The organism is Streptomyces sp. PH10-H1, assembly GCF_030063355.1.
Classification (GTDB): domain Bacteria; phylum Actinomycetota; class Actinomycetes; order Streptomycetales; family Streptomycetaceae; genus Actinacidiphila.
This window is the reverse complement of sequence record NZ_JASISZ010000039.1, coordinates 1-56,486: the sequence shown is the minus strand read 5'-3', so window position 1 is coordinate 56,486 and position 56,486 is coordinate 1. Positions and strand designations below refer to the sequence as shown.

The 56,486-nt window shown below is 71.2% G+C and carries 49 protein-coding genes, 2 tRNA genes and 5 pseudogenes; 23 read left to right on the top strand and 33 right to left on the bottom strand.

The features are described from left to right. Positions 1-84: 84 nt before the first annotated feature. The 3 genes and pseudogenes from QMK24_RS23080 to QMK24_RS23070 form a co-directional block, all read right to left on the bottom strand. Positions 85-1,619, bottom strand: a pseudogene (locus tag QMK24_RS23080) (hydroxysqualene dehydroxylase). 156 nt (positions 1,620-1,775) lie between these two features. Beyond that, positions 1,776-2,507 carry a class I SAM-dependent methyltransferase gene (locus QMK24_RS23075; protein WP_283468519.1) on the bottom strand — a complete coding sequence of 244 codons (732 nt, stop codon included), beginning with the start codon at positions 2,505-2,507 and terminating at the stop codon, positions 1,776-1,778. Between the two features lie 208 nt (positions 2,508-2,715). Next, the gene (locus QMK24_RS23070; RefSeq protein ID WP_283468547.1) at positions 2,716-3,546 is read right to left on the bottom strand and encodes a hypothetical protein; all 831 of its coding nucleotides are present in this window, start codon (positions 3,544-3,546) and stop codon (positions 2,716-2,718) included. 123 nt (positions 3,547-3,669) lie between these two features. Here QMK24_RS23070 and QMK24_RS23065 point away from each other — a divergent pair, with 123 nt between their 5' ends. Beyond that, positions 3,670-4,023 carry an exonuclease/endonuclease/phosphatase family protein gene (locus QMK24_RS23065; protein WP_283468518.1) on the top strand — a complete coding sequence of 118 codons (354 nt, stop codon included), beginning with the start codon at positions 3,670-3,672 and terminating at the stop codon, positions 4,021-4,023. Positions 4,024-4,066: 43 nt separating this feature from the next. Here QMK24_RS23065 and QMK24_RS23060 read toward each other — a convergent pair whose 3' ends face one another. Further along, a complete protein-coding gene (locus QMK24_RS23060; RefSeq protein WP_283468517.1) occupies positions 4,067-4,492 on the bottom strand; it encodes an ATP-binding protein in 426 nt (141 codons plus the stop codon). Between the two features lie 140 nt (positions 4,493-4,632). Here QMK24_RS23060 and QMK24_RS23055 point away from each other — a divergent pair. Next, positions 4,633-5,383: pseudogene (locus QMK24_RS23055) on the top strand (helix-turn-helix domain-containing protein); the annotation flags it as partial. An 85-nt stretch (positions 5,384-5,468) separates the two neighbouring features. Further along, entirely contained in the window at positions 5,469-5,684 is a 216-nt protein-coding gene (locus QMK24_RS23045) for a DUF397 domain-containing protein (RefSeq protein ID WP_283468515.1), read from the top strand. A gap of 102 nt (positions 5,685-5,786) precedes the next feature. Here the strand turns inward: QMK24_RS23045 and QMK24_RS23040 are convergent, their stop codons facing one another. From QMK24_RS23040 to QMK24_RS23025, 4 genes are all read right to left on the bottom strand, one after another. Further along, on the bottom strand, positions 5,787-6,572 hold the full coding sequence (locus QMK24_RS23040) for an aldo/keto reductase (protein WP_283468546.1): 786 nt from the start codon (positions 6,570-6,572) through the stop codon (positions 5,787-5,789). A gap of 180 nt (positions 6,573-6,752) precedes the next feature. Beyond that, positions 6,753-7,514: an ABC transporter ATP-binding protein gene (locus tag QMK24_RS23035; RefSeq protein WP_283468545.1), complete on the bottom strand. Its 762-nt coding sequence runs from the start codon at positions 7,512-7,514 to the stop codon at positions 6,753-6,755. A 595-nt stretch (positions 7,515-8,109) separates the two neighbouring features. After that, positions 8,110-9,933, bottom strand: a complete 1,824-nt coding sequence (locus QMK24_RS23030; protein ID WP_283468514.1) for an AMP-dependent synthetase/ligase — start codon at positions 9,931-9,933, stop codon at positions 8,110-8,112. Between the two features lie 215 nt (positions 9,934-10,148). Continuing rightward, positions 10,149-11,726, bottom strand: coding sequence for an MFS transporter (locus QMK24_RS23025; protein ID WP_283468513.1), 1,578 nt, complete (start codon positions 11,724-11,726; stop codon positions 10,149-10,151). A 140-nt stretch (positions 11,727-11,866) separates the two neighbouring features. Between QMK24_RS23025 and QMK24_RS23020 the strand changes: the two genes are divergently transcribed. Continuing rightward, positions 11,867-12,844, top strand: coding sequence for an Lrp/AsnC family transcriptional regulator (locus QMK24_RS23020; protein WP_283468512.1), 978 nt, complete (start codon positions 11,867-11,869; stop codon positions 12,842-12,844). Positions 12,845-12,928: 84 nt separating this feature from the next. Here QMK24_RS23020 and QMK24_RS23015 read toward each other — a convergent pair whose 3' ends face one another. Continuing rightward, positions 12,929-13,810 (bottom strand): LysR family transcriptional regulator, encoded by an 882-nt coding sequence (locus tag QMK24_RS23015; RefSeq protein WP_283468511.1) that lies wholly within the window; start codon positions 13,808-13,810, stop codon positions 12,929-12,931. Positions 13,811-13,995: 185 nt separating this feature from the next. Between QMK24_RS23015 and QMK24_RS23010 the strand changes: the two genes are divergently transcribed. Further along, on the top strand, positions 13,996-15,069 hold the full coding sequence (locus QMK24_RS23010) for a bile acid:sodium symporter family protein (RefSeq protein WP_283468510.1): 1,074 nt from the start codon (positions 13,996-13,998) through the stop codon (positions 15,067-15,069). A gap of 466 nt (positions 15,070-15,535) precedes the next feature. Here QMK24_RS23010 and fdhD read toward each other — a convergent pair whose 3' ends face one another. After that, positions 15,536-16,384, bottom strand: a complete 849-nt coding sequence (gene fdhD / locus QMK24_RS23005) for a formate dehydrogenase accessory sulfurtransferase FdhD (RefSeq protein ID WP_283468509.1) — start codon at positions 16,382-16,384, stop codon at positions 15,536-15,538. 5 nt (positions 16,385-16,389) lie between these two features. Continuing rightward, positions 16,390-16,503 (bottom strand): annotated as a pseudogene (locus QMK24_RS23000) (2Fe-2S iron-sulfur cluster-binding protein); the annotation flags it as partial. A 103-nt stretch (positions 16,504-16,606) separates the two neighbouring features. Between QMK24_RS23000 and QMK24_RS22995 the strand changes: the two are divergent. The 3 genes from QMK24_RS22995 to QMK24_RS22985 are packed head-to-tail and all read left to right on the top strand — an operon-like array spanning position 16,607 to position 18,898. After that, on the top strand, positions 16,607-16,963 hold the full coding sequence (locus QMK24_RS22995) for a chorismate mutase (RefSeq protein WP_283468508.1): 357 nt from the start codon (positions 16,607-16,609) through the stop codon (positions 16,961-16,963). A 10-nt stretch (positions 16,964-16,973) separates the two neighbouring features. Continuing rightward, positions 16,974-17,363, top strand: coding sequence for a carbonic anhydrase (locus tag QMK24_RS22990; RefSeq protein ID WP_283468506.1), 390 nt, complete (start codon positions 16,974-16,976; stop codon positions 17,361-17,363). Then, positions 17,360-18,898, top strand: coding sequence for an aldehyde dehydrogenase family protein (locus QMK24_RS22985; protein ID WP_283468505.1), 1,539 nt, complete (start codon positions 17,360-17,362; stop codon positions 18,896-18,898). The genes QMK24_RS22990 and QMK24_RS22985 overlap by 4 nt, the downstream gene beginning before the upstream one ends. Before the next feature lie 61 nt (positions 18,899-18,959). Here the strand turns inward: QMK24_RS22985 and QMK24_RS22980 are convergent, their stop codons facing one another. After that, positions 18,960-20,291 (bottom strand): DUF2254 domain-containing protein, encoded by a 1,332-nt coding sequence (locus QMK24_RS22980; RefSeq protein WP_283468504.1) that lies wholly within the window; start codon positions 20,289-20,291, stop codon positions 18,960-18,962. 140 nt (positions 20,292-20,431) lie between these two features. Between QMK24_RS22980 and QMK24_RS22975 the strand changes: the two genes are divergently transcribed. After that, a tRNA-Leu gene (locus tag QMK24_RS22975) sits at positions 20,432-20,519 on the top strand. A 95-nt stretch (positions 20,520-20,614) separates the two neighbouring features. Here QMK24_RS22975 and QMK24_RS22970 read toward each other — a convergent pair. The 6 genes and pseudogenes from QMK24_RS22970 to QMK24_RS22945 all read right to left on the bottom strand — a co-directional run. Further along, positions 20,615-21,931, bottom strand: coding sequence for a discoidin domain-containing protein (locus QMK24_RS22970; protein ID WP_283468503.1), 1,317 nt, complete (start codon positions 21,929-21,931; stop codon positions 20,615-20,617). A gap of 331 nt (positions 21,932-22,262) precedes the next feature. Continuing rightward, positions 22,263-23,177 carry a TauD/TfdA dioxygenase family protein gene (locus tag QMK24_RS22965; protein WP_283468501.1) on the bottom strand — a complete coding sequence of 305 codons (915 nt, stop codon included), beginning with the start codon at positions 23,175-23,177 and terminating at the stop codon, positions 22,263-22,265. Between the two features lie 313 nt (positions 23,178-23,490). Beyond that, complete coding sequence (locus tag QMK24_RS22960; protein ID WP_502962637.1) at positions 23,491-24,069, bottom strand: aldo/keto reductase; 579 nt, start codon at positions 24,067-24,069, stop codon at positions 23,491-23,493. A gap of 134 nt (positions 24,070-24,203) precedes the next feature. Beyond that, positions 24,204-25,091, bottom strand: a complete 888-nt coding sequence (locus tag QMK24_RS22955) for a carbohydrate kinase family protein (protein ID WP_283468500.1) — start codon at positions 25,089-25,091, stop codon at positions 24,204-24,206. Continuing rightward, positions 25,088-26,029 carry a pseudouridine-5'-phosphate glycosidase gene (locus QMK24_RS22950; protein WP_283468499.1) on the bottom strand — a complete coding sequence of 314 codons (942 nt, stop codon included), beginning with the start codon at positions 26,027-26,029 and terminating at the stop codon, positions 25,088-25,090. The genes QMK24_RS22955 and QMK24_RS22950 overlap by 4 nt, the downstream gene beginning before the upstream one ends. A gap of 190 nt (positions 26,030-26,219) precedes the next feature. Then, positions 26,220-27,290 (bottom strand): annotated as a pseudogene (locus QMK24_RS22945) (ATP-binding cassette domain-containing protein); the annotation flags it as partial. A gap of 471 nt (positions 27,291-27,761) precedes the next feature. Between QMK24_RS22945 and QMK24_RS22940 the strand changes: the two are divergent. Next, positions 27,762-27,835, top strand: a tRNA-Met gene (locus tag QMK24_RS22940). Between the two features lie 117 nt (positions 27,836-27,952). Next, a complete protein-coding gene (locus QMK24_RS22935) occupies positions 27,953-28,756 on the top strand; it encodes an N-formylglutamate amidohydrolase (protein ID WP_283468498.1) in 804 nt (267 codons plus the stop codon). On the opposite strand, the gene QMK24_RS22930 is transcribed toward QMK24_RS22935, so the two are convergent. From QMK24_RS22930 to ddaH, 9 genes are all read right to left on the bottom strand, one after another. Beyond that, the gene (locus QMK24_RS22930) at positions 28,725-29,114 is read right to left on the bottom strand and encodes an MmcQ/YjbR family DNA-binding protein (protein ID WP_283468497.1); all 390 of its coding nucleotides are present in this window, start codon (positions 29,112-29,114) and stop codon (positions 28,725-28,727) included. The genes QMK24_RS22935 and QMK24_RS22930 overlap by 32 nt on opposite strands. Before the next feature lie 98 nt (positions 29,115-29,212). Next, the gene (locus tag QMK24_RS22925; protein ID WP_283468496.1) at positions 29,213-29,845 is read right to left on the bottom strand and encodes a TetR/AcrR family transcriptional regulator; all 633 of its coding nucleotides are present in this window, start codon (positions 29,843-29,845) and stop codon (positions 29,213-29,215) included. Continuing rightward, the gene (locus QMK24_RS22920) at positions 29,833-30,570 is read right to left on the bottom strand and encodes an enoyl-CoA hydratase family protein (RefSeq protein WP_283468495.1); all 738 of its coding nucleotides are present in this window, start codon (positions 30,568-30,570) and stop codon (positions 29,833-29,835) included. The genes QMK24_RS22925 and QMK24_RS22920 overlap by 13 nt, the downstream gene beginning before the upstream one ends. Before the next feature lie 83 nt (positions 30,571-30,653). Next, the gene (locus QMK24_RS22915) at positions 30,654-31,838 is read right to left on the bottom strand and encodes an acyl-CoA dehydrogenase family protein (protein WP_283468494.1); all 1,185 of its coding nucleotides are present in this window, start codon (positions 31,836-31,838) and stop codon (positions 30,654-30,656) included. Next, on the bottom strand, positions 31,835-33,754 hold the full coding sequence (locus QMK24_RS22910) for an acetyl/propionyl/methylcrotonyl-CoA carboxylase subunit alpha (protein ID WP_283468493.1): 1,920 nt from the start codon (positions 33,752-33,754) through the stop codon (positions 31,835-31,837). The genes QMK24_RS22915 and QMK24_RS22910 overlap by 4 nt, the downstream gene beginning before the upstream one ends. Positions 33,755-33,762: 8 nt before the next feature. Beyond that, on the bottom strand, positions 33,763-35,352 hold the full coding sequence (locus QMK24_RS22905) for an acyl-CoA carboxylase subunit beta (protein WP_283468492.1): 1,590 nt from the start codon (positions 35,350-35,352) through the stop codon (positions 33,763-33,765). Next, the gene (locus QMK24_RS22900; protein ID WP_283468490.1) at positions 35,349-36,245 is read right to left on the bottom strand and encodes a TIGR03084 family metal-binding protein; all 897 of its coding nucleotides are present in this window, start codon (positions 36,243-36,245) and stop codon (positions 35,349-35,351) included. The genes QMK24_RS22905 and QMK24_RS22900 overlap by 4 nt, the downstream gene beginning before the upstream one ends. A gap of 200 nt (positions 36,246-36,445) precedes the next feature. After that, positions 36,446-37,414, bottom strand: coding sequence for an acyl-ACP desaturase (locus tag QMK24_RS22895; protein ID WP_283468489.1), 969 nt, complete (start codon positions 37,412-37,414; stop codon positions 36,446-36,448). A 107-nt stretch (positions 37,415-37,521) separates the two neighbouring features. Next, complete coding sequence (gene ddaH, locus QMK24_RS22890) at positions 37,522-38,304, bottom strand: dimethylargininase (protein WP_283468488.1); 783 nt, start codon at positions 38,302-38,304, stop codon at positions 37,522-37,524. A gap of 17 nt (positions 38,305-38,321) precedes the next feature. Here ddaH and QMK24_RS22885 point away from each other — a divergent pair, with 17 nt between their 5' ends. Continuing rightward, positions 38,322-39,959 (top strand): ABC-F family ATP-binding cassette domain-containing protein, encoded by a 1,638-nt coding sequence (locus QMK24_RS22885; RefSeq protein WP_283468487.1) that lies wholly within the window; start codon positions 38,322-38,324, stop codon positions 39,957-39,959. Positions 39,960-40,337: 378 nt separating this feature from the next. Then, the gene (locus QMK24_RS22880; protein WP_283468486.1) at positions 40,338-40,607 is read left to right on the top strand and encodes a hypothetical protein; all 270 of its coding nucleotides are present in this window, start codon (positions 40,338-40,340) and stop codon (positions 40,605-40,607) included. 111 nt (positions 40,608-40,718) lie between these two features. On the opposite strand, the gene QMK24_RS22875 is transcribed toward QMK24_RS22880, so the two are convergent. Further along, entirely contained in the window at positions 40,719-42,752 is a 2,034-nt protein-coding gene (locus tag QMK24_RS22875) for a putative Ig domain-containing protein (protein WP_502962636.1), read from the bottom strand. Positions 42,753-43,021: 269 nt separating this feature from the next. Between QMK24_RS22875 and QMK24_RS22870 the strand changes: the two genes are divergently transcribed. Continuing rightward, positions 43,022-43,840, top strand: coding sequence for a TrmB family transcriptional regulator (locus QMK24_RS22870; RefSeq protein WP_283468485.1), 819 nt, complete (start codon positions 43,022-43,024; stop codon positions 43,838-43,840). A 132-nt stretch (positions 43,841-43,972) separates the two neighbouring features. Here the strand turns inward: QMK24_RS22870 and QMK24_RS22865 are convergent, their stop codons facing one another. Both QMK24_RS22865 and QMK24_RS22860 read right to left on the bottom strand, forming a co-directional pair. Beyond that, positions 43,973-45,097, bottom strand: coding sequence for a winged helix DNA-binding domain-containing protein (locus QMK24_RS22865; RefSeq protein WP_283468484.1), 1,125 nt, complete (start codon positions 45,095-45,097; stop codon positions 43,973-43,975). 105 nt (positions 45,098-45,202) lie between these two features. After that, on the bottom strand, positions 45,203-46,072 hold the full coding sequence (locus tag QMK24_RS22860) for an SCO6745 family protein (RefSeq protein ID WP_283468482.1): 870 nt from the start codon (positions 46,070-46,072) through the stop codon (positions 45,203-45,205). Positions 46,073-46,249: 177 nt separating this feature from the next. On the opposite strand from QMK24_RS22860, the gene QMK24_RS22855 reads away from it, so the two are divergent. Continuing rightward, entirely contained in the window at positions 46,250-46,960 is a 711-nt protein-coding gene (locus tag QMK24_RS22855; protein WP_283468481.1) for a pyridoxamine 5'-phosphate oxidase family protein, read from the top strand. Position 46,961: 1 nt separating this feature from the next. Here QMK24_RS22855 and QMK24_RS22850 read toward each other — a convergent pair whose 3' ends face one another. Continuing rightward, complete coding sequence (locus QMK24_RS22850; protein ID WP_283468480.1) at positions 46,962-47,732, bottom strand: enoyl-CoA hydratase/isomerase family protein; 771 nt, start codon at positions 47,730-47,732, stop codon at positions 46,962-46,964. A gap of 127 nt (positions 47,733-47,859) precedes the next feature. Between QMK24_RS22850 and QMK24_RS22845 the strand changes: the two genes are divergently transcribed. Together QMK24_RS22845 and QMK24_RS22840 are read left to right on the top strand one after the other, a co-directional pair. Next, a complete protein-coding gene (locus QMK24_RS22845) occupies positions 47,860-47,985 on the top strand; it encodes a hypothetical protein (protein WP_283468479.1) in 126 nt (41 codons plus the stop codon). Between the two features lie 180 nt (positions 47,986-48,165). Next, positions 48,166-48,669 (top strand): ATP-binding protein, encoded by a 504-nt coding sequence (locus tag QMK24_RS22840; RefSeq protein WP_283468540.1) that lies wholly within the window; start codon positions 48,166-48,168, stop codon positions 48,667-48,669. 143 nt (positions 48,670-48,812) lie between these two features. Here QMK24_RS22840 and idi read toward each other — a convergent pair whose 3' ends face one another. Both idi and QMK24_RS22830 read right to left on the bottom strand, forming a co-directional pair. Next, positions 48,813-49,421 carry an isopentenyl-diphosphate Delta-isomerase gene (idi, locus tag QMK24_RS22835; protein WP_283468478.1) on the bottom strand — a complete coding sequence of 203 codons (609 nt, stop codon included), beginning with the start codon at positions 49,419-49,421 and terminating at the stop codon, positions 48,813-48,815. Between the two features lie 140 nt (positions 49,422-49,561). Beyond that, positions 49,562-50,494, bottom strand: a complete 933-nt coding sequence (locus tag QMK24_RS22830) for a cation diffusion facilitator family transporter (RefSeq protein ID WP_283468476.1) — start codon at positions 50,492-50,494, stop codon at positions 49,562-49,564. A gap of 401 nt (positions 50,495-50,895) precedes the next feature. Between QMK24_RS22830 and QMK24_RS22825 the strand changes: the two genes are divergently transcribed. From QMK24_RS22825 to QMK24_RS22800, 6 genes and pseudogenes are all read left to right on the top strand, one after another. Continuing rightward, on the top strand, positions 50,896-52,773 hold the full coding sequence (locus QMK24_RS22825) for a DUF5941 domain-containing protein (RefSeq protein ID WP_283468539.1): 1,878 nt from the start codon (positions 50,896-50,898) through the stop codon (positions 52,771-52,773). Then, entirely contained in the window at positions 52,770-53,519 is a 750-nt protein-coding gene (locus QMK24_RS22820) for a phosphocholine cytidylyltransferase family protein (RefSeq protein WP_283468474.1), read from the top strand. The genes QMK24_RS22825 and QMK24_RS22820 overlap by 4 nt, the downstream gene beginning before the upstream one ends. Beyond that, the gene (locus tag QMK24_RS22815; protein WP_283468472.1) at positions 53,507-54,568 is read left to right on the top strand and encodes an iron-containing alcohol dehydrogenase family protein; all 1,062 of its coding nucleotides are present in this window, start codon (positions 53,507-53,509) and stop codon (positions 54,566-54,568) included. Before QMK24_RS22820 ends, QMK24_RS22815 begins: the two co-directional genes overlap by 13 nt. Beyond that, positions 54,546-55,331 (top strand): CDP-alcohol phosphatidyltransferase family protein, encoded by a 786-nt coding sequence (locus QMK24_RS22810; RefSeq protein WP_283468470.1) that lies wholly within the window; start codon positions 54,546-54,548, stop codon positions 55,329-55,331. Before QMK24_RS22815 ends, QMK24_RS22810 begins: the two co-directional genes overlap by 23 nt. Next, entirely contained in the window at positions 55,328-56,221 is an 894-nt protein-coding gene (locus QMK24_RS22805; protein WP_283468469.1) for a glycosyltransferase family 2 protein, read from the top strand. The genes QMK24_RS22810 and QMK24_RS22805 overlap by 4 nt, the downstream gene beginning before the upstream one ends. Before the next feature lie 80 nt (positions 56,222-56,301). Beyond that, positions 56,302-56,486, top strand: a pseudogene (locus QMK24_RS22800) (ABC transporter permease); the annotation flags it as partial.

Sequence of the window (56,486 nt, the reverse complement as noted above, 5' to 3'; positions counted from 1 at the left end):
ACGGGGGACCCGGGGTGCCCGCCAAGCGTCAACCCAGGACCCCCGACGGCCTGGAGCTGCCGCTCGACCGGTACGCGGAGCCCGCTAGCCGAGGTCGAAGAGGTTCGGCAGACCCCAGCGGTGGCGGATCTCGTCCTGGTGCTTCAGTTCCTTGAACTCCGGCGCGCGGTACAGGGGCTGGACCGAGCAGCGTCCCGCGGACGACCCCGAGGCGTCGAGCAGGGCGTTCACGGCCTGGCGGGCCGCCGCGTTGGCACCCTCCATCGTGGCCAGGTCGATGTCCACGGCGACGTAGTCCCCGGCGAGGAAGAGATTCGGCACAGCGGTCCGCGCCGTCGGCCGGTTGAACCAGGTGCCGGTCGGGTGGATGAGCAGCTGGTCGTCGTTGTGCGCCGCCGGCGTGCCGAGCCCGGACACGCCCGGGTCCAGGAACCACGAGTGGAGCTGGGTGTCGCGCAGGACGGTTCGGCAGGTGTCGTTGAGCGCGGCCTTGAGCTGCGCCCACACCTCGCGGGCCACCTCGTCGCGGGTGCACTCCTTCGCCGTCTTGCCGTAGAGGATGCCGGGCTTGTCCCACTCGGAGATGTCGACGGAGAAGCAGTCGGCGGCCTGCCCGTCGCCGTAGTCGGCGGCGAAGTTCCGGCCCTGCCAGTACTGGGCCTGTCCGACGGAGGTCAGGGCCCACGGCGAGTCCAGGTGGTTGACGTGCCCGTGGATCACCGGGGTCGGCTCGGTCAGATAGAACTGGATGCCGGTCATCCAGTCCGTCTGCAGCTTGTCCGCCCGGCCGAACTGCGGGTCGGCGGCCCGCAGTTTCCGTCCCCAGGCCTGGCGGGCGTGCTCGACCGGCATCGCGCAGATGTAGTGGTCGGCGGTGACGGTACGGCGGCTGCCGTCCGGGTCCTGGACGACGGCGCCGGTCACCCGACCGCCCGCAGATACGTCCACCAGGGTGTGCGTTCCCAGTCGTCGAGCCGGCGCTGGTCGCAGCTGGTGAAGAAGACGAGGATCCGGTTGGCGAAGTACGCGATCTCGTGGGCCGGGAGCTTGAGCGCGGTGGTGAGCAGGCCGGTGATCACGCGGATCAGGTCGTCGGGGGTCAGCGGTCCCTGCGGGGTGCCGAGGGTGGCCATCGGGAGCCGGATGTCCTCGCGCCCGGTTCTGGCGAACAGCACCTCGCTCGAGGCGACCAGGTTGTCGTGGCAGCCGTTCGGATTCCCGGCGAACGGGATACGGCGCAAGGTGTCGGGAAGGTTCAGATAGAAGCCCGGGATGAAGCGGAACCCGTGCTCGCCGGGGAGTGGCTTGCGACCGCCCCTGGCGCTGTCGGGTACGTCCATGCTGCGGGCCTTGCCGCCCAGCGCGCGGCGTTCGCACACCGTCACCTGGAAGCCGCGCTCGGCCAGTTCATGCGCCGCTGTCAGCCCGGCGACCCCGCCGCCGAGCACCGCCACGGTCTGCCGCGCGCCCCCCGCCGGCGTCCCCTTGGATGCCGTTTTCGGTTCCCCGCCGGCCGCGGTCGCGGCTGGCGCCGTGCCGCCGTTCCCGAGGGCCGCCGCCCCGCCGACCGCCGCCGCTCCCGTCAGGAATGTGCGCCGCGAGTTGCCCGTACGCTCCATGCACGTCTCCCCTTACCGCCGGTAACATCACGTCCGGCGCAGGAGCTTAGGTGTGTCGCACCGAACCCGGAAGCACACTCCGGCCTCCTGGTGAACATGGGCGCGAAACCGTTCGCGGGGCTCGGATGTGACGGAACGGGGGCCGCCGGAGAGGAGTCAGCCGTCCTTGCCCAGGGCGAGCAACCGGTAGACGGGATCGGGGCGCGGCGTGTGCTGGTCGGGCAGTGCGGACAGGCCGTCGATGACGCCCTGGGCCTGGCGCGGGCTGAATTCCAGGGCGGAGGCGAAGTATCCGGCGCGGACCTTCTCGACCGTCAGCGCGGGGGACCGGCCCTGGCCGTGGCCGGTGAAGGAGGTCTCCGCGCCGGGGCGCAGCCCGTGGCCGGCCGCCCAGCCGACGACGGCCCCGGCCTCGTCGTAGGCGTCCGGGATGACGTGCGGGGCGAGCAGGGCGTCGACATCGGTGTCCGCGGGATGGGCGGCGTCCTTGTCGACGGTGGTGATGAACACCCCGCCCGGCCGCAGCACCCGCGCGCACTCGGCGACCACCTCCGCCGCGTCCGGGAGCAGGTGCAGCAGCCAGACGGCGGACACCGCGTCCAATGACCCTGATGCGAAGGGAAGTTGCCGGCTGTCGCCGAGGACCACGGCCCGGCCGACCCGCCCGACGGCAGTCGCTGCCATGCCCGCCGACGCGTCCACTCCGATGACCCGCAGCCCCGGGCGGACGAGCCGCTCGGTCACCAGACCGGTCCCGCACCCCACATCGAGCAGGGTGCGGGCCCCGTCCGGCACGAGGCGGAGTACGGCGCGGGCCGCGGCCTCCGCCCGGGGGACGCCTCCGCGGGTCGCGTCGTACCGTTCGGCTTCTACGTCGTAGTTCAGCACACCGGCAGCCTACGGGGAGTCATCATCCGGCGAGGAAGTCACGTACTCCCTGCGATACCCCGTCGTCCCCCAGCAGGTCATTGTGGTGCAGACAGCCCGCGTCCGTGTTGACGGCGCCACTCAGCGCGACGCACCTCGTTGACGGACGCGGTCCATCCGTGACGCGTGAACCTCCTCCTACGAGGCGGGGCGTTGAGGCCGGGGCGCGCTACGAGGTGGGGGAGTACGAGTACACCGTGGTGGAGACCACGCAGATGCCCGGCTGGACGACTTCCGCGCGCAGCGTGCCGGAGTGCGGGTCGTAGTCGACGCCCTCGGCCTCGAAGGTGCCGGAGCAGATGCTGCGCTTCGGGAGCTGGAGCAGCGTCGTCACCTGGCCGGTGACCGCGCTGCCGTCCAGTGCGTGCGGAAGGTCGACCTGCAGCAGATCCTTGGCGACGTCGTCGGATACGCACACCAGGCGGGTGGCGGAGACGAAGTCGCAGCCCTGGATGTTGTCCACCGTGCGGTCCAGGGTGATCTGCCCGGCCTGCGGGAGGGCGCCGCCGGTGCGCGGGGTGGCCGGGTTGAGCAGCGGCGCGGGGAAGACCTGGAGGCGGTTCCGGCCGCCCCATTCGCCGGAGACCAGCCACTGCGCGTCGGGGGAGACGGCGGCGAACGAGTTGTTGAGCGCCTCGCCGGGGTCGAGCTGGTGGACGTACTCGTAGCGCTGTCCGCCGGGAGTGGTGACGGCGTACATCTTCGAGGTGGCGCCGTCCGCGCCCTGATAGGCGTCGAAGACATGGCCCTGGGCGATGTCCGGGTCGCCGATGTGATTCCACCCCTTGACGCGCAGCGCCAGCGGGATGGAACCGAGACCGCGGTACAGCAGCGAGCCGTCCGCACGGCTCGCCAACCCCTGTCCGCCGGTCAGGGAGCCGGTGTACGAGGTGCCGGACTCGGTCCAGCCGCCGGGGGAGGCGGCCGAGGCGGTGGAGCCGACGACGGTGAGTGCGAGGGAACCGGCCAGTACGGCAGCGGCGCGGAGCGGTTTGGCGATCACTGAGCCTCCGTCAGATTGACATCAGGAGGCAGATCGTAGAACGGATGTCCGCACGTATCTACCCTTCGGTAACCATGTCCGCCTAGGCTTCCGCTGCTTCTCCACCCACGTTCGCCGGGAGTGTTCCGTGAGACTTGCCCGAGCCGCCACCGCCTGTGCCTTCGTGCTCCTCCTCGGTTCCGCCGCGACGGCTCCCGCCGTGGCTTCGGACCCGGCGCGGGACCCGGCGCCAACCCCGGCCCCGCCGCAAGCTTCGACCCGGCCACCAACTCCGTTGCCGCCTACCGCTACCCGGGCGACCCCGCGCAGCGCCTCGACCACGCCCGGCTGCGCAACGGCCACGCCCGGCCCGCGCACTGGAACAACCGGGTCGTGCCCGAGCACTCGCCCAAGTGGTCGGTGACCAGCTGGTTCACGACGTACTCCTACACCGACTACTCCGACCACTACCCGCTGGTGGCCGGCGACGTGTAGGCGACGTGTAGGCGGCTTGTAGGCGACGACGTGTGACGGACGTTCAGGCAGCGGGGTCGCCCAGCAGCGCCCAGACGATCTTCCCGAACGGCAGCCGGGGAGAGGTGCCCCAGGTGTGCGTCAGCGCCTCGACGATGCACAGCCCGCGCCCCCGCTCCTGGTCGTCACCTGGCGTGCGCACGCGAGGACGTTCGTCTCCCGCGTCGTGCACTTCGACCCGGACACCGCCGCGTGCCTCCCTGGCCAGGACGACCAGGAAACCGCGTGCCATCGTCGCCCGCGAATGCGGAGCGTGCCGGACCGCGTTCGACGTCAACTCCGCGACAACCAGCTCCACATCACCGGCCAGACCGTCCGGAAGACCCCATCCGTCCGCCACCAGCTGCCGGGCCCAGTGGCGCGCCAGCGGCACGCTCTCCAACTGGGGACGGAACAGGTTCTGCACCTGATCCGCTGTCGGCTTCGTCATTGCGCTGCTCATTTCGGTCTGCCCGGGATCTCGCCCGCCGCGTGATCGGATGATGACTTTCTGTGAACAAGCGTCGCCCGGCGGGCCTACGATCGACAGGTCGTGGGCGTGCCATCAGCGTTCTGTCACAGGGAGTTGCCATGAACCGACGCAATGGCAGGCCGGGTTCCGCCGCTACTTCGGGCGCGGTCTTCGGCGAGTTGGTGCGGGATCTTCGCGAGGCGGCGGGGATGTCGCAGGAGAGGCTGGCGAGTCGGATCCCTTGCGACCGCTCGTTGATCGCGCGCGTGGAGGCGGGCACGCGAGTGCCGCAGCGGTCCTTCGCGGTCTCTTGTGACGAACTGCTGGACACCGGAGGCACCTTGGGGCGGCTCTGGCCGCGTATCGACTGGCACCCTGACGTCGCGCACCCGGACTGGTTCAAGCGCCGCGCGGACATGGATGCCGAGGCGGTGGGGCTCCGGGAGTACCAGACTCAGGTCATTCCCGGTCTGTTGCAGACCGAGGACTATGCGCGGGCGCTGTTCTCGCAAAGTCGCAGCCCGGGACCATGGCCTTGTCGAGGAGCGGGTCGAGGCCCGGCTGAGTCGCCAGCGGCGATTTCTCGGGCCGGACGGTCCGCTTCTGATGGTGGTACTCGACGAGAGTTCGATCCGTCGCGTGGTGGGGAGTCCAGCGGTCATGCGGGGGCAGTGTGAGCATCTACTTGCCGTTGGGGTGCAGCCGAACATCCGTGTTCAGGTGGCCCCGTTCAGCTTCGCCGCCGTGGTTTCGCCAGACACTTCCATGTCTCTCATCACGCTGCCCAACGGGCGTAAGTGGGTGTACTCGGAATCCCTGGACAGAGGGCATTTCAGCGAGGATCCGGCCGTCTTCGCCCGACACGCGCGGACCTATGATGTGCTCAGTGCGGACGTACTCTCGGCCCGCGACTCAGCCGCTTTGATCAGCGATGCACTGGAGGCGTACGGCGATCATGGACAACCACGATCTGAGCGCGGCGACTTGGCGCAAGAGCAGTTACAGCGGAAGCAACGGCGGCAACTGCATCGAGGTGGCCCCCGGATTCCCCGGCGTCGTCCCCGTCCGTGACAGCAAGGACCCGCACGGCCCGGCTCTCGTCTTCGACGCCGCCGCGTTCGCCTCGTTCGTGGCAGGCGTGCGCGCCGGAGACTTCCCGACCACCGGCTGAGCACGACGACGTCCGCTGGTCCGCGGTTACGCCGGTACGCACGAAGCCGCCGGCCGGCAGTGCCGGGCAGCGGCTTCGTGCGTGGGCCGGATCAGCTCAGCCTCAGTTGAAGACCTGCGGGTCCGGGCCGATGCGGTTGCCGTTGTCGAGGCCGGTGAGGGCCGCGATGTCGTCGGCGGACAGCTCGAAGTCGAAGACGTCGATGTTCTCCCGGATCCGGGACGGGGTCACGGACTTGGGGATCACGACGTTGCCGAGCTGGAGGTGCCAGCGCAGCACGACCTGGGCCGGGCTGCGGCCGTATCGCTCGGCGATCGCGGCGATCACCGGTTCGTCCAGCAGGCCCTTGCCCTGGCCGAGCGGGGACCACGCCTCGGTGGCGATGCCGTGCTCGGCGTGGAAGGCGCGCAGCGGGGCCTGGGCGAAGTCCGGGTGCAGCTCGACCTGGTTGACGGCCGGGACGACCGACCCCTCGTCCAGGACGCGGCGCAGCTGGGCCGGCCCGAAGTTGGAGACGCCGATGGCCTTGGCGCGGCCGTCCGCGTGGATCTTCTCCAGGGCACGCCAGGTGTCGCTGTACAGGTCGCGGGCCGGCGTCGGCCAGTGGATCAGGTACAGGTCGGCGTAGTCCAGGCCCAGCTTGGCCAACGAGTCGTCGAAGGCCGACAGGGCCTTGTCGAAGCCGTGCGCGGAGTTCCAGAGCTTCGTCGTGATGAAGAGTTCTTCGCGCGGCACGCCGGAGGCGGCGATCGCCTTGCCGGTGCCCTCCTCATTGCCGTAGATCGCGGCGGTGTCGATGCTGCGGTACCCGGCCTCCAGCGCGGTGGAGACAGCCGCCGTGGCCTCGTCGTCCGGCACCTGCCAGACACCGAAGCCGAGCTGCGGCATCCGGACGCCGTTGTTGAGAGTGATGAAGGGGACCTTGCTGCTCACGAGCGGCGATCCTAACGTTGACGTACAGGGCGTTTTTCGTTCAACCATCCCCTCCGGACCTCCATTCCCGCCCGCCGTGAAACCGCCCGGAGGCGCGCCCGGGGCCTCTTCGTGAAAGGCCTGCGAAACCGCTGGTCAGGCCGTCGTCCCCAGGTAGGCGTCACGCACCGCCGGATCGGCCCTGACCTGCGAAGGGGTGCCCTGTGCGAGCACCGTCCCGAGGTCCAGGACGACGACCCTGGCGCACAGCTCCATCACGAACGCCACATTGTGCTCGACGAGCAGCACCGCGCACCCCCCCTGCCCGGCGAGCAGCCGCACCACGGCGGCGAGCTGCTCGCGCTCCGCGCCCGACATCCCCGAGGCGGGCTCGTCCAGCAGCAGCACCCGCGGCGGGTCGGCCATCGCACGGGCCACCTCGACCATGCGGGCCTGGCCGACGGGGAGCGTGCCCGCGTACGCCGATCGCAGGTCGTACAGGCCGCACTGCCGCAGCACCGCCTCGGCCCGTGACCGGCGCAGCCGCTCGCGCGACCGCCGTGACGGCGCGGCGAGCAGGTCGGCGGCGAGGCCGCCCCCGCCGCCGTCCCACTCCTGGGCGACGACGAGATTGTCGGTGACCGTGAGCTGCCCGAACAGCTGCTGCCGCTGGAAGGTGCGGCGCATGCCGTGCCGGGCGCGCCAGACGGGGGAGCGGCCGGTGACGTCCTTGCCGTCGAGCAGCACCCGGCCGTCGTCGGGGCGCCGGATGCCGGAGACGGCGTCGAAGAACGTGGTCTTCCCGGCGCCGTTCGGTCCGATCAGCCAGCACACCTCGCCTGCGCGGACACCGAGGCCGACTCCGCTCAGGGCGCGGATACCGCCGAAACGGACGCCGATGCCCTCCGTGCGCAGCACGTAACCGCTGCTGTTGCCGCTGCTGTTGCCGGTGCCGCTGCTGCCGCTACCGCTGCTGCCGCTACCGCTGTCGATGTCGCTCATGGCTGGACCACACCTCCGTCCGCCGAGGCGGCGATGCCGAGGTAGGCCTCGGTGAGCCGGTCCGTCTCGACCTCGGCGCGCGGGCCGCACCACGACACCCGGCCGGACGACAGATACGCGACGGTGTCCGCGATGCCCAGCACCTCCGCCGCCTCTCGGCGCGGCGGCGGCCGGGACCGACGCCTTGGCGTACGTCACCGTGAAGCCGGCGGCCGTGAAGCCCTGGGTGTACGTCCTGATGCCGAACTTGCCCGCGTCGCTGTCGGCGGCGATCAGGGCAACGCTTCTGCCCTTGGCGCCGCCGAGGGCCTTGGCCAGGCCCTCGGGCCAGGACTGGGTGACGGTGCCGCCGGGGCTCGGTACCAGGCAGCCGTTGAAGCCGTAGGTGGTCTCGGGGCCGCAGAAGGCGGGCAGGGTGCCCCAGCCGAAGACCGGCACCTTCTGCTCCCACATCATGTGACGATCCATCAGATGTGTGCGGGCGGTGCCGATCGCCCGGTCCTGGCCGCTCTCAGTGCCGGTAGAGCGCCTCGATCTCCTCCGGGAACGCCTTCTCGATGGCCTTGCGCTTCAGCTTCATGGACGGCGTCAGCAGCCCCCGTTCCTCGGAGAACTGGGCGGCGAGGATCCGGAACGTACGGATCGACTCGGCCTGCGAGACCATCGTGTTGGCGGCGACCACCGCCCGCCGGATCTCGGTCTCCAGGTCCGGGTCGTGCACCAGCTCCGCGTCCGCCAGCTTCGGCTTGCCGCGCATCGTCAGCCAGTGCCCGACGGCGTCCGGGTCGAGCGTGACCAGTGCCGCGATGAACGGCCGGTTGTTGCCGACCGCCACGCACTGGGCGATCAGCGGATGGGCCCGCACCCGGTCCTCGAGACCGACCGGCGAAACGCTCTTGCCGCCGCTGGTGACCAGGATCTCCTTCTTGCGGCCGGTGATGGTCAGATACCCGTCGCTGTCGAGCGCGCCGATGTCGCCCGTCGCCAGCCAGCCGTCGCCGAGCACCTCGGCGGTCGCCTGCGCGTTGTTCAGATACCCCTGGAATATCTGACCGCCGCACAGCCAGATCTCGCCGTCCTCCGCGATGTGCACGGTGGTGCCCGGCACCGGCAGCCCCACTGTGCCGAACCGGGTCTGTTCGGGCGGGTTGGCGGTGGCGGCGGCGGTGGTCTCGGTCAGCCCGTAGCCCTCGTAGATCGTCACGCCCGCGCCGCTGAAGAACAGCCCGAGCCGCCGGTCCATCGCCGAGCCGCCGGAGATCCCGTGCCGCACCCGGCCGCCGAGCGCGTCGCGCACCTTGCTGTACACGAGCTTGTCGTAGATCTGGTGCTGCATCCGCAGAGAGGCGCCGGGACCGTGGCCGGTGCCGAACGCCTTGGCCTCCAGCGCCTCCGCGTACCGCACCGCGATCTCCACCGCCTTGTCGAACGGGCCGATCTTCCCGGCCGCCTCCGCCTTGCGGCGGGCCGACTGGAAGATCTTCTCGAAGACGTACGGAACGGCCAGGACGAACGTCGGCCGGAAGGTGGCCAGATCCGGCAGCAGGTCGGCGGCGGTCATGCTCGGCTGGTGACCGAGCCGGATCCGGTGGCGGATGCAGGCCACCTCCACCATCCGGCCGAAGACGTGCGCGAGCGGCAGGAAGAGCAGCGTGGACGGCTCCTCGCCGGGCTTGTTCGCGAAGACCGGCTCCCAGCGGGCCACCACGTTGTCGGTTTCGGCCATGAAGTTGCCATGGCTCAGGACGCAGCCCTTGGGCCGGCCCGTGGTGCCCGAGGTGTAGATGATGGTGGCCACCGCGTCCGGGGTGACCGCGAGCCGGTGCCGGTCGATCACCTCGTCGCCGATGTGCGCACCCGCCGCGATCAGCTCCTCGACACAGCCCGCGTCGAGCTGCCACAGCCGGTTCAGCTGCGGCAGCTCATCGACGGCGGCACCGATCGTCATCGCGTGGTCCTCGTGCTCCACGACGCAGGCGACCGCGCCCGAGTCGTAGAGCATCCAGCGCACCTGGTCCAGGGAGGACGTCGGGTACACGGGCACCGGCTGGGCGCCGATGGTCCACAGCGCGAAGTCGAAGACCGTCCACTCGTACCGGGTGCGCGACATGATCGCGACGCGGTCGCCGAAGCGCACCCCGTTCGCGAGCAGACCCTTGGCGACCGCCACCACCTCGTCGCGGAATTCGACCGCGGTCACGTCCTGCCAGTGCCCGTCCGCCTTGCGCCCCAGCACCGCGAGGTCCGGGTGGTCGGAGGCGTTGCTGAACACGGCGTCCGCCAGTCCTCCGACCTTGGGCGCCGTGGCCATCGGGGGGACGGTGAACTCGCGCAACTGGTGCTCCTCGAGCCGCTGGGCCTGTCCGGCGGGCGGGCCGTAAGCTACCTGATCCGCCGCGCGGCCGGGAAGGGTTGGTCCGCACCAGTAATTCGGACGTCTGTGCTGGTAGGGCACTGGTTCCCGGTCGTCGCAAGGGGAAGTATGGCCGAGGGCCGGACACCCGAAGGTTGTCCGGCCCCACCGATCTCCACCAAATCTGCGCCAACCGGTTACCGCCGCTCTACCGCGGGCTCCCTCATCGACCCCGAGTCGCGCTCCACGGCGAGCGGGCCGATGGGCGGACCAGCGGGAGCCGCGCCCGGCGCCACGGGCCGCGCCGCCGGGGTCTTCACGAGGAGCAGTACCGCGACCCCCGCCAGTATCCCGATGACGCCGGCCACCACGGTCGCCGTGCTCAGCCCGGAGGCGAAGGCCACGTGCAGCGCGTGGTCCACGGCCGCCCGCCCGCCGGCCGGTGTCCTGCCCAGCAGGCCCTGGGCGCCGCCGCCCGCCAGCGCCCGCGCGGCGCCGTGCGGATCGGGTACCTGACCCCGCAGCGAGCTCTCCATCCGGGACGTGACGATCGTGCCGAAGACGGCGACACCGAGCGCGTACCCGAGCTGGCGGAAGGTGTTGACCGCGCCGCTGGCCATGCCCGCGCGGTGCGGCGGCACGGAGGCGAGCGCCGCGCCCGCCACCGCCGGGTTGACGAGCCCGACCCCGATCCCGGCCAGCAGCAGCCCGGCGGTGAGCGACGGCCAGCCCGAGCCCGCGTCCAGCGCGCTCTGCGCGAACGCGCCCGCGCCGATCAGCAGCAGTCCGGTCCCGATGACCAGCCGGTACGGGGCACCGTGCAGGAACCTGCCGCCCAGCGCAGCCGTGAGGAACGATATCGCCGCCAGCGGGACCAGTACCAGGCCGGCGATGACCGGGCTCAGGCCCAGCAGCGTCTGCAGCCAGATGGACGTGTAGGGCAGGAATCCGAAAGCGGCGGCGTTGAGGGCCAGCGCGCCGGCCATCACACCGACGAACGAGGCGTTGCGGAACAGCGCCAGGTCGAGCAGCGGATGCGACGTCCGGCGCTCGACCGCGATGAACAGCCCGAGCGCCGCCACGGCCGCGACCAGCGTCCCGATGGTGCGGCCCGAGCCCCAGCCGACCGCGTCGGCCCGGATCACCGCGTACGTGGTCAGGCCCGCGAAGAGCGTGAAGGTGCCGGTGCCCGCCCAGTCGATACGGTGCCCGGCCCCCTCCCTGCGCGATTCCGGGACCACCTTGAGCGTGAGCCAGACGGCCGCCAGGCTCACCGGAAGATTGACGAAGAAGATCCAGCGCCAGTCGATCCCCTCGGTGAGCAGGCCGCCAGCGATCGGGCCCAGGGCCGCGGCCCCTCCGCTGACCGCGCCCCACACGCCGAGCGCCACCGAGCGGTCCCGGCCCTGGTAGACGGCGGCCAGCAGGGACAGCGTGGTCGCGAACATCGCGGCGGCGCCGATCCCCTGGACCGCGCGCATCGCGACCAGGACCGTGGTGTTCGGCGCCAGCCCGCAGGCGAGCGAGGCACCCGCGAAGACGATCGTTCCCGCCACGTACATCTTCCGGCGGCCCACGACGTCCGCCGCGGATCCGGCGCCGATCAGCAGGGCGGCGAGCGCCAGCGCGTAGATGTCGATGACCCACTGCAGGTCCGACAGTGACGCGCCGAGCGAGCTGGTGATGTCGGGCAGCGCGACGATCACGATCGTGACGTCGAGCAGCAGCATGAACGTACCCAGACAGACCGCTACCAGCGGTCCCCACTTACGCATCGCGTTTCCTCGTTCTCCTGGATTCTCCCGGTCCGGTGCCCGTTGACCCCGTGACCCGCCCTACGATCGGTAGCGGCGGACGCATCCACCAGCCATGGCGGATCCAGCGTCGCTTTCCGACATCAAGGGGGGCTTGAGCGGTGGAATCACCTTCCTTCGACGAGCTGGACCACAAGCTGATACAGGCGCTGCAGCTCGACGGACGGGCGCCCTTCAGCCGGATCGCCGCCGCCTTCGGCGTCTCGGACCAGACCATCGCCCGCCGCTACCGCAGGCTGCGCGCGGACGGCGGACTGCGGGTGCTCGGTCTCGCCGACGCCGACCGGCTCGGCCGCACCCGTTGGCTGCTGCGGCTGCGCTGCGCGCCCGACGCCGCCGAGCCCATCGCCAAGGCGCTCGCCCGGCGCCCCGACACCAAGTGGATCGGGCTGACGTCCGGCGGCACGGAACTGGTCTGCATCGCCGAACCCCGCACCGAGGACGACCAGGCCGCGCTGATGCTCGGCAAACTCCCGCGCACCCCGCGCATCCTGGAGATCAGCGCGCTGTGCCTGCTGCACACCTTCTACGGCGGCCGGCTCGGCTGGTTCGCCAAGGGCGACGGGATGAGCCCCGCCGAAGTCGAGGCGCTCGCGCCGCCCCCGGTGGATCCCTTCACCGGGACGATCGGGCTGGACGCCGAGGACGAGGCCCTGATCGACGCGCTGAGCCGCGACGGCCGGGCCACCTACCCGGAGCTCCAGCAGGCCACCGGCCTGTCGGAGTCGGCCGCCAAACGGCGGCTGGAGCAGCTGCGCCGCACCGGAGCACTCTTCATCGACATCCAGTTCGACGCCGTGCAACTCGGCTACCGCGCCCATGTCGTCCTCTGGCTCACCGTTCGGCCCTCGGCCCTCTCCACCGTCGGCCAGGCGCTCGCCGACCACGCCGAGATCGCCTTCGCCTGCGCGACCACCGGCTCGTCGAACCTCTTCGCCGTCGTCCTCTGCCGCGACACCGCGCACCTGTACCGCTACTTGAGCGAGAAGATCGGCGCGCTCGACGGGGTGCAGCACGTGGAGACCGCGCCCTCGGTGCGCCGCGTCAAGCACCTGGCGTACGAGGAGCGGCGGCGCTGAGACGGTCCTACGGGCTCACGCCGGCCGTTCCTGCGGGCTCGCACCGTTCAGTCCGATGCGCTCACACCGGCCGATCCGGAAGGCTCACACCGGCCGGTGCAGCCGGTCGCCGCCGGCCAGGATCGCGGCGGCCAGCGCGTCCGCCGCGTCCGCCGCCTCCTGCGCCGATCCGCGGTGGCGGCCGTGCAGCAGAACGAACTCGACGCCGCCGAGCTCGGGCAGGCCCGCCCGGGACGGGATCCGGACCAGGCCGGCCGGGATCAGGCCCTGGGCGTGCACCATCACGCCGAGACCTGCGCGGGCCGCGGCCGTCAGCCCGCTCAGCGAGCGGCTGGTGCAGGTGATCCGCCAGGCCCGGCCCTGCCGGCCGAGCACGTCCAGGGCGCGCGCCCTGGTGATGCCGGGCGGCGGATAGACGATCAGCGGGACGGGCCGGTCGGGATCCAGCCGCAGCCGCCGGCCCCCGGCGCCGATCCACACCAGCTTGTCGCGCCAGACGAGCTGTCCCGGGCCGCCCTCGCCGAGCCGTTTGGCGAGCACCAGGTCGAGCTCCCCGGCGGCCAGCCGCTCGTGCAGGGCGCCCGACAGCTCGACGGTCAGTTCGAGGTCCACCTCGGGGTGGTCGACGCGGAAACCCTCCAGGATCTCCGGCAGCCGCGGTGTCACCAGGTCCTCCGACACCCCGAAGCGCACCCGCCCGCGCAGCCGGGTGCCCGCGAACCAGCCGGCCGCCCGTTCGTTCGCCTCCAGGATCGTGCGGGCGAACCCGAGCATCGCCTCACCGTCCTCGGTCAGCCCCACGCTGTGGGTGTCGCGGGAGAACAGCTGCCGGCCGGTGGCGTCCTCCAGTCTGCGGACGTGCTGGCTCACGGTGGACTGCCGCAGGCCCAGCCGCCTGGCGGCCTGGGTGAAGCTCAGGGTCTGGGCGACGGTCAGGAACGTTTTCAACTGCGCCGGGTCGTACATCCCGCCAGGTTATCGTGATCAGCGATAACAGTCAGCGTGGCCAGAGGGATTCCCGATCGCCGGAATGAGGAGGACGCTGGAGAGGGAATCCGCCGGAGCCGAAGCCCGAGCCGGGACAACCGAGCCGGGACAACCGACCCGGGACAACCGAGCCGATGCAACCGCAAGAAGCAAGAAGTAGGACGATGCGCCGCCCCACGTACCCCGCCTGGCTCCCGGTCGATCCGTTCATCGCGGCACTGCTCGGGACCGTTCTGCTCGCCGCGCTGCTGCCCGCCACCGGCGGAGCCGCCACCGCCGCGAGCGGCGCGACCAAGGGCGCGGTGGCGCTGCTCTTCTTCCTCTACGGCGCGCGGCTGTCCACCCGCGAGACCCTCGAAGGCCTCAAGCACTGGCGGCTGCATCTGACCGTGCTCGCCTGCACCTTCGCGGTCTTCCCGCTGCTCGGCCTGGCCGCCCGCGGGCTCGTCCCGTACGCCCTGTCCCCGCAGCTGTACACCGGTCTGCTCTTCCTGTGCCTGCTCCCGTCCACCATCCAGTCCTCGATCGCCTTCACCTCGATCGCCCGGGGCAATGTCGCCGCCGCCATCTGCGCCGGCTCGTTCTCCAGCCTGATCGGCGTCTTCCTCACCCCGCTGCTGGCCGCGCTGCTGCTGGGCGGCGGTGGCGGGGTCTCGGCGGGCTCGGTGCTCGACCTCGCGCTGCAGCTCCTCGCGCCGTTCCTCGCCGGGCAGTTGCTCCGCCACTGGATCACCGGATTCCTCACCCGGCACAAGAAGTCCCTCGGCTTCGCCGACCGGGGTTCGATCCTGCTGGTCGTCTACACCGCCTTCAGCGCGGGCATGGCGCAGGGCATCTGGCACCGGGTCACTCCCGTGCGGCTCCTGGAACTGCTCGCGGTGGAGGCCGTACTGCTCGCCGTGATGCTCGCCCTCACCTCGTACACCGCCCGCCGGCTCGGCTTCGGCCGCGCCGACCGGGTCACCATCGTCTTCGCCGGATCGAAGAAGAGCCTGGCCTCCGGACTGCCTATGGCCACCGTGCTGTTCGGCGCCCAGGCGGGGCTGACGATCCTGCCGCTCATGCTCTTCCACCAGATGCAGCTGATGGTCTGCGCGGTGATCGCCAAGCGCTGGGCGCGGCGGGCCCCCGCCCCCGCCCCGGCGGCCCCGCCGCAGGACACCGGCGTCGTGCGCGAGCGGATCGGCGGATCCGTCAGCCAGTGGACCGGGCGCTGGAACAGGTGCTGGAACGGGTGACTGAAGGCATCGAAGGCGTCGCCCTGCGCTTCGGGATGTTCTACGGCGAAGGCGGCACCGAGCAGTTGCTGCCGATGCTGCGCAGGCGCGCCCTGCCCGTCACCCCCGACCACGGCTGGGTGCTGCCCTGGGCGAATCTCGCCGACGCGGCCGACGCCGTCGCGCTCGCGGTGCGGCACTGCCGGCCGGGTCAGGCGTACAACATCGCCGACGACCTGCCGATCGGCTTCGGCGGCCAGATCCGGGCCACCGCCGGCACTGACAGCGCCATCGCGAGGAAGAGCAGGTACGCGGGAGTGCGCGCCCCCGGTCGCCCGCGCGGAGCCGGCGGTACAGCATTCAGCAGAAGACGCCCGCCTCGACGGGGACACCCTCCACCGCGAGCGCGAGCCTACGGGCAGCGGGGACCGGGCGGCGCAGGGGCGCATCCCGCCGGTCCGGTCCCCGCTCGTGTGCGCGGACGGCCTCAGTTCCCGTCGGCCGCGGTCCGCAGGATGATCCGGTGCTCACCCGCGTACACGTTCATGGAGGAGCCGCGCAGGAACCCGACCAGGGTCAGTCCTGCCTCGGCCGCCAGGTCCACCGCCAGGGACGACGGCGCCGAGACCGCCGCCAGCACCGGCAGGCCGGCCATCACCGCCTTCTGCGCCAGTTCGAAGGACGCGCGGCCCGAGACCAGCAGGATCAGGTTCGAGAGCGGCAGCAGATCCTGCTGGAGGGCGCGGCCGACGAGCTTGTCGACGGCGTTGTGCCGGCCGACGTCCTCGCGCACGTCCACCAGTTCGCCGTCCGGCGTGAAGAGCGCGGCGGCGTGCAGCCCCCCGGTCCGTTCGAAGACCTGCTGGGACGCCCTGAGCCGGTCGGGGAGGACGGCCAGCAGATCCGTGCCGATACGGACCGGGGGAGTGTCGTCGATCTTCCAGCGGGCGTTGGTCCGCACCGCGTCCAGGCTGGCCTTGCCGCACAGGCCGCACGAGGACGTGGTGTAGACGTTCCGCTCCAGCGTGATGTCGGGGACGATCACGCCCTCGGCGAGGCGCACGTCGACGATGTTGTACGTATTGGAGCCGTCCACCGTGGCGCCCGCGCAGTACACGATGTTCGCGATCTCGTCGGCCCGCCCGATGACGCCCTCACTGGCCAGGAACCCGGCGGCGAGCGCGAAGTCGTCGCCGGGGGTGCGCATCGTGATGGCCAGCGCCTTCCCGTTCAGCCGGATCTCCAGTGGTTCCTCCGCCACCAGCGTGTCCGCGCGGTGCCCGGCCGCACCGTCCCGGATGCGGAGTACGCGGCGGCGCTCGGTTACCCGTCCCATGCTGATCAGTCCCGGTTCTGTACATGTCGGATGCGTCCGACCAAGCGATATCCGAAGCGGCCCTTTGTACAGAGGTTGCCATGAGTGACGGGGTGGTCGTGCGGCGAGGTCGCCTCGACTGCCCGGGACTACTGTGGGGCGCGGCGCCGCCGCCGGCGCCCAGCCCCGCACCTCGTACCACCAGCACGCCGACACGGCCTGATCCAGGAACGCGAGAGAGATATGACTGAGCAGCCGACCGCCGGAGGTGCCTTCGTCGCCGACGACGAGGTCCGGACGCGCCTGCTGTATCTGCGGGGCAGCATCGACAACCTCGACGCGGCTTTGGTACACCTGCTCGCCGAGCGGTTCAAATGCACCCAGCAGGTGGGCGAGCTGAAAGCCGCCCACAGCCTGCCGCCCGCCGACCCGGCCCGCGAGGCCGCCCAGATCGCCCGGCTGCGCAAGCTGGCCGAGGACGCCCGGCTGGACCCGGCCTTCGCGGAGAAGATGCTCAACTTCATCATCGGCGAGGTCGTCCGCCACCACAAAGTGATCGCCGGGCGCTCGGCCGCCGACGGCGCGCCCGCCGGCTCCTGACCCGGCCGGTGTGGCGCTCACCCCACTTGACCCGAAGTCGCGGCGCCCCAGAACCCGGGTCGCTATCGTCGCGTGCATGGACGCCCGCCTGGGCGTCGAGACGATGTTCGGACTGCGGCCGGGCGACGCCCATGTCATCCGCAACGCGGGCGGATGCGTCACCGACGACACCCTCCGCTCGCTGCGCTTGAGTCAGACTGTAGGCGGAACCAGTGAAATCCTGCTGGTACACCACGAGGACTGTGCGGCTCTCGGTGACCCCGCCGACGATCTACGGGCGTGCCTGATCCGGCTCCGTGACAACCAAGAGCTGCCCCATACCGATGTGGTGCGCGGCTTCGTCTATACGCGCGGTGGTGCTCTGCGCGAGATCCGCCCCGAACGAGCGGAGAACAGATGACCCTCATCCTCAAGCCCGGTACGGCCTGGTCGGACGCGTGGCGGCGTTGCGTCGAGGTCGCCCCCGAGGCGTTCCGTGATGATCGTGTGCTCAATTACTGGAACGGCCGGTGGCAGGCCGACGGCCGGCTGCTGCCGACCACCTCGCCCGTCGACGGCACTCCTCTCGCCGCCCTGCCCCGGCTGGACGCGCCCAGCGCCCATCTGGCGGTACGGGCGGCGCTGGACCAGCACCGCGCGTGGCGCGAGGTGCCGCTCGCCGAACGCAAGGCGCGCGTCTGCGCGACCCTGGACGCCCTCACCGAGCACCGCGAACTGCTCGCGCTGCTGCTGGTGTGGGAGATCGGCAAGCCCTGGCGTCTTGCCCAGGCGGACGTGGACCGGGCGATCGACGGCGTGCGCTGGTACGTCGGCGAGATCGACCGGATGGTCGAGGGCCGCACCCCGCTGCCGGGGCCGGTCAGCAACATCGCCAGTTGGAACTACCCGATGAGCGTCCTCGTCCACGCCATGCTGGTGCAGGCGCTTGCCGGCAACGCCGTCATAGCCAAGACCCCCACCGACGGCGGTCTCGCCTGCCTCACCCTCGCCACCGCGCTGGCCGCCCGCGAAGGCCTGCCCGTCACGCTGGTCAGCGGCAGCGGCGGAGAGCTGTCCGAAGCGCTGGTCAGGGCGCCGGAGATCGGTTGCGTCTCCTTCGTCGGCGGCCGGGACGCGGGCGGCCGGGTCGCCGCCTCCGTCGCGGACCTCGGCAAGCGCCACATCCTGGAGCAGGAGGGCCTCAACGCCTGGGGCGTGTGGAACTACACCGACTGGCCCACCCTCACCGGCCATATCCGCAAGACCTTCGACTACGCCAAGCAGCGCTGCACCGCCTACCCGCGGTTCGTCGTGCAGCGCGCCACCTTCGACCAGTTCCTGACCGCCTACCTGCCGGGCGTCCAGGCTGTCACCTTCGGCCACCCGCTGGCCGTCGAGCACCCGGACGACGACCTGCCCGAGCTGGACTTCGGGCCGCTGATCAACGCCGCCAAGGCCAAGGAGCTCGGCGACCTGGTCTCCGAGGCCATCAGCCGCGGCGCCATCCCGCTGCACCACGGGTCCCTCGCCGAGGGCCGTTTCCTGCCCGGCCAGGACACTTCCGCCTACCTGCCGCCGGTCACCCTGCTCAACCCGCCCTCGACCTCGCCGCTGCACCATGCGGAACCGTTCGGCCCGGTCGATACGCTCGTACTGGTCGACACCGAGGCCGAACTGCTGGCCGCGATGAACGCCAGCAACGGCGCGCTGGTGGCGACCCTGGCCTGCGACGACCCGGAAACCTTCGACCGGCTCGCCCCGCAGATCCGGGCCTTCAAGGTCGGCCACAGCAAGCCGCGTTCGCGCGGCGACCGCGAGGAGCTCTTCGGCGGCTTCGGCGCCTCCTGGCGCGGCGCCTTCGTCGGCGGCGAACTGCTGGTCAGGTCCGTCACCCAGGGCCCGGCCGACGAGCGACTGCCCGGCAACTTCCCCGACTACCGGCTCCAGCCCAGCTAGTGCGGTGAACCATCGCCGGACGGGCTCGACATCGAGCCCGTCCGGCGATGGGGGAGCGCGGCTAACCGATTCCCTGGTGGTCGGCGAGCAGGGCGAACTCGCGGTCCGCGGCCTCCGGCACCCTACGTTCCACGGCCTGCTCCACCAGTACGCGGTGCCGCTCCAGCGGCTCCCGGCGCTCGTGCGGAGCCAGCAGCAGCAGATCGTCGAGACCGGCCAGCATCCGGCGGGTGACCTGTGGGCTGGTCGTCGCGCACAGCCGGATCTCGGTCAGTCCCAGATCCACCAGATCGCCCCAGGACGGCAGGTCCTGCACCAGCCGCACCGCCCCCGAGCGATCGGTGTGGTGCACTGCGCCCAGCGGCCGGTCCGCCACCGCCGCCAGGAACTGCACGATCCGGTCCAGGCACTGCACCGCCGTCGTCGGATCGTTGATGGCCGGCGACAGCGCCCGCAGCCCGATGTCCGCCAGCTGCCGCAGCCCGAACCCCAGATCCTGGTGGAACGTCCGCTCCACCCCGACCGACACCGCCGACCGCAGCAGCCGCACCGGCAGCTTGCCGTCGCTCTCGCCGTGCACGGTCAGCAGCGGAGTCCCCGGCACCACGAAGTCCCCGATCCGCGGCACCAGCCGCAGCACCGTTCCACCGCGCCGCGCGATCCGCGACAGCCGCGCGATGTTCACATCCCGCAGCACCCCCGCCCGCCCCCGGTGGGTGATCACCGACACCTCCGCGGGCAGCGGCCCCGCCTCAGGATCCCGGAGCGGATAGGCGGCCAGCACCCGGAACGACTCACGGGTGATCCGGTCGATCACATAGCTGATCCGCATCAGCCGGATCGTGGCGTTCACATACGCCACGAACAGCCCCAGGCTGATCAGCACCAGCAGCACCGCCGTCAGCAGCGTGAACACCGGCACGCTCGTGACCAGCCGCGGGTCCTTCTCCCCGTCGTACGACGCCTGTCCCGCCAGCGAGAACAGGAACGTCGCCAGGAACACCGCGAAGGTCCCCTTGGTGATCCGGCTGCGTACGTACAGCCGCATGACCCGGGGCGAGAACTGGCTGCTCGCCATCTGCAGTGCGACCAGCGAGATGCTGAACACCACACCGATGAACGTCAGCATCGCCGAGCCCACCGTCGTCACGACCGACTTCGCGTCCTCCGCGACTTTGATCAGTGACGAGACCGATTCGTAGTCCCCGTCGTCCTGCAGCGCCCCGATCAGCCAGGCGTCGAGCTCCCCCACCGCCCCCGCCAGCAACAGCGCCCCCACCAGTCCGACGGACGGTGCGAACCAGAACGTGTCCCGCAGATGCTCCCGCAGGGGTGAAAGGGGCCGTGGCCTGCGACTCTCACGGTGGGTGACTGATGGTGACGTATCGCTCACACCCGGACCCTACGTCCTCCCGACTCCCGAATCCGGGACCCCGCCCGCACCCGCACACAGGCCCCTTATGCAGGTGAGAAGCACTCCGATTCCTTGGTATCGTTGTCCATGTCGCCGGGGGAAACCACGGTGCACACCCTGTCCGGGTGGCGGAATGGCAGACGCGCTAGCTTGAGGTGCTAGTGCCCTTTATCGGGCGTGGGGGTTCAAGTCCCCCCTCGGACACCAGTTGAAACCCCTGTTGACCAGGGGTTTCTTGCTTTTCTGGGTTGTGGCGCGAGTGGATCGCCGCAACCCGCACCGCGCGGGTTGCGGCGGTACGGTCAGGTTCCGTAGACCTGGAACTCCCAGAGGGAGTAGCCGTACGGGGTGGCCCGCTGTGTGCCGTTCATCCGCACATAGCGGCCCGAGCCGGACACATTGAGGGTCTGGTTGCCCCCTGGGCCGGTGGTGGTGGCGTAGACCGTGGTCCAGTTGGCGCCGTTGGGAGATGTCTGGATCTGGAAGGCCCTGGCGTACGCCGCTTCCCAGCTGAGCGCCACACTGCTGATGTTGTACGACCGGCCGAGGTCGACCTGGAGCCACTGCGGGTCGCTGAACGCGCTCGACCAGCGGGTGCCCGTGTTGCCGTCCACGGCCGCCGAGGCGGGAGTGCCGGCGTTCTCGGTCGAAGAGGCGGTCGCGGGCCTGCCATGCGCGACATCCGATCCGCCGCCGGCTCCCGGTGCCTTGTTGTAGACGGCGACGTAGTCGATGTTCATCTGGCCGCCGGAGACGGTGGCGGCGTTGGGGCCGCCGCCGAAGGCGTCGGGGAAGCCGCCGCCCATGGCCAGGTCGTAGATGATGAAGAACGGGTGGTCGACGGCGTTGGCCCAGGTGGTGGCGTCGACCTGGCCGGAGTTGACGGTGAAGTAGTTGGCGCCGTCGAGGTACCAGCGGATCTGTTCCGGGGATACCGAGCGGTCGATCTGTACGGCGTAGGTGTGGTAGCCGGTCTGGCAGCCGGGGCAGGCGCGTTCGCCGCTGCCTATGCCGGTGGTCTCGTGGCAGGGGCCGCCGGATCCGACTCCGCAGTGCAGGGTGCCGAAGAGTGAACTGCGGCTGTTGATGTCCTCCAGGATGTCGACTTCTCCGGAGGTGGGCCAGGGGGTGCCGGTGCGCAGGGTGGAGCCGAGCATCCAGAACGCGGGCCAGTATCCGGCGCCGTTGGCCGTGGTCAGGTTGGGCTGCTGGATGGAGGACTGCATCATCACGACGCCGCCGGGCGGCGCTCCGTAAGTGGCGGCCTGGGTCTCGATGCGTCCCGAAGTCCAGCCCGCACGCGGGTCGGTGCCCGAGTGCAGGGCCTTGAGGACCAGGTGTCCGGCGCCGTCCTGGAAGACGTTGGCGGTGCTGTTGGTCATCGTTTCGATCTCACCGGTGCCGAAGTTGCTTCCCGGGCCGGTGTCGTACTTCCAGTTGCCGCCGTCGACGCCGGTACCGGACCCGCCGTTGAAGTCATCGCTCCACGTCGTGGTGAAGCCGGCGGGCGGTGCGGGAATCGTTGCCGGGCTCACGGCCGCGGCGCGTGCCGCGGCCGGAGTGGTCGCGCCACCCGGCGCTGCCGCGATGGCCAGCCCGGCCAGGCTCAACGCGCCCACGGTCAGGGCCGCGAGGGTCGACCGGACCCCGGAGCGCCGGCTGTGGCGTGGGCGATGCCTGCCCGCCGTATGGTGCTGGGTTCGGCTCTGTTCCTGTTCTGGTTCGTGTCCGATGGACATGCGTTCTCCAGTCCCGGAGGTTTGCGCACGGGTGCGCAGTGGGGGGTCAGCGCTGACGAGGGCCGGGGGAACCGACCATGAGAGCGCTCTCCGGGCTGCGACGCTAGCAGCACCCGTCATCCGTCCGTCAAGGCATGTGCATGCAAACACCCAAGCCATCTGCCGGTAAACGCCGCGCCTGCCCGGCATTTCAGGTTTCGGCCCGCACCCGTCAGCGCGGCCGGTCGCCGATGATCGTCACCCGCTCCATCACCCGCGGCCGCGGGAAGTAGTCCGAAGCCGCGTAGTGCTGTGTGACGCGGTTGTCCCAGAAGGCGATCGAGCCCGGCCGCCAGTGGAACCGGCACTGGTACTCGGGGTGACGGGCCTGGTCGTACAGCAGGTCGAGCAGTTCGCGGCTCTCCTCCGGTGGCAGGCCGGTGATCCGCTCGGTGAAGACCCGGTTGACATAGATCAGCTTCCGGCCGGTCTCGGGGTGGGTACGGACCACCGGGTGCTCGACCGGCGGGTTCTTCTCCCGCGCCTTCGCCACCTGCTCCGGGGTCAGCAACTGCCCGAAGCTGCGCAGGAAATCATGCACCGCCGACTGCCCCTCGACGGCCTCCTTCACCCGGTCCGGCAGCCCGTCGTACGCGGCCGCCATGTCCGCCCACAGGGTGTCGCCGCCGACCTCCGGCACCTCCACCGCCCGCAGGACCGACCCGAGCGGCGGTGTCGCGGAGAACGACACATCGCTGTGCCAGACGTTCTCGACGCCGGGACTCCGCGCGTCATGCGCGAGCCGTACGACCTCGGGGATACCGGCCTTGGGCAGGAAGGGGTGGATCTCCGGCTCGCCCCAGTGGCGCGCGAACGCCGCGTGCTGCTCTGCCGTCAGCGACTGGCCGCGGAAGAAGAGCACCTTCCACTCCAGCAGCGCTCGTCCCAACTCCGCCAGCACCTCCGGCTCGACGGGCCGGGCCAGATCGATGTCCGAGACTTCGGCGCCGATGGTGGGGCTGTACGGCGTGAGATGGAGATGCTCGTACGGGGCGCCGCTGCCGCCGGTGCTGAGCTCACGGGCTCTGAGGGCGGGGCGCACACCGTCCTTTACGGTTCTGATCGTGCTGACGCTCTGCAGATCCATGGCGTGGCCTCCCGCTCACTGACGGTGGAAGCTAACGCAAGCAGGTGAGCAAGTCCATGCCCATCCCACGCGAATCATCACAACTGCCCCCGCTACGGCTCGCCCCACAGCGCGGCCTTGAGCACGTCCAGCGGGACCGCCCGGCGCGGCTCTGCGCGATGTCGTCCCCATTCGCCCGGAGAGGAAGATCTGTTAGTCGCATGTTAGTGGTCCGTTGGCGCCCCCTCGCATGATGGACCCGCTGGGTCCGGCCCGGCTGCAGGGACGGCACCGCCGACCCGTACGGGGTACAAGCCGCTGGGCCGGACCCGGGTCAGGATTGACGAAGCCGGAGTCCGCGGACGCGCGAGGTAGGAACGTCCGCGGGCTTCCTTCCGTGCCCGTAGTCGCCAGTGGGGACTGTCGCGTCGACGGGCACGGGAGACCGGCGGGCCTTGCCCGCGGCCACCGCCTCCGCGAGCGCGCCCCAGGTCTCCTCGACCGGGACCTCCGGGTCGATGCGGTGGAGCTGATAGAGGTCGACGTAGTCGGTGCCGAGACGGCGCAGGCTGGCGTCGATGGCCGCCCGCACATGTTCCGGACGGCCGTTGAGGCCGTACTCCGGCCGGCCCTGGTCCGAGCCCTTCAGGAACAGGCCCACTTTGGTGGCCAGTACGGCGCGTTCCCGGTAGGGGCCCGCGAGAGCGCGGCCGACGAGTTCCTCGTTGGTGAAGGGGCCGTAGGCGTCGGCGGTGTCGATGAGTGTGACACCCAGGTCGAGGGCCTGCCGGATGACCTCGACGGACACGGTGTCGTCACGGCCGCTGGGGTCGTAGGCGTGGGTCATGCCCATGCATCCCAGTCCGACGACGCCGACTTCGGGGCCCTTGTTGCCGAGCGTGGTGGTGCGCATGAACACTGCTCCTTCTCATCCCGTGGAATCGCCATCCCGTGGAACCGTCATCGGAACCGTCATCCCGTGGAACCGCCATCCTGCGGATTCGTGAACGACGATCATCACCCTGCCGCATGGCAGCGCTTCGGGCGTCATGAATATTCCGGCCGGCCTCCCACCACGGCGACAGCCGACGCGCCCGTACGGCAGCCCGCGGCAGCGGCCTGCGCCAGGTCCGCGCCGGTGAGCCGCGCCGCCAGGAAGCCGCCGGCGAAGGCGTCACCCGCGCCCGTACTGTCGACGGCGGTGGCCGCGACGCCGGGTACGCGGGCGGTCACCGCACCGTGCTCGGCGACCAGGGCTCCCGCGCTGCCCAGCTTCACCACCGCCACCCCGTGGGCGGCGCTCAACTGCTCGGCGGCGCGCACGGGATCGGGGTCTCCGGTCAGCAACCGGGCCTCCGCGAGGTTGGGCAGCAGCAGGTCCGTACCGGTGACGGAGTCCAGGAAGCGGCGGACGCCGAGCTGCTGGATGAACCCCGTGGAGGCGGGATCCACGCTCACCGCGATCTGCCGGGCGCGGGCCGCGGCCATGGCAAGACCGGCGAGCTCCCGGCCGGGTTCGGTGAAGAACAGATAGCCGGACAGGTGCAGTTGCCCGGCCCCGTCGAGCAGCGTCTCGTCCCAGTCCTCCGGGCCGAGGCGGAGGCCGGCACCGCTGTCGGTGACCAGGGTGCGCTCCGCGGCCGGGTCCACCAGGGCGATCACGACGGCGGTCGGCAGCGCCGGGTCGACGCGCAGCTGCGGTCGTACACCGGAGCGCCGCAGTATGTCCCGGTGCCAGTCGGCGGAGTCCGCCCCCACCCGGGCCAGCAGCCGCACCTCGGCCCCCGAACGGGCCGCCCAGGAGGCGGTGTTGGCCCCCGAGCCGCCGGGCCGGACCGCGATCCGGGCCGCGGTGTCGGTGTCGGGGGCCAGCGGCTTGTGGTGCAGGGCCACGATGTCGGTGACGACGTCACCGATCACCAGCAGCGCCGTCATATGAGCTGCGACCAGTGCACCGCGATCTCGGCGCCGAGCCGGACGTTGCCCCGCACGGCCGCCAGGTTCGCCTCCAGCGAGGCGCCGCCGGTGTATTCCGTCAGATGGGCGAGCAGGAAGGGTGTGATGGCCTGGCCGGAGATCCCCTCGCGGCGCGCGGCCGCGAGCGCCTCGGCGAGCACGCGGTCGTGCAGCGCCGGATCGAGCTGCTCCGACTCGGGCACGGGATTGGCCACGATCAGCGCGGAACCCAGTCCGCCCAGGGCGTCCTGGGCGCTCATCACCGAGGCGACCTCGGACGGCTCGTGCACCGTCCAGTCCGCCGGCTCGCCCGAACTCGTCAGGTAGAAACCGGGGAAGGTGCCGGTACGGAAGGCGAGTACGCCGACCCCCAGCGTCTCCAGCCGCTGCAGGGTGGCCGGCACGTCGAGGATCGACTTCACGCCCGCGCAGACCACGGTGATGCGGGTGCGGGCGAGCAGCCCGAGGTCGGCGGACTCGTCCTGGGTCGTGACCCAGTCGCGGTGCACCCCGCCGAGACCTCCGGTGGCGAAGACCCGGATGCCGGCGCGAGCGGCGAGGAACGCCGTACCCGACACCGTCGTCGCACCGCCGGCGCCGGTGGCCAGTGCCGGGGCGAGGTCGCGGAAGCCGAGCTTGCGCAGGCCCGGATCGCTCGCGACCCGCTCCAGCTGCTCCTTGCCGAGGCCGATGTGCGCGGTCCCGTCGAGTACGGCGATGGTCGCCGGCACGGCGCCGGCCGCACGGACGATGCCCTCCAGCTCGATCGCCACCTGGAGGTTGCGGGGCCGGGGGAGACCGTGGGCGATGATCGTCGACTCCAGGGCCACCACAGGCAGCCGCCGGTCGAGGGCATCGCGCACCTCGTCGGAGAGCGCGAGGGCCGGGGAAGGGGGAACGACTGTACGAGGGGTCATCTTCCCATTCCTGGCGGACCGCTGACCTTCTCAAACCTCCCTCTCGCGATTCCCTCCCTCCGCCTCACCTGCCTCACCTCTCCCGGCTCACCCCTCCCCGGAGCCGGCGAGCGGATCGATTCCGGCCAGCTCGCCGTCGAGCCGCACCCAGCGGGTGATGCCGATACCGCGCAAAAACGGCAGATCGTGACCGGCCACGGTACCGGACCTCCAGCCCGCGCAGGGTGAGCACGGTCCGGCCGGCGGGGACGGCGGTGTACGGCAGCTCGACGCGGATCTCGTCGTCGTCCCGCACCCCCTCGACGGCCTCGTCGAGCCGCTCCTTCGCCTCCTCCAGCTTCTCGGTGTGCAGGATGCGGTGCTTGCCGGAGGAGACCTGGGTCTGCCGCTTGCGTTCCTGCATGACGATCCTGGGCTCACGCTTGGTGTCGTTCATCTTCTGGCCGTAGCGGACCCTCCGGGCCAGCTTCACCTGGGCATCGGCCAGTTCGCGCTTCTGCCGCCGCATATCGGTCTCGGCGACCCGCACCATCCGTTCGGCCGCCTGCTGCTCGACGGCGAGGGCCTCCTGGTACGCGGAGAGGTTGCCCCCGTACCAGTGCACCTCGCCGCCGCGCAGGTCGCCGAGCCGGTCGACCCGCTCCAGCAGTTCACGGTCGTGGCTGACCACGAGCATCAGCCCGGACCAGGATGCGACGGCGTCGTAGAGGCGGTGCCGCGCCTCCAGGTCCAGGTTGTTGGTCGGCTCGTCGAGCAGCAGGACGTCCGGGCGGCGCAGCAGCAGCGCCGCCAGCCGCAGCAGCACCGACTCGCCGCCCGAGACCTCGCCGATGGTGCGGTCGAGGGTGATGTGCCCCAGCCCGAGCTGGCCGAGAGTCGCGCGGGCGCGCTCCTCCACATCCCAGTCGTCGCCGACCGCCGTGAAGTGCTCCTCGCTCGCGTCGCCGCCCTCGATGGCGTGCAGCGCGGCGCGGGCCGCGTCGATACCGAGCGCCGCGTCGACGCGCAGGGACGTGTCGAGGGAGACAGTCTGCGGAAGATATCCGACGTCGCCGTCGCCGGAGATCTTCACCTGGCCCTCGACCGGGCGCAGTTCGCCGGCGATGAGCCGGAGGAGTGTCGACTTTCCCGAACCGTTGAGTCCGATCAGCCCGGTGCGGCCCGGGCCCACGACGAGCTGGAAGTCCTCGAGGACGGGGGTGCCGTCCGGCCAGGAGAAGGAGAGGTGGGAGCAGGTGATGGAGGGGGGTGCGAATGCCATACGGGCCTCCTGGTTGCTGGAAAGGGGCAACGGCTGGAGACACCGGAACGCGACGCGGCTCAACCCCGAAGGGGAGGTGATGGGTGGTGACGCCCTGGCGGAACGGGAGGCGGATCACTGCCGAGGTCGCACTCGGGCCACGCGGGAATCCCACGGGCACGGTGTCTCAGGACCTCAGACCAGCAACGGCCTTCTCCGATCGACGACAACAGGGCCGATGACGACGTTAGGCGGCCACGGCGTGACCGCGCAACGCATTTATGGCCTGCGGCCACCGCCTCGAGCACGTCGCGCCGGGTCTGCGCTTCGCGACGGAGCCGGCCGCGTGGGTCGCCACCCTGGGGCGCCGGTGACCCACTCATGGCTGCTCGCGGCCCTGTCCGTGGTGATCCTCATCGGCCCGGCGCCGGAGGACAGCGCGGGTAATGATTTGGTCCTGCGTCCACCACCGCGTAGGGTTGGGTCTACCGACGCGGGGTGGAGCAGCTCGGTAGCTCGCTGGGCTCATAACCCAGAGGTCGCAGGTTCAAATCCTGTCCCCGCTACTGACGCAGCAGGCCCGGTGCGCAAGCACCGGGCCTGCTGCTTTTTCCGTTTCCGGATTCAGCACGCGCAACGGCGAAGCACGTGAACGGGCCGCGCTGTTGGGATATACCGGACCGATGTATGCCCAAAAGCCCGGAGCTGCCCGATCGGCCGTCGTCCTTCATGTTCCGCACAGTTCGCGGACGCTGACCCCGGCCGCCAGGGGGAGCATCCTGCTGGACGACGCCGCCCTGTCGCGGGAGCTGGACCATATGACGGACGCCCATACGGACCTCATCGCGGCCCGGGCCGCGGCCGCCGCGACCGTCACCCCCTGGACGCACCGCAATCTGCTCTCCCGGCTCGTCATCGACCCCGAGCGGTTCCCCGACGAGCGGGAGGAGATGCGCGCGGTGGGCATGGGCGCCGTCTACACCCGCACCTCGCACGGCGGGCGGCTGCGTCCCGACGACCCGGACCACGAGCGGGAGTTGCTCGCCGCGCACTTCGTTCCCTACGCGGCCGCCTTCACCCGCCTCGTCGACGCCCGGCTCTCCGCCACCGGCCGGGCCGTCGTCATCGACGTCCACTCCTATCCGGCCCGGGCGCTGCCCTACGAACTCCACTCAGCGGGCGCCCGCCCCGCCATCTGCCTGGGCACCGACGACCACCACACCCCGCCCTGGCTGCTCGACGCCGCCCGCCGGGCCTTCGCCGACTGCGGAGAGATCGGCCTCAACACACCGTTCGCGGGCTGCTACGTGCCCCTGAAGCACTACGACCGTAACCCCGACGTGTCCGCGCTCATGATCGAGATCCGCCGCGACGTCTATATGACCGAGCCGGGCGGAGCCCCCACCGACGGTCTCCCCGCCGTCGCGCGGGCGCTCACCGCGCTCATCGATGCCGTCAGCGGGCCGGCGGCTCGTCCAGCTCCTTGACCAGCCGCTTGGGAGCGATCACCCGATAGCTCTCCTCCGTCCAGTCGGAGAGCAGCTCCGCCGCCGGGGCGCCCTCCTCGAGCGGGATCCGGACCCAGCCCGCTTTGCCCAGGCCGTAGCCTGCCGGTTCGGCGCCGAGGGCGGTCATCGCGTGGGCGTGGACCTCCGGATCCTTGAGCTTCACGGTGATCGCGGGCGGATAGCTGCCGTCCCCGACACCGAGGAAGACGAAGACCTTCTTGTTGACCTTGATGACGGATTCGCCCCAGGGGAACTCCTCGACCGCTCCCGGCAGCCGCAGGGCGGACTCGCGGACCTTTCCACGAACGGCGAGCGGATCGTGGGCACGGGGGGACATGGCGACTCCAGAGGCAGACGGGCGCTGGTTGCTGTCTGTAACCGATGGTAGATCCGGGGTACGACAATCCACCGGCTGCGCCCTGCGCGAGTCCGGCGTCACGGGCCGGGCGGCTGCTCCGGACGGACGTGGATGACGCCGTCCAGGATGCGGGACCACTGCCGGACGATGCCCGCGCGGCGTCCGGAGTCGTCGCTGAGCAGGTTGGCGAGGCCGAGACCGCGGGCCATGTCCAAGGTGGCCTGGACAGTTTCGCGGACGCCCTCGACGGACTCGTCGGCGTCGAGGAACTCCACCGCGAGCCGGTGTGCCTCGCGGCCTATCCGGGACTCCAGCGCCGTCACGCGCGGGCGCAACTGCTCCTCGTCGGCGGCCGCGACCCACAGGTGGAGGGCGGCACGGAAGAGCGGGCCCGTATAGACGCCGACGAGCATGTCGACGACCGCGCGGGTACGGGAGGCGCCGTCGCGGGGGAGTGCGCGGGCGCCGTCGCGGACGGCGTTCAGCCACTCCTCGGCGACGTGCTCGATCGCGGCGGTGAAGAGGTCCTCCCGGGTCGGGAAGTGGTGCTGGGCCGCGCCCCGGGTGACCCCGGCGCGTTCGGCGACGGCAGCGACGGTGCTGCCGCTCCAGCCGCGTTCGGCCAGGCAGGAGACGGCTGCCTCCAGCAGACGCCGCCGGGTGGCGCGGCTGCGGTCCTGCTTGGGGGCGCGCGTTGTCACAACGCCCATGACGGATCCCGGCGTTCGAGGAAGGACCGCATCCCCTCCGCTGCCTCGGGTGAGGCGAAGAGGCGGGCGGACTGTTCGGCGAGGGCCTGGGTGTCCCGGTCGAAGGCGTGCAGTACCTCAGCGGTGGTGAGCCGCTTGGACTCGGCGAGCCCTTGGGGCGAAGCGGAGCGCAGTCCATCGAGGATGCGCTCCAGCGCGTCGTCGGCCGCGCTGACCAGACCGATCCGGATGGCCTCCGCCGCGTCGAACACCTCGCCCGTCAGGTAGTAGCGGGCGGCGGCTCGCGGGTCGATGCGGGGAAGGACGGGCAGTGAGATGACGGCCGGTGCCAGGCCGATCCGGGCCTCGGTGAAGGCGAAGCTCGCACCGGCACCGGCCACGGATATGTCGCAGGCCGCGAGCAGCCCGAGACCGCCCGCCCGTACATGGCCGGTGACCTCGGCGACCACGGGCTTGGGCGACTCGACGATGCTCCGCAGGAGTTCCGCCAGGGCGAGCGGGCCACCGGCGGCGGGGTCCTTGAGATCGGCGCCCGCGCAGAACGTCCCGCCGGCGTGGGCGAGCAGGATCGCACGGACACCGGGGTCCTTGACCGCGTCGTCGAGCCCTTCGTGCAGCTCGGTGACCAGCCGTGCGGACAGGGCGTTGCGGTTGTGCGGTGAGTCGAGGGTGAGCAGGGCGATGCCGCGCCGGTGGTCGCGGCGTACGAAGGGCGCGTCGGGCACGTTCGGACTCCTAGGTACGGATCACGTACGGATCACGTACGGATCGCGTACGGATCAGTGGGATCAGTACGGTTCTGTGCGGCTCAGTACGACTTGGGCAGGCCCAGGGTGTGGTGGGAGACGAAGTTGAGGATCATCTCGCGGCTGACGGGGGCGATCCGGCCGACGCGGGATGCGGTGAGCAGGGCGGCCAGGCCGTACTCGGTGGTCAGGCCGTTGCCGCCGAGGGTGTGCACGGCTTGGTCGACCGCCTTCGCCCCCGCTTCGGCGGCGGCGTACTTGGCCATGTTGGCGGCCTCGCCGGCTCCCATGTCATCGCCCGCGTCGTAGAGGTACGCGGCCTTCTGCATCATCAGCCGGGCGAGCTCCAGCTCGATGTGGGCGACGGCGAGCGGGTGGGCTATGGCCTGGTGAGCGCCGATCGGGGACTGCCAGACCTGGCGGGACTTGGCGTACTCGACGGCCTTGTCCAGGGCGAAGCGGCCCATGCCCAGGGAGAAGGCGGCCGTCATGATCCGTTCGGGGTTGAGGCCGGCGAACAGCTGCAGCAGTCCGGCGTCCTCGTCGCCGACGAGGGAGTCGGCCGGGAGCCGCACATTGTCGAGGAAGAGCTGGAACTGCTTCTCGGGCGCGCCCAGTTCCATCTCAATCTGCCGGAACTCGAACCCGGGTGTCTCCCGGTCGACGATGAACAGGCACGGCTTGAGCTTGCCGGTGCGCGCGTCCTCGGTGCGGCCGACGATGAGCGTGGCATCGGCGATGTCCACCCCGGAGATGAAGACCTTGCGGCCGGTCAGCAGCCAGTCCTCCCCGTCGCGGCGGGCGGTGGTGGTGATGCGGTGGGAGTTGGAGCCGGCCTCGGGCTCGGTGATGCCGAAGGCCATCCGGAGCGACCCGTCGGCCAGGCCCGGCAGCCAGCGGCGCTTCTGCTCCTCGGTGCCGAAGCGGGCGATGACGGTGCCGCAGATGGCGGGGGAGACGATGAGCAGCAGCAGCGGGCAGCCGGCGGCGCCCAACTCCTCCAGGACTATGGAGAGTTCGGCCATGCCGCCGCCTCCGCCGCCGTACTCCTCCGGGAGGTTCACACCGAGGTAGCCGAGGGCGCCGGCCTCCCGCCACAGTTCGTCGGTCTGCTTGCCCGCGCGGACGGCCGCGGTGAAGTAGTCCCGCCCGTAGCGGCGGCCGAGATCACCGACGGCGGAGCGCAGGGCGCGCCGCTCATCGCTTTCCAGGAGTGCGCTGTCGAAGGTGCCTTGGCTGGTGGTCATGGGCGTGCTTCCTCCTTGACGACGGCGAGTACGGCGCCGACGTCGACCTGCAGGCCGACCTCGGCGTTCAGTGCGGTGAGCGTTCCTGAGACGGGAGAAGTGATCCGGTGCTCCATCTTCATCGCCTCGAGCCACAGCAGGGACTGCCCCGCTTCGACGTGGTCGCCGACGGCGAATTCACCTATCCGGATGACGGTTCCGGGCATGGGGGCGAGCAGTGAGCCCGGTTCGGTGCCGGCGACCGGCTCGGGGAAGCGGGGCAGGGCGGTGAACGCGAAGGCGCCGAGCGCGGAGTCGACGTGGACCCGGTCCCCGTAGACCGCCACGTCGAACGAGCGGCGCACGCCGTCCGCCTCCAGGGCGACCTGCCCGCGGGCGGCGTGCAGCAGCCGTACGCCCGGATGGTCCGGTGCGTCGAGCCCCGAGCGCGTGAGGCGGTAACGGACCTCGAAGGCGTCACCGGAGGGCACGGCGGCGTAGCTCTTGGACTGCGGCTGGGAGGGGACGTTCCGCCAGCCGCCGAAGGCGGAGCGGTCCGCGGCGTCGGACAGGGCGGCGGCGAGCGCCGCCAGCCGTACGGGCCCGGTGTCCCCGGCGGGCGAGGTCAGTGCGGCGAGATGGCGGTCCAGGAAGGCGGTGGAGAGCCGGCCTGACACGAAGTCCGGGTGCCGCAGCACGCGGACCAGCAGTTCCCGGTTGGTGACCGGGCCGTGGACGCGGGCGCGTTCCAGGGCGTGCGCGAGCAGCCGCACGGCCTCGTCGCGGGTCTCCGCCCAGGCGATGACCTTGGCGAGCATCGGGTCGTAGTGCACGCCGACCGTGTCACCGTCCGCGATCCCGGAGTCGAGCCGCAGACCCGGCAGTTCCGGCAGCGCGAGACGGTGCAGGACGCCGGTCTGCGGCTGATATCCACGCGCCGGGTCCTCGGCGTACAGCCGGGCCTCGATCGCGTGTCCGTGCGGCGGGGGCGGCCCGTCCGGCAGCGCGGCTCCCTCGGCGACGCGTATCTGGAGCCGTACGAGATCAAGTCCAGTCACACATTCGGTGACCGGGTGTTCGACCTGGAGGCGGGTGTTCATCTCCAGGAAGAACGGACGGCCGTCGGGCGAGATCATGAACTCGACGGTTCCCGCCCCGGTGTAGCCGATCGCGCGGACCGCGGCCGTGGCGGCATCGCAGAGCGTACGGCGCAGCTCGTCGCCGATGCCGGGCGCCGGGGTCTCCTCGATCACCTTCTGATGCCGCCGCTGCACCGAGCAGTCGCGCTCGCCGAGCGTCCATACGGTGCCGTGTGCGTCGGCGAGGACCTGCACCTCGATGTGCCGGCCGTCCTCCACATAGGGCTCCAGGAAGACTTCCCCGTCGCCGAAGGCGGAGGCGGCTTCGGCGGCCGCCGCCGCCAGCTCCTCCTCCAGCAGCCCGAGTTCGCGTACGATCCGCATCCCGCGACCGCCGCCTCCGGCGGCCGCCTTCACCAGCAGGGGGAGCAGGTCTTCGGTGACGGCGCCGGGTTCCACGGCGCCCAGCAGGGGCACTCCGGCGTCCGCCATGATGCGCTTGGCGCGGGTCTTCGACCCCATGGCCTCGATCGCGCCGGGTGCCGGGCCGATCCAGGTCATTCCCGCGTCGAGCACGGACCGGGCGAAGCCGGCGTTCTCCGAGAGGAAGCCGTATCCGGGGTGGATCGCGTCGGCGCCCGCCGCCAGGGCGGCCGCGACGATCAGGTCGCCCCGCAGATACGTCTCGGCGGGCGCGTTCCCCGGCAGGCGTACGGCGGCGTCGGCCTCGCGCACATGCGGGGCTCCGGCGTCCGCGTCGGAATACACCGCGACCGTGGTGATCCCCAGCTCACGGCAGGTGCGGAAGACCCGCCGGGCGATTTCGCCGCGGTTGGCCACCAGAACGGACTCGATCATCAATGCCCTCACATCCGGAAGACGCCGAAGCCGCCACGCGCACCCTCAACAGGGGCGCCGTGCACGGCTGACAGGCACAGGCCGAGTACGGTCCGCGTGTCGCGCGGGTCGATGACGCCGTCGTCGTAGAGCCGTCCCGACAGGAACATCGGGAGCGACTCGGACTCGATCTGCTGCTCGACCATCGCGCGCAGCGCCGCGTCCGCCTCGTCGTCGTACGGCAGTCCCTTCGCCGCCGCCGACTGGCGGGCGACGATCGAGAGCACCCCGGCCAGCTGGGCGGGTCCCATCACGGCGGACTTGGCGCTCGGCCAGGCGAAGAGGAAGCGCGGGTCGAAGGCCCGGCCGCACATGCCGTAGTGGCCTGCGCCGTAGCTCGCGCCCATCAGGACCGACAGGTGCGGTACCCGGGAGTTGGCGACCGCGTTGATCATCATGGCGCCGTGCTTGATGATGCCGGCCTGCTCGTACTCCTTGCCGACCATGTATCCAGTGGTGTTGTGGAGGAAGAGCAGCGGAATGTCGCGCTGGTTGGCGAGCTGGATGAACTGCGCGGCCTTCTGCGATTCGGCGCTGAACAGCACGCCCTGCGCGTTGGCGAGGATCCCGACGGGATAGCCGTGCACCTCGGCCCAGCCGGTGGCCAGGCTCGGGCCGTACAGCGGCTTGAACTCGTCGAACCGCGAGCCGTCGACGACGCGGGCGATCACCTCGCGCGGATCGAAGGGCGTCCGCAGATCGCCGGGGACGATGCCGAGCAGTTCCTCCTCGTCGTACAGCGGCGGCTCGATGGAAGCGCTCGGGGCCCGGCCGCCCTTGCGCCAGTTGAGCCGGGACACGACCCGGCGGGCGGTGCGCAGCGCGTCGGGCTCGTCGAGCGCGTAGTAGTCGGCGAGGCCGGAGACCCGCGCGTGCATGTCGGCGCCGCCCAGCGACTCGTCGTCGCTCTCCTCGCCGGTCGCCATCTTGACCAGCGGCGGTCCGCCCAGGAAGACCTTCGACCGCTCCTTGACCATGATCACGTGGTCGGACATGCCCGGGATGTACGCGCCGCCCGCCGTCGAGTTGCCGAAGACGACGGCGATGGTGGGGATTCCGGCGGCCGACAGCCGCGTCAAGTCCCGGAACAGCGCGCCGCCGGGTATGAAGATCTCCTTCTGGCTGGGGAGATCCGCGCCGCCGGACTCGACGAGGCTGATCACCGGCAGCCGGTTGGCGAAGGCGATCTCGTTGGCGCGCAGCGCCTTCTTCAGCGTCCACGGGTTGCTGGCGCCGCCGCGCACGGTCGGGTCGCTGGCTGTGACCAGGCACTCCGTGCCCTCGACGACGCCGATGCCGGTGACCAGCGAGGCCCCCACCGGGTAGTCGCTGCCCCAGGCGGCGAGCGGCGACAGTTCGAGGAACGGGGTGTCCGGGTCGAGCAGCAGCTCGATGCGTTCGCGGGCGAGCAGTTTGCCGCGTCCGCGGTGCCGCTCCACGTACTTCGGGCCGCCGCCGCCGATCGCGGTGGCGTGCGCGGCCTCGACCTCCGCGAGCCGGGAGAGCATGGTCGCGCGGTTGGCCGTGTACTCCTCGTCCGCCGTGTCCAGGAGGGTCATGAGCCGGCCCCCGCCCCGTCCACGGACCCCGGCTGGGGTTCGGACCGGGGCTCGGACTGCCGGGGCTCGGTCGGGGACTCCGGTTGGGGCTGGGACTTGCGCTGCGACCGCGACTGCGACGGCCGCCCAGGCCCGGTCGGTCCGGCGAAGGCCTGCGCGATCTCCAGCCAGCGGTCCGCGTCCTCGCCCTCGGCGCGTACGGCGAGGTCGTCGCGGTGCCTGCGCTGGGTGGCCAGCAGGCAGAAGTCGATCGCGGGACCGGTCACCCGCTGGGCGGCGTCCTCCGGCCCGTACGTCCACAACTCGCCGTCGGGCGCCGTCAGCTCGACGCGGAACTCCTCGTCGGGCGGCGTGAGACCCCGTACGAAGTACGCGTAGTCCCGGGCCCGCACTCCGATTCGTGCCACATGGCGCAGCCGGCCGGTCGGCTCCCGCCGGACGTCCAGTCCGTCGGCGATGTCCTGGCCGTGCGCCCATGTCTCCATCAGCCGCCCGGTGGCCATCGAGGCGGCGCTCATGGGTGGCCCATACCAGGGGAAGCGGGTTCCGGGTGGCTGCGACGCCAGCGCGTCGAGCAGGGCCTCGCGCCCGTCGCGCCAGCGGGCCAGCAGCTCGGCCGGCGGCAGTGCCGCGCCCTTGCGCGCCTCGTCGTCGACGAACGTCTCGAAGGCCGCGGCGGCCCGCTCGGCCTCCCGGGCGAATTCCTCGGGATCGGTGACCGATAGCAGCGCGACGCCGTCCGTCCAGGCGAGATGGGCGATCTGGTGGGCGATCGTCCAGCCGACGGCTGGGGTGGCCGCCGCCCAGCGGTCCTCCGGGAGCGGCGCCACCAGCCGGTCGAGGTCTTCGCTCTCGGCCCGCAGGTCGACCAGCACGGACAGTGGATCGGCCATGACCACCCCTTGTTGACACCCGGTCAGCAACGTTGTGAGTCAGAGGGTGGCAGCGCCGCCAAGAACAATCAAGCGTGCTTGCATGATTTTCGGACCGGGGACGGAAAAAGAGAAACCGCTCACCGCCGCGCGCAGCAGTTGATCATGCGCGCGGCAGTGAGCGGTGAAGGCCGTAAGCGGTGAAGCCGGCCGGACAGGCCCTAGGCGGTGCGAGCCGCCCGGCGGGCCGCCAGGGCGGCCCTGCGCTCGTCGAACTTCACGGCCTGGTCGTTGAGACCGCCCATGAACATGCCCAGCTCCTCCTGCGCCCGCACCCCGTCCGGGCCCAGACCGGCGATCTCGAGGACCTTGAGGTGGCGGAGCACTGGCTGCAGTACGTCGTCGTGGTGGATGCGCAGGTTGTAGATCCCGCCGATGGCCATCCGGGCCGCCATCCGCTCGAAGCCGGGCATGCCGTGGCCGGGCATCCGGAACTGCACGACGACATCGCGGATGGCCTGCATCGTGAGGTCGGGGGCGAGCTGCAGCGCGGCGGCCAGCAGGTTGCGGTAGAAGACCATGTGCAGGTTCTCGTCGGTCGCGATCCGGGCCAGCATGCGGTCGCAGACCGGGTCGCCGGACTGGTGGCCGGTGTTGCGGTGTGAGACGCGGGTGGCGAGCTCCTGGAAGGCCACGTAGGCGACCGAGTGCAGCATGCTGTGCCGGTTGTCGGACTCGAAGCCCTCCTCCATGTGCACCATGCGGAAGCGCTCCAGCTCCACCGGGTCCACGGCGCGGCTGGTCAGCAGGTAGTCACGCATGACGATCGCGTGCCGGCCCTCTTCGGCGGTCCAGCGGTGCACCCAGGTGCCCCAGGCGCCGTCGCGGCCGAAGAGCGAGGCGATCTCGTGGTGGTAGCTGGGGAGGTTGTCCTCGGTGAGCAGGTTCACGACGAGCGCGATCCGGCCGATTTCGGTGACCTTGGACTGCTCGGGGGCCCAGGCGTCGCCGCCCATGATCCCGTCGAAGTTACGGCCGTCGCTCCACGGCACGTACTCGTGCGGCATCCACTCCTTGGCTACGCCGAGGTGACGGTTGAGCTCGGTCTCGACCACTTCTTCCAGGGCGTACAGCAGCCGCGCGTCACTCCATGTGTCCGATCCGGGACGGTGGGATTCGGTAATGGTCACGGTGGCTCCTGATGGCTGGCAAGGCACCTACGGGGACGTAAGTTACGCAACCGTAGGTTAAGTATCGCCGAAAAGGCAACCGGCGACCTGGTCTGTGTATGGAACAGCTATTGCTGTACGGACAGCTCGCGGAGCCGCACGGACAGGCAGGTGACGCAGCCCTCGAGCTTCTCGAATTCGCTGATGTCGACCATTACGGGCCGGTATCCCAGGCCGCTCAGCAGCTCCGCGCTCCTAGGAGCGCCGGCGGCCATGAGCAGCTCGTCTCCGCCGAGGAGCACCACATGAGAACCAGACTCCTCCGGGACCGGTCGGAAGTGCGTAAAGACGGCCGGATCGTCGACCAGTGGCGGGTAACCGATGACCGTCCCGTCCGGCAGCGCCGTCACCGCGGACTTCAGATGCAGCACCTTGGCCACGGGTACGGCGACCACGCGTGCCCCCAGCGGCTCGAACACCGCGCGCAGCTGCCGTACGCCTTCCGCGTTGGTCCGCCCGCCCCGGCCGACGTAGAGGGTGTCCCCGACCTTCAGGACGTCTCCGCCGTCCAGCGTGCCCGGCTCACGAATCCGGTTCACCGAGCAGCCGAGCGCGACCGCGGCCTGCTCGGCGCCGTCGGTCTCCGGCCGCCGCGAGGGCGCGCCGGGGCGCGAGATCAGTGCCACATTCCGGAACACGACCATCGCGTCCTCGATGAAGACCCCGTCCGGGCAGTCGTCCGCGGGGGCCACCTCGACCGTCTCCCAGCCGTGCTCGGCCAGGACGCCCACGTACCGCTCCCACTGCCGCAGCGCCAGGCCGGCGTCGACCGGCGAGCGGCCGATGTGGGTGACCAGGCCTTCGGCCAGCCGCGGACTGGGACGGCGGACGAGCGCCTTCTTGCTCGGCATATAAGATCTGCTCCCTGATGAGTGCCACTCTTGTTGCCAAGGATCTTGCCGCAGGACACGGGGACCGCGTCCTGTTCTCCGGCCTCGAACTCGTCGTCGCCCCCGGCGATGTCATCGGCCTCGTCGGCGCCAACGGCGCCGGCAAGTCGACATTGCTGCGGCTGCTCGCCGGGCTCGACACCCCCGAGCAGGGCGTACTGCGGCTCAGCCCGCCCAGCGCCGCCGTCGGCCACCTGCCGCAGGAGCCCGAGCGGCGCCCCGGAGAGACCGTACGGGACTTCCTCGCCCGCCGTACCGGCGTCGCGGCCGCCCAGAGCGCGCTCGACGCCGCCACCCAGGCGCTGGTCGACGAGACTCCCGGCGCCGACGACGCGTACTCCACCGGCCTGGAACGCTGGCTCGACCTCGGCGGCGCCGACCTGGAGGAGCGCTCCGCGGAGGTCGCGGCCTCCCTGGGCCTGTCCATCGGCCTCGACCAGCCGATGACCTCGCTCTCCGGCGGCCAGGCCGCCCGCGCCGGCCTCGCCTCGCTGCTGCTCAGCCGCTACGACGTCTTCCTGCTCGACGAACCCACCAACGATCTGGACCTCGACGGTCTCGACCGGCTGGAGAAGTTCGTCAAGGGACTGCGCGCGGGCACCGTCGTCGTCAGCCACGACCGCGAGTTCCTCACCCGCACCGTCACCAAGGTCGTCGAGCTCGACCTAGCCCAGCAGCAGGTGAACATCTACGGCGGCGGCTACGAGGCGTACCTGGAGGAGCGGGAGGTCGCCCGCCGGCACGCCCGTGAGGAGTACGACGAGTTCGCCGACAAGAAGTCCTCCCTCCAGGACCGCGCCCAGATGCAGCGCAACTGGATGGACCAGGGCACCAAGAACGCCCGCCGCAAGGCGACCGACAACGACAAGATCGGCCGCAAGCTCCGCAGCGAGTCGAGTGAGAAGCAGGCCGCCAAGGCCCGCCAGACCCAGCGCATGATCGAACGCCTCGATGTCGTCGAAGAGCCCCGCAAGGAGTGGGAGCTCAAGATGGAGATCGCCGCGGCACCCCGCTCCGGGGCCGTGGTGGCGACGCTGCGCGGCGCCGAGGTCCGGCGCGGGGACTTCGCGTTCGGCCCGGTGGAGCTGCAGATCGACTGGGCGGACCGGGTCGCGATCACCGGCGCCAACGGCTCCGGCAAATCCACGCTGCTCGCCGCGCTGCTGGGCCGCCTCCCGCTGGACGCGGGCAACGCCGCGCTCGGCCCGGGGGTCGTCGTGGGCGAGGTGGACCAGGCCCGCGGGCTCTTCTTCGGCGAGGAACCGCTGATGGACGCGTTCGCGGCGTCCGTACCCGACCTGGAGCCCGCCGACGTGCGGACGCTGCTCGCCAAGTTCGGCCTCAAGGCCGCTCATGTGCTGCGCCCGGCGGCGACGCTGTCACCGGGGGAGCGGACCCGGGCCGCCCTCGCCCTGCTGCAGGCGCGCGGGGTCAATCTGCTGGTCCTCGACGAGCCGACCAACCACCTCGACCTGCCCGCGATCGAGCAGCTGGAGTCCGCGCTCGCCTCGTACAAGGGCACGCTGCTGCTGGTCACGCACGACCGGCGGATGCTGGACGCTGTGAGCACCACCCGTCGGATCGAGGTCGCCGACGGGCGGGTCTCGGAGGCCTGACCGCACACGGCGGACGGTTCGCCGGGACGGACGGCCGGATCGCGATAGCAGCCGGAACGGGGCACGCGGAACGGGAACCCGGAGCCGGAACCGGAATGGGGCCCGCCACGTCCAACCCGCGATCCGTTCCTGACCGCGAGTGTGCGAGGAGGCCGTCCGATGCGTGTACGGGTAGGAGCTGTGGCCGCGGTACTGCTGTGCGTGGCCGGTTGCGGATCATCCACCGTGGGTGGCGGGCCGGCTCCCGGCCCTTCCACCCCGCCGTCATCCACACCGGGTACGTCCGCGCCGGCTCCGTCCGCCCCGGGCTCTTCCGCCCCTGCCCCTTCCCCCACCGGTTCGCCCTCGACCACGGGTTCGCCGGCGCCGTGCGGTTCCGTGACCCTGACGGTGCGGGACAACGGCCGGGAGATCTGTCTCGCGGTGGGCCAGACCCTGAAGGTGGTGCTGCCGGCGACCGGCTGGAGCGCGGTGAAGGTCACAGGACCGGCGCTGACCGAGGTCAACAGCGCCACCTACCGTGGCGCGGCCCCGGGCCGGGTGCAGATGTCCAGCACCGGGCGCGGCTGCCCGCCTGCGGACGGGTCCGGCGGCACGGTCAACTGCTTCGCCATCCTCACCTGGCGCGTCATGGTGGACGTGCGGTGACGGGTGACGACAGACGCGGACCCGGGCCGGCTGTGGGGGCCGGCCCGGGCCCTTCGGACATCTCACGGTCGGACATCTGCCGTCGACCCTCTGCGGTCGACAGAGCGCTGATCAGCTGATGTTGAGTGCGGTGTCGTCGATCACGAAGCTGGTCTGCAGGCTGACGTCCTCGGTGCCGGTGAACTTCACCGAGACCGTCTGACCCGCGAACGAGGAGAGGTCGAAGGACTTCTGCGCGTAGCCGGTGTTCTTGTTGAGGTTGGAGTAGGTGGCCAGCGTGCTGGATCCGGCCTGCACCGTCAGCTTGTCGTAGGCGATGGAGGCGGTGGTCTCCGAGGTGTCGATGTGCACCCAGAAGGTCAGGGTGGCGTGGCAGCCGCTGGGGATCGTCACCGACTGGGCGAGCGAGTCGGTGTGGGTGGAGCCGTAGCCGTCGAGCCATGCCTTCCAGGTGCCGGAGTGCGCGGCCTCGCTCGAGCTGTTGTCGATCACGGCGGGGGTGGCGGTCCAGGGGCTGGCGCTGCCCGTCTCGAAGCCGGGGTTGCCGAAGAGCTGGGAGGCGTTGCAGCCGCCGCCCACCGGGTTGACGGTCCAGGTGAAGGATGTGCTGCCGGAGGCGTTGGTGCCGTCCTTGGCGGTCACGGTCACGTTGGACGAGCCGGTGGCGGTGGGTGTGCCGCTGATGAGACCGCTGGAGGCATTGACCGAGAGCCCGGCGGGGAGGCCGGTGGCGCTGTAGGTGAGGGTCTGGCCGGTGCCGGAGTCGGTGGCTTTGATCTGCAGCGAGACCGCGGTGTTGACGGTGGTGGACTGGTTGCCCGGGTTGGTCACGGTGACGGTGTTGCCGCCGGTCGAGCCGTTGGTGAAGGCGGCCGTGCCGTTGGGGGTGCCGAGCCCGGTCGGGCCGTCGTAGCCGGCCTGGGCGGTGCACAGGTAGTTGCCGCAGGAGCCGTTGGCGCCGCTGGTCACGTCGTTGAGCGACGAGGCGTGGGCGTACGGGTAGGAGGACGGGTAGGTGCCCGAGGCCGGGGTGCCGGCCAGGGCGTAGACCGAGGCGACGATCGGCGCCGAGGCGCTGGTGCCGCCGTACACGTTCCAGCCGCTCGCCTGGTAACTGTCGTAGACCGCGAGGCCGGTGGCCGGGTCGGCGACCGCGGAGACGTCGGCGACGGTGCGCTTGGCGCAGCCGCTGTCGGTCTGCCAGGACGGCTTGGCGGTGTATGCCGAGCAGCCGGAACCTGCGCCGTTACCGCCGGCGCTGCTGCCCCAGACTTTCTCCGACCAGCCGCGCGGGGTGCCGCTCGCGCGGCTCAGCGAGGTGCCGCCGACCGAGGTGACGTACTGCGAGGCCGCCGGGTACTCGACGCCGTAGCCGCTGTCACCCGAGCTGACGGTGATCGCGACGCCGGGGTGGTTGAAGTACGAGGCGTCCGAGCTGGGGTCGGTGGCGCCCTCGCTGCCGCCGTAGCTGTTGGAGACGTACTTGGCGCCCATGGTGACGGCGCGGTTGACCGCGGTGCCCAGGTCGGCCATCGACGGCTGGTTCGCCTCGACGAGCAGGATGTGGCACTGCGGGCAGACCGCGCTGACCATGTCCACGTCGAGGGAGATCTCGCCCGCCCAGCCGGCGTCGGCGGTCGGGTAGCTGGTGCCGCCGTTCTGGTCGGCCTTCCTGAAGCAGCCGTTGGCCGTGGTGCAGGCCGGCAGGCCGTACGTGGAGCGGTAGGAGGCCAGGTCCGACTCGGCGTTGGGGTCGTCGTAGGCGTCGATGATCGCCACGGTCGCACCGGCTCCGGCCGAGGCCGGCAGGGCATAGGCGCTCTGCAGGTCGGTGGGGCCGTAACCGGACGGGAGCACGTTCGGGGAGAGGCTCAGGTGCTGGATCAGGTCGGTGCGTGCCAGCGCGTGACAGGCCATGTAGCCGGCCTTGGTGGGTTCCGAGCAGAGCCGCTGGGTGTGCGCGGTGGTGGAGGCCGCGGCGGCCGGGGCGGCCGACGACGGGGCGGCCGACGCGGCCGACGGGCCGGCGAGTGCCAGCAGACCACCGGAGGCCAGGGCCACCGCCGACAGGACGGCGGTGAGGCCGCGGCGGGTCAGCCGTCTGACGCGGTTGGGTGTTCTCGAATGCAATGAACTGCCCTCCATGGGGGGATGGGTTCCCGACGGCGGGTGACTATTCGTCAGATATGTCAGGTTCATGACATATCTGACGAGAGGGGCGCCGCAGGACTTCGAGTGGCGCACGTTCATTGGCGTGACTGCGGTGGCGACTGTGACGCCGACCGTGAGAATGACTGCCACCCCGTTCAGTGGTGACCATCGCTGAAAATAGTGATAACTGTCCCAAGGGACTACCGGGCAATGGCAAAGTCTTCCTTTCGGTAAGTGATCTCGGGCGTATACCTTGAGCCGCCATGGAGTTCGAAGAGGGTCCGGTCAACGATCTTGTAGCGCTGGGTTTGGCGCGCTACGAGGCACGCGTCTATCTCGCGCTGGTCCGGCGCGAGTCGTACACCGCGGCGGAGGTGGCCCGCGAGGCCGACGTCCCCCGCCAGCGGGTCTACGACGTCCTCGACGCGCTCGTACGCCGGCGGCTCGCCACCGCCCGGCCCGGACGCGTGGCGACGTTCTCCGCCGTAGCGCCCGAACTGGCCATCGCCCGGCTGATGGCCCTCCAGCGCGAGTCGCTGGAACGGCTGGACCGGGTCTCGTCCGGGCTGGCCTCCGCGCTGCTGCCGATCTGGAACGACGGGCGGACCCACACCGACCCGCTGGACTACATCGAGGTGCTGCGCGACCCGAAGGTGATCGCCGAACGCTTCGCGGACATCCAGGAACAGGCCGGCCATGAGCTGCTCAGCTTCTGCAAACCGCCGTTCGTCGCCCCGGCCGCCAACACCGAGGGGATCAAGGTCGTCCGCAGGCTGCGCCGGGCCGGCGGAACGGTCCGCGCCATCTACACGCATGACGCGCTCGGTGACGCCGAAGTCCTGCAGAACGTACGGCGGTTCGGCGAGGCGGGGGAGGAGGCGCGGTTCGCCGCCGAGCTGCCGATGAAACTGATCATCGCCGACGCCTCGCTGGTGCTGTGCGACATGCCGGATCCGGTGGCCGGAACCGGCTCCACCACCGCGCTCTACATCGAACACCCGGCGCTCGCGGGCTGCTTGCGGCTGGCCTTCCTGACGGTCTGGGGCAGCGCCGCGACGGTGCCGGCGGGGGGCCTGTCCTGAACGGGGCGGCTGCGGGCGGCTGTGGGACGGCTGCGGGGTGGCCGGGACCCACTCGGCCCCGCGTCCGCGGGAGTTAGGGTGTCGCCGTGGCCGTGCCCCCGGCGCGTGCGCCGTTCCGGGGCAGGGCTGGGGTCACGCCCGCTCCCAGGCGGCATCGACGCCGAGGAACCGGCCCAGGTCGGCGACCTCGGCCTCGATGCCGTGGACTACGGCGTCCCCGAGCGCCCGGAACGGCCGGAACGGATCGACGCGGACGGTCAGGCGCTCGCCCGGCCCCCGCTCGTGCCGCCAGATGCCGACGACCTCACCGTCCAGCAGGACGCACGGCGTGATGAACCCGCCGCCGGTCGCGACGAGGTGGGCGAACGATGGATCCAGCAGCGGGTCCCGGTCGCGGTAGCCGAGCAGATACGGGTCGAAGTGCCCGATCAGCCGGACGGACGGTGCCGGGTCCGCCGGCGCTGCGGCGCCGGCCGTCACCCACAGCGGGCCGTCCGGGCCGGAGACCTCCGCCAGCATCTCCCCGGCCGCCCGGAACCCGCTCCGGGCCTGGCCGATCGGCAGCCCGGACCAGCGGGCGAAGTCCGCCTCCGTCGTGGGTCCGTACGCGGCCACATACCGCTCGGCGAGCGCGGCGAGCGCCTCGGCGCCTGTCGGTTCCGGCCCGTCGATCCCGTCCAGCCACTCCTCGCGCAGCACATAAGTCGACTTGTCACCCTCGGCCTCCGGACCCCGGCAGACGAGGCCCACGGCGGCCGCGTACAGCAGCAGATGGGCCGGGGCCTGGCTGCGGGGATCCAGGGTGATGCCGAACTCGCCGAGTCCGCGGACGAGTTCGTCACGGAGCAGCGGCGGGCGTCCGGCCAGTACCTGCTCCAGCGCCGGGAGCGCGCGGGCGCAGGTCTCCTCGTCGAGGCCGAGCCGCAGCCGTCTGCCGCGCTGCGCGGCGGCGACGCGCGGGCCCAGCAGCAACGTCATCCAGCGCGCGTCCCGGGCCGGTACCGCATGCAGGGTGCCGCGCATCAGCCATGTACGCACCAGGGCCCGCGCCCCGGCGCCGCACGCCGCGTCCACATCTCCGGCGGTGAGTCCCGCGGACCGCGCCCGTACCTGCAGCCGGCACGCCTTGGCGTCCTGCGCCTGCAGCGCGCCGGCTCCCCGCGCCGCGCCGACGGCCCCGACCCCGTTCCGGGGACCGGCCAACCCCTGCGACTGGACGCGCCAGGACCGTACCTGAGCGGGTGTCAATTCCAGCATGAGGGCCATCCTGCCCCATGCGCCGCCCCCGCTCGGGACCGTCCGGCGCTCGACCTGCCATTCCTGCGACCCGTGGTTCCCGCGACCCGTCATTCCAGCGACCCGTCATTCCTTGCCGAAGTGCTCCAGGGGGAAGGCGCCGGCCGCCAGGGCGGCCTGGGTGAAGGAGCCCGCCAGTTCGGTGAGGCGGGCGATGCCGGTGGCGCCGAGGTGGTCGTACGGGGCGCGGTCGATGCGGTCGGTGACGGCCTCGATGTCGCGGCGGAGGCCGATGCCCGCGTCGGTGAGTTCGCCCGCGGCGTCGAGCAGTCCGCGCTCGCGCAGCCGGTCCTGGGCGGCGGCCCACTGCTCGGCCGTCCAGCCCCTGCTGTGCTGGACGAACCGCGGGGTGAATCCCTTGCCGGTCGCGGTGTGGCTGACGACGGCCTCCAGGCCGTCGAGTTCGGCGGCGGCGAGTGCCGCGAGGTGCCCGTCGCCGCGGTGCTCGCGCAGCAGCGTGGCGGCGTGCCAGAGCGCGAGGTGCGGCGCGGTGGGCACCGGCAGATCGGCGTTGGCGGCGTAGAGGGGGCGGGCGGCCCGGTCGCAGGCCTCGGTCGCGCGCAGCGCCAGGGTGGCGGCCTCGGCCATCTCGGGCGAGGTGACGACGTCCGCGCCGAGCAGCCGGGTGAGCAGGGTGTCGGTGGCGCGCAGCCGGGCGTCGATGACCGCTTCGGGGGTGGCGATCGTCCAGGCGCGCGGGATGTGCCGGGTCACCAGGTCGTGGTTGAAGTTGTAGAAGGTCGCGGTGACCGTGCCGGCGCCGACGGCCCCCAGCGGCGCCGCCCGTCCCGCGAAGTACGACATGCTGCCGCGCTCGAGTCCGATCCGGGACAGTTCGTCTTCGAACTCGGGCGAGAAGTACGTGCTGGAGTGCAGCGGGTTGAGCGTGTTCTGGCAGCGGCGTGACGCGCGGAAGTCCGAAGCGGTGGTTGTCATGAACTACAGGTTACCGACCGGTCAGCATGTTGCCGAGAGGTATGCGCTCCTTCAAGCCATGGCGACGAAAAACGTTGCCGAGATTGCTTATATATCACGAATCGGTTGAATGCAAGGCATTCGAGCGATGAGATCGATAGTGTTCATGGATCAGCTGCACGCCATACGGAGGCCCCGATGACCACCGACATACCCGCTGTCCGCACGCTCCCGGTCACCGACAGGACCCGTCATCGACGGCTGAGTGAACAGGGCAGCGTGTGCCGCGACGAGCTGGACGCGGTGCTGGGTGCCGGCTTCGTCTGCCACCTCGCCGTGGTGGTCGACGGCTCGCCGCTGGCGGTCCCCACGGTCTATGGATTCGATGCCGCCGCCGACACGCTCTATCTGCACGGCTCGGTCGCCAGCCGCAGTCTCGTGCAGTCGCCCGGGGCGTCCATCTGCGTCACCGTCACCCACATCGACGGTCTGGTGCTGGCGAGGTCCGTCTTCGAGCACAGCGTCAACTACCGCAGCGCGATGGTCCTCGGCGTGCCGCGCGCCGTCACCGATCCCGACGAGAAGCTGCACGGCCTGCGCGTCCTGGCCGAGCAGTCCGCGCCCGGCCGGTGGGAGTACGCCCGTGAGCCCTCCCGCAAGGAACTCGCCGCCACCACGCTGCTCGCGCTCGGGCTCGACGAGGCCTCGGTGAAGACCAGTACCGGCCACACCGACGACGCCGACGGGCCGGACGGCGAACTCCCCGTATGGGCCGGGGTGCTGCCCCTGCTCCACACCTGGGGCGAGCCCGAGCCGGATCCGGCCCTGCGGGCGGGCATCCCGCTCCCGCCGCACGTCGCGGCCCGGGCCGGCACGCGGGCCGGCTGGTTCAGCCGGTGGCCGGCCTGATTCAGCCAGTGGTCGGCGACCAGGTGAAGCGGGCCGGCCGGCCCTCCAGGAAGGCCGCGACTCCTTCCGCCGTGTCGCCGCTTTCGCGCGCCTGCCGCTCCCAGTGCCCGATCCGCAGCGGATCGAGGCCGGGCGTGGCGAACTCCTTCGCCGCGGCCTGGGTGAGCTGTGAGCGCGACGCCAGGACGGCGGCGAACTCCGCGACCCGCTTGTCGAGTTGGTCACCGGGGAGGACCTCGTCGACGAGTCCGGTCAGCAGCGCGCGCTCATGGTCGATCAACTCGGCTGAGAACAGCAGGTACTTGGCGGTCGCGGGTCCGACGAGGCCGACCAGCCGCCGGGTGGACGAGGCGGCGTAGACGATGCCGAGCCGGGCCGGGGTGACGCCGAAGCGCGCCCCTTCGGCCGCGAACCGCAGATCACAGGCGGCGGCGAGCTGGCAGCCGCCGCCCACGCAGAAGCCGCGCACGGCCGCGATCGTCGGTTTCGGGAAGGCCGCGAGCGCCTCCTCGGCCCGGACCGCCGCGTCCTGCGTGCGTCCGGAGCCGCCGCCGGCCTCCCGCAGGCCGGAGATGTCCGCGCCCGCGCAGAAGGTTCCGTCCGCGCCGGTGAGCACCAGGACCCGCACCGCCGGATCGGAGGCGAGCTCGTCCAGCAGGCCGGGAAGCGCCTCCCACATGCCGGTGGTCATGGCGTTCCGCTTGGCCGGATTGCTGATCGTCACCGTGGCGGTGCCGTCGGCGGTGTCCACCAGCAGGCCGGGCTCAGGCATCCGGACTCCCCTTCCCTGCGATCCGACTGTTCGGCCTGTTCGGTCTGTTCCGTGCGTTCGTCTGATCCGTGCGCGGGTGGCCGATCACCGGATCCTATCCGCGAACAAGTAGGGGTAAATCGTCCTGATGGCGGGCGGCATCGCCGGACGGCGCGTCGTCGGCATGGTGACGGATGCCCGCGCGCAGGCGGAGGCGCTCGTCGAGCGTTCTATGAAGCATGAACAACAGGATCGGAACCGATCATCTGAGTGACGAATTCTGTCGCCTGAGGACATGATGCGCCGAAAGGTGCGGACTTACGGTTACCCGCCCGACGAACTCCCCCCTACTCCGGAGACTCGATCCGTGAGGCGGATTCCGTCGGTCGTCCGGCAGCGGGCGGCGGCGGGAACTGCGGGGACACGTCACACGAAGGCGATGGTGGGTGCCGTCATGGAGGTCTGCGGGAGCGTCCCCCCCGATCCGGCGACGGCCGCGCCGCCGGGCGATCCGGCCGCTCCGTTCGCACCGCGGCCGTACGAGGGGGTGTGGCGTTTCACCGCCCCGGCTGTCGACTCCTCGGTACCCCAGGTCCGGCACGGTGTCCGGGATCTCGTCACCGCCAAGAAGGTGCCCCTGGGCGACGATCTGCTGGCGGGCATCCTGCTGATCGTGTCCGAGCTGGTGACCAACGCGGTCCGCCACGCGGCACTGCTGTCCCCGCTGATCACCATCGAGGTCGCGGTGGGCGCGGACTGGATCCGGATCGGCGTCGAGGACAACCACCCCTACCGCCCCAAGGCTCTGGAGGCGGAGTACGGCGATACCGGCGGCCGCGGCCTGCTGCTGGTCAAGGCCATCACGACGGAAGCCGGCGGGATGTGCGACGTCACCCACACCGAAACCGGCGGCAAGGTGATCTGGGCGGCGCTGCCACTGCCGGGCGCCGCCCTGTAGCGCGGACCAGCGAGCCGGGTCGGCGGGTCCCGGTCGGCAGAATCGTCGGCAGGACGTCCGCAGAGCAGAGCAGCCGGGCCGGTCCAGAGCAAGCCGGACGGGCCGGCCCGTAGCGCCGGCCCGGCCCCGGCTCCTGCGGCCGGCTACCAGCCGGCGTCGCCGGTCAGCTCGCGGATCGCGGGCAGCGACGCGTCCCAGACCGTTCCGAACCACGCGGAGAACGGTCCGCGCTCGCGGATCTCCTCCAGTTCGGGGGGCGTGACGAACGCGGTCTCGCCGATCTCCTCGGGGTCGGGACGCAGCTGCGCCCGTACGAGGCCGACGAACAGGTGGTTGTATTCCTGCTCGACCAGCCCGGACTCCGGGTCCGGGTGGTTGTAGCGGACGGTGCCGGCCTCACGCATCAGCGCGGGAGCAGTCCCCAGCTCCTCGGCGGTGCGCCGGGCCGCGGCCACGAACGGCGGCTCGGCCGGGTACGGGTGCCCGCAGCAGGTGTTCGACCAGACGCCGGGGGAGTGGTATTTGCCCAGCGCCCGGCGCTGGAGCAGCAGACGTCCCTCGTCGTCGAAGAGGAAGACGGAGAAGGCACGGTGCAGCCTGCCGGGGGCCAGGTGCGCGGACAGCTTCTCGGCGGTGCCGATCGTCACGCCGGTCTCGTCGACCAGCTCCAGCATGATCGGTTCCGCGACTCCGTTGCTGGAGGGATCCGCCGCGGGGGTACCGGGTCGGCCGGTGGCGGGACTGGTTGGCATGTCCATCCTTCGCATTCGACGACAAGGCCTCAGTCTGCCTCACGCGCCGCCGCCCAACGTGGTCGCACCGCCCGCACCACGGCGGAGGACCGGCGCCGGTCGTGACCCGGAACCGGCGCGACCACGGCGCGGAACCGCCGTCAATGACACAGCCGCGCTTCGTGCTCCGCGTGGCCGAGCGGCTCCAGCTGGAAGGTGCAGTGCTCGACGTCGAAGTGGTCCCCGAGGCAGCCCTGGAGATCGTGCAGGAGCTTCTCGTACCCGATCGACTCCAGCACCTCCTGATGGACCTCCACGTGTGCGGACAGCACCGGCATTCCCGAGGTGATCGTCCAGGCGTGCAGATCGTGCAGCCCCTCCACCCCGGGCAGCGCCAGGATGTGGCTGCGCACCTCGGCCATGTCCACTCCCTTGGGCGCGGCCTCCAGGAGAACGTCGACGGCCTCGCGCAGCAGCTTCCACGTACGAGGGACGATCATGAGGCCGATGACGATTGACGCGACCGGGTCGGCCCGCTGCCAGCCGGTCGTCATGATCACCGTCGCCGCGATGACCACCGCGAGCGACCCGAGCGCGTCCGCCATGACCTCCAGGAACGCGCCGCGCACGTTCAGGCTCTCCTTCTGGCCGCCCATCAGGAGCGTCAGCGAGACCCCGTTCGCCACCAGCCCGATCAGCCCGAAGACGATCGTCAGCCCGCCCTGGATCTCCGCCGGCTCGATGAGCCGCCGCACCGCCTCGTAGACGATGTACGAGCCGACCCCGAAGAGCAGCACCGCGTTGAGCACCGCGGCGAGGATCTCGGCCCGTGCGTAGCCGAAGGTGCGGCGCTCGCTCGGCGGCCGGTTGGCGAAGTGGATCGCCAGCAGCGCCATGGCGATGCCGGCCGCGTCGGTGGCCATATGGCCGGCGTCGGCCAGCAGCGCGAGCGAACCGGTGAGCGCACTGCCGACGACCTCGCTGGCCAGCACCACCAGCGTGATGCCCAGCGCGATGCGCAGCCTTCCCCGGTACGCCGCCGCGGCGGTCCCGGTCGTCCCGGCCGGGGGTCCGTGCGAATGCCCTGCGCCCATGGAAATGCCGCCCCTCGGTACCTACGCCGTCGGTTACTACGAGCAGGAGCCGCGCGCATCACGCGGCAGTTGCCAGTGAAGCGGCGTGACGCGCAGTAGGCAAGCCGGTACTGGAGACCGTTGTCATGTGCGGTGACCTGCGGCGATGAGGCGTGCGATATCCGCTACGACATCACTGGGATGGCGGTACCCGCCGGCCGGCCGGCCGCTGTTTGTTGCTGGGCCCCGGATCCACCATGATGATCAAGCGGCTGCGTCGGGGGGAAGCCCGTGACGCAGCTCACGAGGAAGCAAACGGGTGGTGAACGGCCGCTTCCGCGGATCCGATAGCCTCTGCCGTCGTGACCGGCCCGGCGCCCCATCGCCTCCGGCACCTCCACATGTTCAGGGAGTGAGTTCCTCTGCCGACCGCCATCCTCACCGGCCCGCCCGCCCCGGCGTCGCCGCTCGAGGGCGACCTGAGGTCGCTCGGGTTCGACGTGGTCGAAGCGCGGGAGTCCGAAGGCCTGGCGGCGCGGATCGCCGCCGTGCCCGCCGCGGATCGCGTGGCGATCGTCGACCGGCGCTTCGTCGGGCACACCCACGCGCTGCGACTGGCGCTCACGGACCCCCGCTTCGACGCCACCGCCGTTCCCGGCGCGCTCTCGGTCCAGGCCGCGGCGCGCCCCGCGCTGGCCAGAGCGCTCGCCGCCGGGCAGGACGCCGCCGGGCAGGACGCCGCCGGGCAGGACGCCGCCGGGCAGAATGCCGCCGGGCAGAATGCCGCCGGTCAGGACGCCGCCGGGCAGGACTCCGGCAGTCTGCCGGACGCGCTCGCCAGCGCCCTCCTAGCCGAAGGCGTCGCCGCGCACCGGCCCGAGCTGGGCGTGCTGGTCGCCGCCGTACCCGCCTCGGACGCCGACCGTGCCGGGGCCGCCGCCGCCGTCGGAGCAATCGACGGCGAGAAGGTCCGGCTGCGGAACGCCGTCAAGGCCCGCGACGGCTTCTTCACGACGTACTGCGTCAGCCCCTACTCCCGCTACCTCGCGCGCTGGTGCGCCCGGCGCGGTCTGACCCCGAACCAGGTCACCACCGCGTCCCTGCTGGTCGCCCTCGTCGCGGCCGGCTGCGCGGCCACCGGAACCCGGCCCGGCTTCATCGCCGCCGGTGTCCTGCTGATCGCCTCGTTCGTCCTGGACTGCACCGATGGGCAGCTGGCCCGTTACTCGCTGCAGTACTCGACGCTCGGCGCCTGGCTGGACGCCACCTTCGACCGGGCCAAGGAGTACGCGTACTACGCCGGCCTCGCGCTCGGCGCGGCCCGGGGCGGGGACGATGTGTGGGCGCTCGCGCTCGGTGCGATGGTGCTGCAGACCTGCCGCCATGTCGTCGACTTCTCGTTCACCGAGGCCAACCACGACGCGATCTCCCACACGAGTCCCACCGCCGCCCTGTCCGACAAGCTCGACAGCGTCGGCTGGACGGTCTGGGCGCGCCGGATGATCGTGCTGCCGATCGGCGAGCGCTGGGCGATGATCGCCGTGCTCACAGCGGCGACCACCCCGCGCACCACACTGACCGTACTGATCATCGGCGGTGCGCTCGCCGCCTGTTACACCACCGCCGGCCGGGTGCTGCGCTCGCTCACCCGCAAGGCCCGCCGCACCGACCGGGCCGCCCAGGCGCTCGCCGAGCTGGCCGACAGCGGCCCGCTCGCGGAAGGCCTCGCCAAGGTCCTCGCACCGTTCGCCCGCCGGCTGCCGGGGTTCACCGCCCCCGCCGTGGCACTGCTCGGCGCCGCGGCGCTGGTGGCCACCGCGGCGCTGGCCCCGTGGGGCAGTTGGTGGCCGGTGCTGGCCGCCGCCGGCTACGTCCTGACCTCGGGTCTGGCCGTCGCACGGCCGCTGAAGGGCGCGCTGGACTGGCTGGTCCCGCCGTTCTTCCGGGCGGGCGAGTACACCGTGATCCTCGCGCTGGCCGCCGTCTCCGGGGTGAACGGGGCATTGCCCGCCGCTTTCGGTCTGGTGGCCGCGGTCGCCTACCATCACTACGACACGGTGTACCGCATCCGCGGCGGCACCGGGGCGCCGCCACGGGCCCTGGTCCGCGCGACCGGCGGACACGAGGGCCGGGCGCTGGCGGTCACCGCTGCGGCCGCCCTCGCACACCACACAGGTTTCACTGTCACGCTGACGGTAATCGCCGGGGCGCTGACACTCATGGTGCTCACCGAGAGCATCCGTTTCTGGGTGTCGTCAGCCGCACCCGCTGTACACGACGAATCAGGAGAACCCGCATGATCGGCCTTGTGCTGGCAGCCGGCGCCGGACGGCGTCTGCGTCCCTACACCGACACCCTGCCCAAGGCTCTGGTGCCGGTGGACCCCGCGGGAGAGGGCACCACGACTGTCCTGGACCTGACCCTCGGCAACTTCGCCGAGGTCGGCCTCACCGACGCGGCGATCGTGATCGGCTACCGCGGCGAGGCCGTCGTGGAGCGCAAGGCCGCCCTGGAGAAGAAGTACGGCGTCAAGCTGCACCTCGTCGACAACGACAAGGCGGAGACCTGGAACAACGCCTACTCGCTGTGGTGCGCCCGGGACATCCTCACGGAGGGTGTGATCCTCGCCAACGGCGACACCGTGCACCCGGTCTCCGTCGAGAAGACCCTGCTGGCGGCCCGCGGCGAGGGCCGGCGGATCATCCTGGCTCTCGACACGGTGAAGAAGCTCGCCGACGAGGAGATGAAGGTCGTCACCGACCCGGCCAAGGGCGTGCAGCGCATCACCAAGCTGATGGACCCGGCCGCGGCGACGGGCGAGTACATCGGCGTCACGCTCATCGAGTCCTCGGCCGCCGCCGATCTGGCCGACGCGCTGAAGACCACCTTCGAGAGGGACCCCGACCTCTACTACGAGGACGGCTACCAGGAGCTCGTCAACCGCGGCTTCACGATCGACACCGCGCCGATCGGCGACCTGTCCTGGGTCGAGATCGACAATCACGACGACCTCAAGCGGGCCAGGGAGATCGCGTGCCAGTACTGACCCGGCTGATCCCCTCGCCGGTCGTCGTCGACATCCGCTCCGGCGCGCTGGAGGACCTCGCGGGACTCCTCGCCGACCAGCGGATCTCCAGCTCCGGCAAGCTGGCCATCGCGATCAGCGCGGGCTCCGGCGCCGTGCTGCGCGATCGGCTGTCCCCGGTGCTGCCCGGCGCCGACTGGTACGAGGTGGCCGGCGGCACCATCGACTCGGCGGTCAAGCTGGCCGACGCGATGCGCGGCAAGCGCTACGACGCCGTGGTCGGACTGGGTGGCGGCAAGATCATCGACGTCACGAAGTACGCCGCGGCCCGCGTCGGCCTGCCGATGGTCGCCGTCGCGACGAACCTGTCGCACGACGGCATCTGCTCACCGGTCGCCACGCTGGACAACGACAACGGGCGCGGCTCCTACGGGGTGCCGAACCCGATCGGCCTGGTCATCGACCTCGACGTGATCCGCGAGGCCCCGGTCCGTTTCGTACGGTCCGGAATCGGCGACGCGATCTCCAACATCTCCGCGATCGCGGACTGGGAGCTCTCGCACCGCGAGACCGGCGAGCCCATCGACGGCCTCGCCGCCGCGATGGCCCGCACCGCGGGCGAATCCGTGCTGCGCCACCCGGGCGGGGTCGGGGACGACGAGTTCCTCACCACGCTCTCCGAGGGGCTGGTCCTCACCGGTATCGCCATGTCGGTCAGCGGTGACACCCGCCCTGCCTCCGGCGCCTGCCACGAGATCAGCCACGCGCTCGATCTGCTCTACCCCAAGCGCGCCGCCGCCCATGGCGAGCAGGTCGGCCTGGGCGCCGCCTTCGCCATGCACCTGCGCGGGGCACGGGAGGATTCCGGACTCTTCGCCGAGGTGCTGCGACGCCACGGGCTGCCGGTCCTGCCCGGCGAGATCGGCTTCTCCGACGAGGAGTTCGTCAAGGCGGTGGAGTACGCACCGCAGACCCGCCCCGGGCGCTACACGATCCTGGAACACCTGGACCTCTCCACCGCCGAGATCAGGGACGCATACGCCGACTATGCCAAAACCATCAGTAGCTGAGCTGCGCCCCGTCGTCCATCCCGGGGGTATCAAGGACCGGACGAACGGAGAGCACTGGGCCGGGCGCCTGTACATGCGGGAGATCTCGCTGCGCTGCACCCGCGTCCTGCTGAACTCCCCGTTGAGCCCCAATCAGTACACGTACCTCATGATCGTCGCGGGTGTCGCCGCCGGCGCCGCCCTGCTGATCCCCGGGCTCACCGGTGCGATCCTCGCCGCGCTCCTCATCCAGCTGTACCTGCTGCTGGACTGCGTGGACGGCGAGCTGGCGCGCTGGCGCAAGCAGACCTCGACCACCGGGGTCTACCTGGACCGGATCGGGCACTACCTGTCCGAGGCCGCGCTGCTCGTCGGCTTCGGCCTGCGGGCCGCCGACCTGTTCCACAAGGACGGCGCCTCCACCCAGTGGCAGTGGGCGTTCCTCGGCACGCTGGCCGCGCTCGGGGCGATCCTGATCAAGGCCGAGACGGACCTGGTCGACGTGGCCAGGACCCGCCGCGGCCTCAGCGCCGTCGAGGAGTCCGCGAACGTGCCCCGTTCCTCGGGCATGGCGCTGGCCCGCAAGGCCGCGGCCGCGCTGAAGTTCCACCGGCTGGTCGGCGGCGTCGAGGCGTCGCTGCTGATGCTGGCGGCCGGTATCGCGGACTTCGTCCACGGCGACCTGCTCTACACCCGTATCGCGGTCGTCGTCCTGGCCGCCGTCGCGGTGCTGCAGACGGTGCTGCACCTGGTCAGCATCCTGGCGTCGAGCAGGCTGAAGTGAGTACGCCGCTGAAGCTCGGCGCGGTGATCATCACCATGGGCAACCGTCCCGTGGAACTGCGCGACCTGCTGGACTCGGTGGCCAAGCAGGACGGCCCGGCCATCGAGGTCGCGCTGGTCGGCAACGGCTCGCCGCTGCCCGAGCTGGAGGGGTCCGCGCCGGGCCTGCGGACCGTCGAACTGCCCGAGAACCTGGGCATTCCCGGCGGGCGCAATGTCGGCGTCGAGCTCTTCGGCCCGAACGGCTCCGACGTCGATGTGATCCTCTTCCTCGACGACGACGGTCTGTTGCCCGGCACGGACACCGGAGAGCTGCTCCGCCAGGCCTTCGCGGCGGACCCGGAGCTGGGCATCGTCAGCTTCCGGATCGCGGACCCGGAGACCGGCACCACCCAGCGCCGCCACGTGCCGCGCCTGCGGGCGTCGGATCCGCTGCGCTCCTCGCGGGTGACGACCTTCCTGGGCGGTGCCAGCGCGGTCCGCACCAAGGTGCTGGAGCAGGTCGGCGGGCTGCCGGACGAGTTCTTCTACGCCCACGAGGAGACCGACCTGGCCTGGCGGGCGCTGGACGCCGGCTGGATGATCGACTACCGGTCGGACATGGTCCTCCACCACCCGCTCACGGTTCCCAGCCGGCACGCGGTCTACCACCGGATGGTGGCCCGCAACCGGGTGTGGCTGGCGCGCAGAAACCTGCCCTGGCCGCTGGTGCCCGTCTATCTCGGCACCTGGATCCTGCTGACCCTGGTCAGGCGTCCCTCCGCGCCCGCCCTGCGGGCCTGGATCGGCGGCTTCCGGGAAGGCTGGATGACGCCCTGCGGTCCGAGGCGGCCCATGAAGTGGCGCACGGTGTGGCGGCTCACCCGACTGGGCCGCCCCCCGATCATCTGACAAGCTCGGACCTGAGAGCATCGGGCGCAGTCCGGGACCCCCTGCCCCAGTCGCGCACCCTGAGGACGAAAGTGTCTACTGTGAGCGGAACAGCGCACGACGGTGCCGTCGCCGTGAGTGCCCCATCGGACTCCACGGCCGATGGTGGGTTGTCGGCTGCCGAGCTGGCGGCGAAGTATGGGTTGTCGGTGAGTGGTGCCCGTCCTGGGCTGGGTGAGTACACCCGGCAGTTGTGGGGGCGGCGGCATTTCATCAATGAGTTCGC

Coding starts and splice junctions, on each gene's coding strand:
- QMK24_RS22910 (WP_283468493.1), bottom strand. CDS start 33,754: ATGATCGAGTCCGTTCTGGTGGCCAACCGCGGCGAAATCGCCCGGCGG.
- QMK24_RS23045 (WP_283468515.1), top strand. CDS start 5,469: ATGGACAACCACGATCTGAGCGCGGCGACTTGGCGCAAGAGCAGTTAC.
- QMK24_RS22810 (WP_283468470.1), top strand. CDS start 54,546: ATGCCAAAACCATCAGTAGCTGAGCTGCGCCCCGTCGTCCATCCCGGG.
- QMK24_RS22935 (WP_283468498.1), top strand. CDS start 27,953: ATGTATGCCCAAAAGCCCGGAGCTGCCCGATCGGCCGTCGTCCTTCAT.
- QMK24_RS23010 (WP_283468510.1), top strand. CDS start 13,996: ATGCGCCGCCCCACGTACCCCGCCTGGCTCCCGGTCGATCCGTTCATC.
- QMK24_RS22845 (WP_283468479.1), top strand. CDS start 47,860: ATGGCGGGCGGCATCGCCGGACGGCGCGTCGTCGGCATGGTGACGGAT.
- QMK24_RS22960 (WP_502962637.1), bottom strand. CDS start 24,069: ATGCGCACCACCACGCTCGGCAACAAGGGCCCCGAAGTCGGCGTCGTC.
- QMK24_RS22840 (WP_283468540.1), top strand. CDS start 48,166: ATGGAGGTCTGCGGGAGCGTCCCCCCCGATCCGGCGACGGCCGCGCCG.
- QMK24_RS22870 (WP_283468485.1), top strand. CDS start 43,022: ATGGAGTTCGAAGAGGGTCCGGTCAACGATCTTGTAGCGCTGGGTTTG.
- QMK24_RS23025 (WP_283468513.1), bottom strand. CDS start 11,726: ATGCGTAAGTGGGGACCGCTGGTAGCGGTCTGTCTGGGTACGTTCATG.
- idi (WP_283468478.1), bottom strand. CDS start 49,421: ATGCCAACCAGTCCCGCCACCGGCCGACCCGGTACCCCCGCGGCGGAT.
- ddaH (WP_283468488.1), bottom strand. CDS start 38,304: ATGCCGAGCAAGAAGGCGCTCGTCCGCCGTCCCAGTCCGCGGCTGGCC.
- QMK24_RS22900 (WP_283468490.1), bottom strand. CDS start 36,245: ATGGCCGATCCACTGTCCGTGCTGGTCGACCTGCGGGCCGAGAGCGAA.
- QMK24_RS22855 (WP_283468481.1), top strand. CDS start 46,250: ATGACCACCGACATACCCGCTGTCCGCACGCTCCCGGTCACCGACAGG.
- QMK24_RS22925 (WP_283468496.1), bottom strand. CDS start 29,845: ATGGGCGTTGTGACAACGCGCGCCCCCAAGCAGGACCGCAGCCGCGCC.
- QMK24_RS23060 (WP_283468517.1), bottom strand. CDS start 4,492: ATGACGAAGCCGACAGCGGATCAGGTGCAGAACCTGTTCCGTCCCCAG.
- QMK24_RS22820 (WP_283468474.1), top strand. CDS start 52,770: ATGATCGGCCTTGTGCTGGCAGCCGGCGCCGGACGGCGTCTGCGTCCC.
- QMK24_RS22860 (WP_283468482.1), bottom strand. CDS start 46,072: ATGACAACCACCGCTTCGGACTTCCGCGCGTCACGCCGCTGCCAGAAC.
- QMK24_RS22885 (WP_283468487.1), top strand. CDS start 38,322: ATGAGTGCCACTCTTGTTGCCAAGGATCTTGCCGCAGGACACGGGGAC.
- QMK24_RS22865 (WP_283468484.1), bottom strand. CDS start 45,097: ATGCTGGAATTGACACCCGCTCAGGTACGGTCCTGGCGCGTCCAGTCG.
- QMK24_RS23040 (WP_283468546.1), bottom strand. CDS start 6,572: ATGCCGCAGCTCGGCTTCGGTGTCTGGCAGGTGCCGGACGACGAGGCC.
- QMK24_RS22955 (WP_283468500.1), bottom strand. CDS start 25,091: ATGACGGCGCTGCTGGTGATCGGTGACGTCGTCACCGACATCGTGGCC.
- QMK24_RS22950 (WP_283468499.1), bottom strand. CDS start 26,029: ATGACCCCTCGTACAGTCGTTCCCCCTTCCCCGGCCCTCGCGCTCTCC.
- QMK24_RS22850 (WP_283468480.1), bottom strand. CDS start 47,732: ATGCCTGAGCCCGGCCTGCTGGTGGACACCGCCGACGGCACCGCCACG.
- QMK24_RS22930 (WP_283468497.1), bottom strand. CDS start 29,114: ATGTCCCCCCGTGCCCACGATCCGCTCGCCGTTCGTGGAAAGGTCCGC.
- fdhD (WP_283468509.1), bottom strand. CDS start 16,384: ATGGGACGGGTAACCGAGCGCCGCCGCGTACTCCGCATCCGGGACGGT.
- QMK24_RS22875 (WP_502962636.1), bottom strand. CDS start 42,752: ATGGAGGGCAGTTCATTGCATTCGAGAACACCCAACCGCGTCAGACGG.
- QMK24_RS22830 (WP_283468476.1), bottom strand. CDS start 50,494: ATGGGCGCAGGGCATTCGCACGGACCCCCGGCCGGGACGACCGGGACC.
- QMK24_RS22965 (WP_283468501.1), bottom strand. CDS start 23,177: ATGGATCTGCAGAGCGTCAGCACGATCAGAACCGTAAAGGACGGTGTG.
- QMK24_RS22905 (WP_283468492.1), bottom strand. CDS start 35,352: ATGACCCTCCTGGACACGGCGGACGAGGAGTACACGGCCAACCGCGCG.
- QMK24_RS23015 (WP_283468511.1), bottom strand. CDS start 13,810: ATGTACGACCCGGCGCAGTTGAAAACGTTCCTGACCGTCGCCCAGACC.
- QMK24_RS22915 (WP_283468494.1), bottom strand. CDS start 31,838: ATGACCACCAGCCAAGGCACCTTCGACAGCGCACTCCTGGAAAGCGAT.
- QMK24_RS22995 (WP_283468508.1), top strand. CDS start 16,607: ATGACTGAGCAGCCGACCGCCGGAGGTGCCTTCGTCGCCGACGACGAG.
- QMK24_RS22985 (WP_283468505.1), top strand. CDS start 17,360: ATGACCCTCATCCTCAAGCCCGGTACGGCCTGGTCGGACGCGTGGCGG.